Source organism: Phocaeicola plebeius (assembly GCF_003437535.1).
In the GTDB taxonomy this organism is placed as follows: domain Bacteria; phylum Bacteroidota; class Bacteroidia; order Bacteroidales; family Bacteroidaceae; genus Phocaeicola; species Phocaeicola plebeius_A.
Window position 1 is genome coordinate 57,672 of record NZ_QSQT01000013.1, and the last position, 51,021, is coordinate 108,692.

Below are 51,021 nucleotides of genomic sequence, written 5' to 3' on the forward strand. Positions count from 1 at the left end.
ACTATGTGTTTGAAGTAAATGACAGTGAAGCGATGGCCTTTCCTGCTGCCTATAAAGATACGTATGACCTGCTGAAGAGCCAGCTGCGCATACTGCATGCCGGAATTTCTTTGGGAGAATTGAAGGGAAAGGACTGGCAGCCTTCGCATGCACTGGCTATGAGTACCGTTTTTGAGAGAGATTCGTTCCCGATGGCTGAACTGACTTACTCACAGGCCATTGCTTATTTGCGGAAAGAAGCGGTCGTGCTTTCACCGGAAGTGCCGAGAGGGTATGTGACACTTACTTATCAAGGTCAGGTATTAGGATTTGCCAAGAATATCGGTAACCGGGCCAATAACTTGTACCCGCAGGAGTGGCGAATCCGAAGCGGATATTTGCCGGAAATTATTCCGGATTTATTCGGATAAAAAACACCTTTACGTTTACGCTAAAACGCAAGTACGTTTCGATTCAAACGCAAGTACGTTTTACTTGAAACGCAAGTGCATTTTAATCAAAACGCAAGTACGTTTTCCTTCAAACGCAAGTGCGTTTTTCAGGAGGAATTCAAGCGTTTTGATTAAAAGTATGCAACTTGCTGATATGTAGGATATTATTCTATTTCAATGTGAGGGGAATTCCTTTATAAAAATCCAGTATTTTGGTACGGAACAGGTAGTCGTACTTAGCTTGTACACAGTCGGACACCGCTTTCATCCAGTTGGTTCGTGCCTCGTTGTATTCCGTAGCGTTTGCTTTTCCGTACATGTATTTTTCTTTCATCAGCTTGAAAGAGGCTTCTGCTGCTTCATCTGCCACCTGACTGCTCTGGTATTTGCTTTCTGCATTGACAGCATTGTAGTAGGCTTGCTGGATTTCCTTGTAAAGTTTCTTTTTGGTTTCTTCCAGTTGCCAGTTTAAGGTAGTCTGTTCAAGGCGTGCCGTACGTACCCGGTTACGTGTGCTTAGTCGGTTGAAGATGGGAATGCTTAACGAGAGGCCTACATACTGGCTGAAATTATCTTTCAACTGAGAGTGGAAGCTCGGATTTTCTCTTCCCGATACATTATAATAGCTTGTTCCCAGTCCGGCTCCGAAGTTTAGTTGCGGATAATAGGCACTTTGTGCAATGCGGATGCTGCGTGCAGCTCCTTCCAGGCGGTATTGTGCAGCCTTAATGGACGGTTTGGTCAGTAAGGCCTGACTGTAGATTTCGGCAGGAGGAGTCAGTGTACCGAACAACTGCTCAGGCTGGATGTCGGGAGAAACAATCCGGAAATTGTCGGGAGAGGGCAGTTCCAGCAACTGGCTTAAATCGAGCAGAGACAGACGGTAGTCATTCTCAGCCTGCACCAGTGACAACTGGTCTTGTGCCACGCGCGACTTGGCTTCATACCATTCCGCTTCAGATGCCTTTCCATTCTTGAAATAGGCTTCCTTTTGTGCCAGCATTTCCTGACTTAACTCTACCTGCTGCCGGGCTATCTTGACCAGTTCTTCGTTGAACAACACCTGCAGATAGGCAGAGGCTACCTCAATGCTGATGTCTTCTTTGGCCTTGTTCAAATCTTCGGTAGCCGCTTTCAGGTTCAGTTTGGAGAGCGCAATGTTGTTGGGTATTTGCATACCGGTGAACAAAGGTACGCTCGTACTCAGGTTGAGGCCGGTGTTCTGTGTGTTGATACTCTGGTACGTATTGTTGGCCTGCAAGCTTCGTCCGAAGTTGAAAGAGTGAGAGGCACTACCGTTCAGGTCGGGCAGACGGCTCCATTTGGCGGTGTTCAGTTCCACTTCGCTTTTGTCGCGTGCGGCTTCCTGTTGTTTGACGGTCAGGTTATGAGCAATGGCATAGTCGATGCAGCGAGTCAAGTCCCATGCCTTCTGTGCTTGTGTGCCATTGGCCAACAGCATGCTGATGCTCAGTGCTGTCAGTAATTTGGTATTGATTTTCATGGCTTACATTTCTTTTTTAAGTCCGCGAATCGATTCGTTGGCTTTCAGCCCGCTTTTAATCTCGATGTTCACTCCGTCGCTGATACCGGTCTGTACCTGACGGCGGGTAAACTTCTGTGTCGGTACGCTGTCTGTCAGTACATATACGAAAGTGGAGTCACCGCTGAACTCAATGGCACTTTCCGGTACGGTCAGGGCATTGTTGGCCCGCTGGAGTTCGATTTCCGCATTGGCACTGTAGCCGGAGCGGATGGTGATGCTGTCGGGCACCGTGATGGCAGCCTTGATTTCGAACTGGTTGGCCCCGTTATTTTCTACGCTTTTAGGAGAGATGTATTCCAGTACGGCATCGAATTTCATGTCCTGTAAGGCTCCCAATGTGATTTTTACAGGAGTTCCTTCGTGAATACGTCCCACTTCTGTTTCGTCCACGTTACCTCTGAAGATAAGGTCGCTCATATCGGCCACGGTGGCGATGGTGGTACCGTCGTTGAATGTATTGCTCATGATGACCGAGTTACCTACCTTGATGGGGACATCCAGAATCAGTCCGTCAATCGTAGAACGAATCAGCGTGCTGCTGAAGGAGGCACTGCTTTTGGTGATACCTTCTTTCACGATTTCCAGGTTGTCTTTGGCAGCCTGGAGTTCTTCTCTGGCTTGTTTGGCTGCTAATAGAGTCTTTTCGTACTCCTCGCTGCTCACCAGTTTGCTCTGGTAAAGCTTCTCCATACGTTCCAGGTCGGTTTCTGCCTGACGGCCGTTGATTTCAGCCAAACGTACACGACTTTCGGCAGAGTTGAGCGAGCCTAATTCGGGGATTACCTTGACTTTGGCAATGATTTCTCCTTTTTTCACCGTTTCTCCGGCCTCCTTGTAGACTTCGGATATGATACCGGAAATCTGCGGCTTGATTTGCACCTCATCGCGTGGCTCAATTTTTCCGGTAGCCACGGTGATTTGTGCCAAATCGGTGGTTTTGGTGTGGAGAATATCGTAGGCCGTATCTTTCGGCTGCGACTTCTGATAAAGGAATACAAATGTGCCGATAAAGATGAGCGCAATCAGCACCAGCGAAATAATCTTGATGTACTTTTTCATATCAACTTTGGTTTTTTGTTTGTCTTGTGGTTTTATTTATTCGTCGCGTATGGCCTCAATGGGTTTGATGCTCATGGCCCGGTAGGCAGGAGCCAGTCCGGCTAACAGTCCTAAAATCAGGAGGAGAGCACAAGCACCGATTGCCTGCCAGAAACTGATTTGAAATTCGGTGGGAGAGGTCGGGGTGGAGGTCCCCATTTCTGTCAGGTTCAACAGGAAGACGGCAAAGGAAATGCCGGCCATACCTGCCAGGATGGTCAGTACCATACTCTCGGAAAGAATCTGCGACAGAATGTCGTTCGGGCGTGCCCCGATGGCACGACGTATACCGATTTCGGTGGTTCGTTCCTTAACCGTAACCATCATGATGTTGCTTACACCGATGGCTCCTGCCAGCAGGGTGCCGAGACCGACCATCCATCCCAAAATCCGGATGCCGGAAAACAGGTTGTCTACCATGCTGAACATGGCTTCAGCGTTGACTAAAATAACGGCCTGCCCGTCGTCCGGATGAATCAGGTGTGCTTTTTTGACCACTTGCTCTACCTTTTTCTCTACTTCACCGATGGAGTATCCTTTGCGGGCCGTATAGCAGAGCAGCTGCACGTTCTGTCCGAAGTTGTAGTTCTGCTGCATGGTGGAAAACGGGATGATGACCGACGTTTCGGACTGTCCTTGTATGGAAATGTTTCCTACCGCCATGCTTACTCCGATTACCCGGTAATAGATGCCATTGACTTCAATGAACTTTCCGCAAGGGTCTTCCCCTCCCGGAAACAAGGTCTCGTAAATACGCTTTCCAATCACACAGACTTTCCGCTGGTCGCGTATGTCAATGTCATTGATGAACCGTCCGAACACGATATTCGGTTCTTCTATTTTCTGGTATTCCGGATAAAGTCCTTTCAGCGTACCTGAGATTTTATTTTCATTATAAATGGCATTGATGCCCCATTTGGCCAGTGTGGCAGTCACGGTTTCCAGTTCGCTGACCTGTTTTCTCACACGTTCCACATCCTTGTTTTCCAAGTCCCAGTATCTGCCTTGCTGAAAACCTTTGTAGGCCTTGCTCGTCTTGTTTGTGCCTAAAAAGCCGGAATTGGTGGCAAAGCCTTCAAACTGGCGCGAAAGCATTTGTTGTAGCCCTTTGGCACCTTCCATCAGGGAAATCAGCATGAATATTCCCCAGAAAATACCGAAGGCAGTCAGGAAGCTTCTGGTTTTGTTGCGGGTGATAGTGAGAAGAATCTCTTCCCATGTATCTAAATCAAATCGTCTCATGGTCAGTCTGCTCTAAGTGCTTCAATGGGTCGGATTCTGGCCGCTTTTCTTGCAGGGAAAAGTCCTGCCAGCGTACCGGCGATAACTAATGTCAAAGTAGCTTCTATGGCAATGGACAAGTCTACTGTCGGGTTTTCGAAAAAGGTCATCGAAAAGACACCCATGTCCATGGTCTGTTTGCCTGCTACCTGATTCATGTATTCCGTCACGGCAATGCCTGCCACCATGCCGATGTAGCCGAAGAAAGTCGTGATAGTCACACTTTCAGAGATAATCAGCCAGAGGATGGAAGCGGGTTTAGCTCCCAGGGCTTTTCGGATGCCGAATTCGTGCGTGCGTTCGCGGACGGTAATCAGCATGATGTTGCTCACTCCTACGATGCCGCTGAGCAGGGTAAAGATTCCGATTACCCAGATGGCAGTATGCAGGATTTGGGTGGCCGTCTGCTGTTGCAGGTATTGTGTAAAGCGGTTCCATATCCAGATGGCTCCTTCGTCGGTAGGCGAGAATTGTTTCTTCAACCCTAAAGCCTGCCGGTATTCCGCCTCAAATTGTTCGTTGGTAGCTTCATCGGCCAGTCCTTTGGTTGTAAATGTGATGTTGTCTATGCTGTCACCCTTCTGATAGATGGTTTGCAGGGTAGTGAATGGCACGAGAGCAGAAGGCGAAAAACTGTTCTGGTCGGTATAGATACCTACCACCTGATAGGGTACACCTTGTGCGTTCAGGTATTTCCCGATGGGAGAAGTGTGAGGAAAGAGGTTCTTTACCGTTTTTTCATGCAGTACGATAATTTTTCGCCGCTCCTCCATGTCGCGTGCGTTGACGAAGCGTCCCTCTTTAATCTTGATGGCTTCAAGTGAAGGATAATTGGGAAAAACTCCGTTGATTCCGATACTGAGGGCTTCTTTTCCGTAAGTAAGAATGACATCACTTTTGCTGACGGTGGCACCGGTTTGGATGATGTGGTCAGGAAATGAAGTGGCGGTGAGTTCGCGGTCACTCTCTTTCAGGTAAATGCTACGGCCCTCTTTCATTCCTTTGTAAGGTTGTGAGGTCATGCCCGGGTAGATTTTCATGGAGTTCATAATCATGCCTTTCGACTGGTTCTCAAAGGCATGGATGAGACCGTTTCCGGCTCCCAGTAATACAATCAGCATGAAGATGCCCCATGCTACGGAAAAGCCGGTCAGCAGGGTGCGCAACTTATTGCGCATGATGGTTCCGTAGATTTCTTGTATTAATTCTGTCATGGCTGGTGTTTTATTTCATGAATCCGTTTTTGCCAAATGGAGATGCATTGTGGTCAATGTTGTCTTCTATGCGCTCTATCAGTCCGTCCTTGATATGGATAATCTTATCGGTCTGGTTGGCGACTCCGCTTTCGTGGGTGACCACTACGATGGTCAGTCCTTCTTTCTCGTGCAGTTCCTTTAGAATCTGCATGACTTCCACCGATGTCTTACTGTCCAATGCTCCGGTCGGTTCGTCTGCTAAAATGATTTCAGGCTTTGAAATTAATGCGCGTGCAATGGCTACACGTTGTTTTTGTCCGCCCGACATTTCATTCGGGAGGTGGTGTGCCCATTCTTTTAATCCTAATTTATCCAGGTATTCCATGGCTAACAGGTTGCGCTTTTTCCGGCTTACACCTTGATAAAATAAGGGAAGGGCTACATTCTCCATGGCGTTCTTGAAAGAAATAAGGTTGAACGACTGGAAGATGAAGCCGATCATACGGTTGCGGTACTCGGCGGCCTTGCTTTCGCTCAGGTCACGAATCAGTACATCGTTCAGGTAATATTCTCCTGAATCATAGTTGTCTAATATGCCCAAGATGTTCAGAAGGGTAGATTTTCCGGAACCGGAAGAACCCATGATGGAAACGAATTCTCCTTTATTAATATGGAGGTTGATACCTTTAAGTACATGAAGGGGAGTACCATTGTAATAGGTTTTGTGAACGTTTTCTAAGTGTATCATTTGGTTTGTGTGAATTTATTGATTTATCAGGTCTCGCAAAAATAAGAAAAGTGGAAAGCTTCGAAAAATAATGCGTTAAAAATTTGCTCTGTTTTTACTGATTATTTACTTTTGTCCGTAGATAATTAACCCTAAATAGAGAAATGTCATGACAATAAACATGGAAAAACCTTATGTGGTAGGTATGGACATTGGCGGAACAAACACTGTATTTGGTGTAGTTGACTCACGTGGTAATGTGTTGGCTTCTGATTCTGTCAAGACACAGCAATATGAAAACATTGACGACTATGTTGATGCTGTATGTAAGAAACTTCTTCCTCTGTTGTCACAGTTTGGTGGAGCTGAAAAAATAAAAGGTATGGGAGTGGGTGCTCCTAACGGAAACTACTATAGCGGTACTATTGAATTTGCACCTAACTTGCCTTGGAAAGGAATCATTCCTCTGGCTTCAATGTTTGAAGAACGTCTGGGTATTCCGACTGCACTGACTAACGATGCCAATGCGGCTGCTATCGGAGAAATGACTTACGGTGCCGCTCGTGGTATGAAAGATTTTATCATGATTACCTTAGGTACCGGTGTTGGTAGTGGTATCGTAATCAACGGACAGCTGGTTTATGGTCATGACGGATTTGCCGGTGAATTGGGTCATGTGATCGTTGATCGTAACGGTCGTGCATGCGGATGCGGTCGTAAGGGATGTTTGGAAACTTACTGCTCTGCTACCGGAGTAGCTCGCACTGCACGCGAATTCCTGGTACAGCGCACAGAACCAAGTTTGCTGAGAAATGTTCCGGCAGATGAAATTCAGTCAAAAGACGTGTACGATGCAGCTGTGAAGGGTGACAAGCTGGCTCAGGACATTTTTGAATTTACAGGTCGTATTTTGGGACAGGCTTTGGCTGATTTCATTGCTTTCTCAAGTCCTGAAGCGATTGTATTGTTCGGTGGTCTGGCTAAGTCTGGTGATTACATCATGAAGCCGATTCAGAAAGCTATCGATGAAAACATCCTGAAGATTTATGCTGGAAAAACAAAATTGTTGCTTTCTCAGTTGAAAGATGCAGATGCAGCTGTATTAGGTGCAAGTGCATTGGGATGGGAAGTAAAAGAAAACTAATGTATTTATAATAAAAAAATCAGCCCCGGCAATTTGTCGGGGCTGATTTTTTATTCTTATTTTTCGATGGTTATTTTGCAGGGTTGTTCAAGGGATTTTTTCCATTCTTGTGCGTAAGAGAACCATGTGTTTGAATCAGGGAATCCGAATGTTTCCTTACGTGAAGTAAACATGGTGTAGTACCGGAAACTCTTTTCTTGGGGGGCGCTGACGGTGTACAGGAAATTTTCCTTGTCTTTAGCTTCCTTTCTGATGTATTTCTTTGGTATATAAGTCGCCAGACCGACTGTTTCTTTTTTGTATTTGATGGTGTCGCCTACGGGCCAGTCGGTTCCCCAGCTGGCAACCAGTCCCTCGTGATCGGAATACATGGTAGCGCTGTAACCGATATTTTGCACTCCTGTGCAGAAGGTCTCTTTATCTAAAGGCTGGTCAAACAATACGTCTACTTGTGCGTCGCGGTGTCCGGCATATAGTGTGTAGCGGTTAATCATATTCAGTTCCTTTCCCTGGTATTCCCAACCTTTTACTTCTGCGTCGGCAATGGTACGTACCGGACCGCTGGCGATGAGGCGTTGTCCGCGGAAGGCCACAGGCTGAATGTCGGTAGCTTGTGAACCGTCCCATCCTCTTAATGTTCCGGCTCCGCAACTGCCTCTTACCAGAATCACGTCATCTCCGAATCCTTTTTGTAATTGTTCGTCTGTAGGATAGAACATACTTTCTTCTATTTCCAGACCTTTATTGAACTTTCCGTATAAATCGGTTGTCTGTTTCTCGTTAAAATAGATGCGGTAGGCCACCAGCTCGCTTTCGAATGCAATACCGTGATGTTGCAGAATAGTGTAAGTGTAACTGTCGCCCGGAGCGTATACAGCTGTGCCATGAGCATATTCATTTGATTTGGCTGTGCGGAACAGCATTTCTGCAAACACACGGGCTGGATAGGTCTTGTTTGTCTTGACAGAGGAAAGAGTCAGGGTGAATACTTTCTTGGATTGCGCCGGCAAATTAGTCACGAAAGCCAGTTCATCAGCTCTTAAATCGAAGTTTAAATCGTCCAACTGTGAAGGTATTTCATTGTTCCCTTCTTTCACAACGGCCGATTTAACGGTGAATCCTGTATTTAAAGAATGAATATCAATCACTACAGGTTCGTCGGTTTTAGCTGTATTCCAAGGGTTTTCAACAATCACTTTAATGGTCTTTTCTGCCGTTTGGGCACAAAGCATACTCCCGCTGTAAATGAAAGCGAGGCAAAGAGTGGGAAACTTTTTCATTGTAATAATGTGTTTATATATAAGATTAATGTGATTCACGTATGTTTCTTTAAGCTATTATCCTCCTGAACATGCTGCCTTCACAGGGGACATGCAGGAGGATAATAAATCTAATTCTAACCTAAATAATATTATGAAAAACCTTTTTTATTCAGGATGCAAAAATAAGCTTTCTGTTTGATATACGCTTGCAATTTTTGATTTTATCAGTGAAAAAACTGAGCATAATTTTACGTGATTGAATATTTTGGCCTTATAAATGTAAATAATGTAAATAAAGTTTGTATCTTTGCCCCAAATTTATAATTGAAAATAATATGAGTTATAATTTGCTGAAAGGAAAAAGAGGTATTATTTTTGGTGCATTGAACGAACAGTCTATCGCTTGGAAAGTGGCAGAAAAGGCTGTAGAAGAAGGTGCCGTTATCACACTCTCTAATACCCCTGTAGCAGTACGTATGGGTGAGGTCTCTGCTTTGGCGGAAAAATTAAACTGTGAAGTGATTCCGGCTGACGCTACCTCTGTAGAAGATTTGGAAAATGTCTTTAAGCGTTCAATGGAGGTATTGGGAGGAAAGATTGACTTTGTACTTCATTCTATCGGTATGTCTCCAAATGTTCGTAAAAAACGTACTTACGACGATTTGGACTATGACATGTTGAGTAAAACATTGGATATTTCAGCCGTTTCATTCCATAAAATGATTCAATCTGCCAAGAAGTTGGATGCCATCAATGAATACGGTTCTATCGTAGCTTTGAGTTATGTAGCTGCACAGCGTACATTCTATGGTTATAATGATATGGCAGACGCAAAGGCTTTGCTGGAATCAATTGCTCGTAGCTTCGGTTATATTTACGGACGTGAACACCATGTACGTATCAATACTATCTCTCAGTCACCGACTATGACTACTGCCGGATCGGGTGTGAAAGGTATGGACAAGTTGTTCGACTTTGCTAACCGTATGTCTCCTCTGGGCAATGCATCGGCTGATGAATGTGCTGATTACTGTATCGTAATGTTCTCTGACCTGACCCGTAAGGTGACTATGCAGAACTTGTTCCACGATGGTGGTTTCTCCAGCGTAGGTATGAGCTTGAGAGCTATGGCAACTTATGAAAAGGGGCTGGATGAATATAAAGATGCCAATGGCAATATAATTTACGGATAATATTGAATGTATCGGCTTATTTTTATATTACTGAGTATAATCGTCTTTTCTGCCTGTCGTTCTGACAAGCAGAAAGACGATTTTTCGTTTTCAGGAATAAAGATAGCCCGATATGACCGCTTGCAGTATGAAGCAACTGTGCAGAACAGTTTCTTTTCCCTGCAACGGATGAATACTGAATTTTCCCAGGAGACGCGTCTGCTGATAGAGGAAGTACTTGATTTGGGTTCTGTGGATATGGTAGACATGAACGACCGTTTGTGTGCTTATTTCTCAGATTCCATATTGGTACATTTAATGGAAGATGTGGGAGAGAAGTTTAAGGATGTAAGCAATCTTGAACAGCATCTGACACGGGGATTCAGCAACCTGAAAAAAGAAATTCATGAGTTGCCGGTTCCGCAGATTTATACGCAGATTTCTGCCCTGAATCAGTCTGTCGTTGTTGGAGACAGTATTTTGGGAATCAGTCTGGACAAGTATATGGGGAGTGACTATCCTCTCTATAAAAAATATTATTACGCAAACCAGCGACGCTCGATGTCGCCGGAATACATCGTGCCTGATTGCTTTACCTTTTATTTGCTGGGACAGTATCCTTTCTTGTGGCAGGAAGGTCATCGTTCTTTGATGGATATTCTGTTGTATCGGGGGAAAATAGCCTGGGTTGTGGAAACTATTCTTGAAGGAAATGGAAGTGGCAAAACGGCTTTGGGCTACTCCAAGGAAGAAATAAAATGGTGCGAGCAGCACGAAAAAGAACTTTGGGAGGAAATCCGTCAGAACCATTATATGAGGACTACCGATCCAATGATTATTCGCTCGTATGTATCTTCTAACACACGGCTTCTGTTTAACGGTGAAAAGACTCCTCCTTTCTTGGGAATATGGCTGGGGATGAAGGCTGTAGAGCGATATATGAAGAAGCATCCGGAAATGACTCTAAAGAGTTTGTTGGAATGTACGGATTATTCTGGAATGATAAAAGAATTAAACTGATTGACTTAAAGATTCCTTATGGAAGTTGCATTGTATTTGTTGCCTGTTACTTTAGGTGATACGGCTATCGAAAAGGTTTTACCCTCTTATAATCGGGAGATAATTGTCAATATAAAGCATTTTATAGTGGAAGATGTGCGCTCGGCACGTCGCTTTTTGAAAAAGGTGGATGCGGATATTTGTATTGATGAGCTTACTTTTTATCCGTTGAACAAGCATACTTCTCCGGAAGCTATATCGGGTTATCTTGCTCCGCTTGCAGAGGGACACTCCATGGGAGTTATTTCCGAGGCTGGCTGTCCGGCTGTGGCCGATCCGGGAGCCGATGTGGTAGCTATTGCCCAGAAGCGGAATTTTAAGGTGGTTCCTCTGGTAGGGCCTTCTTCTATTATCTTGTCGGTGATGGGTTCAGGATTTAACGGACAGAGTTTTGCTTTTCATGGGTATCTACCGATAGAACCGGCTGACCGCATGCGCCGTTTAAAAGAACTGGAAGCACGTGTTTATTCCGAAAACCAGACCCAGTTGTTTATCGAAACTCCTTATCGCAACCATAAGATGCTGGAAGACATTTTGAAAACTTGTCGTCCGCAAACGAAATTGTGTATTGCGGCCAATATAACTTGTGAAGGAGAATTTATCCAGACCAAAACCGTTAAGGAATGGAAGGGAAAGTTACCGGAGCTGAATAAGATTCCTTGTATCTTCCTGATTTATAAGTAGTATCTTATTTGAATTCTTTCCATATCTGGGCCACCATGTGCAGACGGTCACATTCAATTCTTAGTTCGTTACTGAACTTTTCCGGATTTTGTCTGATGTCTTCACAGGTAAAGAAGTATCCTTCCGAGAGTTTGAATTCATCTTCATGGCTGACAGGAAGTATATATAACTGTACAAAAGCCGGTGTACTGCCTTGTGTACGGTAGCTAAGTATGAGTCTTGGTATGAACTTTTTCTTATGTGTAGTTTGAGAAGTTGACTGATGTTTTTTTATCAGGTTCTTTGCGTGACGTTGGCTTTTTCTTAACGGTCCGTCAAATAAAGTCTTGATAGGAGCATCCCAAATCGTTGTGTTTTCTGCATGCGGGGTAAGATATATTTTCCCGTTGCAGATAGGAATAATCCGTATGATATGTTGCTCTCGTGGTGATTGTGTGGCGGCAATTTGTATTCCTACGATGTTAATGACCAGACATATTACGTAAATAAGTGTAGGAATCAAATAGATGATTCCAAAGTTATTTTCAGGGGAAAAGGGAATCAGCTTGTTGTACAGGAAAAACAAAATAATCAAGTGGATGCTGGAAAAAATCACGATTATTTTTGCTTCCAATAGGTAAGAAGAAGTGAAATTAAGATGAAACTTCTTCAAAAAATTCCGATAAATTTCCGGGGCTGTTACATGGATGAAGGCACATATTAACAGCATGAATTCCAATGAAGGAGTCAGACTGTTCTTAGGGATGTATTCATATCCGGTGAACAATCTTAAAAGGAAGCAGACACCAATTCCGATAGTTCCCTGCAAAAGGAAGAAATTAAGTCCTTTCAGGCGCAACACATCATAAAGCAGTCCCGCAATGCTGATAGCAAGTCCTGTTCCCAACATGGCGGTCGTTGGGAACAGATGAATGCCTATCAGTGTGATAATGATAGGAAGCAATCCAAATGATACAATTTTATCTTTGTATTTGAGCAATAGATTCATCGTTGAAAAGCATCTGTTGATAAAATTGCAACAAATGGAAAAAGAAAATTGTTCATTGTCTGCGGAGATGTTTTTCAGCATGGTAAGAAGAACGGACCAGCGGACCGCTTTCTACAATTTCAAATCCTTTGGCTTCACCTATTTCTTTGAATTTCTTGAACTGGTCTGGATGGATGTATTCTGCTACCGGATAGTGCTTGGCTGTTGGTTGCAGGTATTGTCCGATGGTCAGTATCTGGCAACCGTTCTGTAGCAGGTCGTCCATCGTTTCTTCTACTTCTTCTATGGTTTCTCCCAACCCCACCATGATACCGGATTTGGCCTTTAGTCCATTTTCTGCAATCTGACGGATAACTTTCAGGCTGGTATCATAATCTGCTACACTTCTGACCTGTGGACTGAGACGGCGGACGGTTTCTAGGTTGTGTGAAAGAATATCGGGACGTGTTTCAATGACCTGTTGCAATAATTCGCTGTGGCCTTGAAAATCGGGAATAAGTGCCTCTATGGTGGTGTCAGGACACAATTTTCGGATGGCCATCAGGGTAGCAGCCCAGTGTGAGGCACCTAAATCCTTTAAATCATCCCGGTCGACAGAGGTGATGACCGCGTGGTCAAGCTTCATGAGTTGGATGGACTGGGCCACTCTGAGCGGTTCTTCCGGATCCAATGGGAGAGGTCTTCCGGTTTGTGTATTGCAGAACTTGCAGGAACGGGTACAGATGGCTCCTCCAATCATGAAGGTGGCGGTGCCTTTTCCCCAGCACTCACCTAAGTTGGGACAGCGTCCACTGCTGCAGATGGTATGAAGCTTATGAGTATCTACAATGCGTTTGGTTTCAGTATATCGGGCATTGGTGCCAATCTGGATTTTTAGCCAATCAGGCTTTCTGATGTGTGTCATAGTGGTAAGATAAAAGAACAAAGAAAAACAGATGACACCAGTTTCTTGTGACTGGTGTCATCTGCTACATGAAATATTATAGGTTCTGCAGGAAGAAATTAGCCACTCTGTTCATCAGGTGGTTGCGGGTATTTCCTCCGAAGATACTATGATTACGGTTGGTGTAAATCTGTGTATCAAACTGGATGTTTGCCTGTACCAGTGCTTCACTGTACTCCATGAAATTCTGCAAGTGTACGTTGTCGTCTGCACTTCCATGAATGAGCAGCAGCTTTCCTTTCAGCTTGGATGCCCGGCTGATGGCAGAAGAAGCCTGGTAACCGTCACCGTTTTCTTTCGGTGTGCGCATGAAGCGTTCGGTATAGACTGAGTCATAGAATCTCCAGTCTGTCGGAGCGGCAATGGCAACTCCGGCCTTGAATGCGCCTGAACCTTCGCTCATTGACATCAACGTGTTGTATCCTCCATAGCTCCAGCCCCAGATACCAATACGGCTTCCATCTACGTAAGGCAGAGTAGAGAGGTATTTAGCTGCTTCAGCCTGGTCGGTAGCTTCTTTCACGCCGATAGAAAGGTAAGTGCATTTTTCGAATGCTGCTCCTCTACCTCCAGTACCACGTCCGTCCACGCAGACCATGATATAGCCTTTATCGCACATTACAGCTTCGAACATACCCCCGTCACTGAAGCTTCCGATACCCCACTTGTCGAGTACTTGCTGAGAGCCGGGACCACTATATTGGTGCATGATTACCGGATATTTCTTGGAAGGATTGAAGTTGGCCGGTTTCATCATCCAACCGTTCAGTTCTACTCCTTCACTGGTTTTGAAAGAGAAAAACTCTTTTGTCGGCATGTTTAGCTGAGCTGTTTTGCTTTTCAGTTCTTTGTTGTCAAGCAGTGTAACCATTTCCTGACCCTTGTTGTTGTTCAGCGTAATAAGGGTAGGAGTCTGCGCGCTGGAATACGTGTTGATGTAATAATTCAGATTTTTGCTGAATAACGCACTGTTTGTTCCGGTACGTGTAGAAAGTTTGGTCTTTTTACCTTTTCCGTCAATCTTGTACACCGCAGTGCGCAAGGGGCTTCCTTCGTTGCTGGTGTAATAGAAAACATTTGCTTTCTGGTCCCATCCCAGGAAATCTTTTACCTCAAATTCTCCTTTTGTGATTTGTTTCACCAGGTTTCCTCCAATGGTGTACAGATAAAGGTGGTTGTATCCGTCACGTTCACTCATCATGACGATGTGTTCCGGATAGAATGCAATGTCTGAATAGGCTTGCTCTTTAATGTACTGCTCTGCTTCGTCGCGGATGGCTACTTTGCAGATGGCACTGCGTGGGTTGGCCATATAAAGGTCGAAGCGGTTCTGGTGGCGATTCAATGTCATGATGGCCAGCTTTTCCGGATCATCTGTGAATTTGATGCGAGGTACATAACCGTCAGAATCTACAGGAAGTTCCATTTTACGGGTTACACGACTTTTTATGTCAAAAGAATGTACGCTAACCTTGGAGTTTACAACTCCTGCTTTGGGATATTTGTAGTCATAGCTTCCCGGATAGGTGGTGTACTCTGTTTTTTCTGGAGCCATACCCTTATACCATGGGAAAGAGTACATGGGAACCTGGCTTTCATCGAAGCGGACGTATGCAATCATTTTACTATCTGCACTGAAATCGAAGGCGCGGTTATAGCTGAATTCTTCTTCATATACCCAGTCGGGAATACCGTTGAGCACCTTGTTATATTCTCCGTCTTTCGTTACCTGCGATTCGCTGTTACCGAAAAGCAGTTTGATAAGGTAGATGTTGTTGTTGCGCACAAACGCAATCTGGTGACTGTCGGGTGAGAACAAAGGAACCTGCTGCGGACCGTTGTTTGACAAAGGTTCAAGTGTACGGTTTCTCACATTGTATATATAATATACAGCTGTGAATGAACGACGGTAGATCGGTTTGGTCTCCGTTTGAATCAATATCAGACTTTCGTCCGGTGACATAATATAGTCATCGAAATTTTTCAACTTGTGGTTGCGGGCAGTGGCTACGTCAAAGATGGTAGCTACCTCTTTACCGGTCTTAAAAGAGTATTTGACGATTCGTTTGTGGTCCTTGCTGATCTGGGTGTAATGTTCACCGTCCAGCATCGGTTTTAATCCCTGTATACTTTGTGCGCGATAGGTACCGTTGGCTACATCCTGTAGTGTTACCTTTTGTGCCTGCAGAGTAACCAGGCACATTAGCGCATAAAAAAGTACAAAAAGTTTTTTCATGACTGTGTTATTTAAGTTTTACATTTATTCTTCTTTTTGAATAGCTCCTTCAGGTACGACTTCTGATGTTTTCTCTTCCTTGGACTCTGCGGGCGTATTTTCCTTGTCTTTGATGCCGAATAGCCAGCGGAAGAAACGGACTAAGAAGTTCCGTTTTTTCGGTTTGACTTCTGTGGCTTCAGAAGTAGACAACGGGGCAACTGTCTCTTTTTGTACGCTTGTACTGTCGGTAGAGACCACTAAGGTTGTATCTGTGGCCAATGTATCTGTCATCAGTGAGTCTACGGATGGCATAGGGATAACCTGAAGAACTGAATCCTCCGCAAGAGAGTCTGCTGGAGCAGAAGGTACCGAAAGACTGTCTTTCTTTATGTCAGGAGTGGATTTCGGGGCAACAGGAGGAGTCGGTTTCGGTTTCTTGAAAGGAACCGGAACAGAATATTTACAGCGTACGTTAATCCCATGTTCCTGAGCCGGAATCCAGTCGGGCATCACTATGATGGCATCTAAAGCGGCCGTATCCAGACGTGCGTCCAGCCCTCTTACGATGCTGGGAGAAGTGATACTACCGTCTTTCTCTACAATGAATTGAATCATGACCGCCCCCTCTTTCTGAGTTTCTTCAGCCAGTTCCGTGGTATGCGCCTTTCTTCTGATATAGTTGAAGAAGGCTTTCATGCCTCCAGGATACTCCGGCATTTTCTCTACTACGTGATACACCCGGTCGGCTCCTTTCTTTGTCATTCGTATTTCCAGCGGCTGGTTAGGGTTCTGCAAGAAAGATTCGATGTCGAGATACTTGTTTTCCATGCGTTCTGCCCGTATCATAATCAGGTGACTGTAATCCGCTTCAATACTGAATTCACCCTGCGCATTAGAGAATGTGTGTTTCCCAGTTCCCTGGATGCTGATTTCTGCATGAGGAACAGGTTTACCTCCTTCTTTCAGCACGCCATTTACCAGTAAAGTCTTACCGCTTTGCTTGAAGCGTGCCAAATCCTCCGGACGGTCTATGCGGATGATTGTATCTTGTGCTGCTTCGTCCAGTCGCAAGGATTTGATAGTTCTGTTCTTATCTGTCGGGAAGTAAAAATTGGCAGTACGAACGTAATTGTTGTCAATGGATTGTTCGAAATCGATGAGACCTTGTTCGTTACTGATATACTCGCTGCTGTAGCCTGCCACTTTCAGAATGATACCTTGTTGTGGTTCTCCTCCGGTATTCAGTACGGTAATTCGGAAACGCTGTTTCTTGTTTTCCAATGGAGAAGCCCCCACCTGAGGTAATGTAATCAGGCAACATATCAGCCCGGCGAATATATAAATAAGATGTTTCATAAGCTCGTTTATAAATATTCGCAAAGCTACGAGTATTCTGGGGTATTCACTCTTGTTCAGGTGTTAATAAAGATAAATTATCCGGCCTGGTAAAATTTACGAAGCCGGATAATTGAACTAAAGTTTGGTTATTTGGATGTCTTGGCAACCAGTTTTCGTAGCCTGAACATGCGTAGGCGTTCCATGGCATGTCGGCGGCTCAATATGATTTGTCGCCGGTAGACAATGCAGGTTGTGAAGAAATATACGATAGCCTGTATCCAAAGTGCCTGATATTCGACTAACACTTCCGGAAGAGTTGCGCCCATGTTATTGATTCTTACAAACCCGTTGATACCGAACGTAGATGGGAATATCCAGGAGAATACTTTCCAGAACGTAGGTACGGCAGCTCCCGGCCAGGAGATTCCGGAGATAAACAGGAGCGGCACGGAGGTGAAGACATAAATCATCAGACACGATTCTCTGTGATGTATAAAGATGGAGCAGGTCATCGCAAAGAAAATACATGCCAAGATGTAAGGCACCACAAAAGCCAGCAAGGTCATAGGTTGTGCAATTTGTACCAAATCAAATAGTTGCGGTACAAGGCAGAGCACATACGCAGCCACTAATGCATAAATCAGGAAATAGGCCAATGACTTTCCGCCTACAATGCGGAGCGTACCCTGATACTGCCGGCTGATGGGGACCAAGTCTTTGAAGCGGTTATTCTCACGGGCGGTTCCTGCTGAAAGTCCGATGCCTAACAATAGCGTCTGCTGTATAATCAGGATGAGCACAGCTGGAATCAGGAAGCTGGCAAATCCGTCTTGCGGGTTGAATAGCGATATATCTTCGTATTCAATGGGAGCCGTACTGATCTCATCCTGCCGTTCCGTTGTATTTCCCATTCGCTGTATCTGAATTTTTTTATTTAAGGTAAGTGAAGCGTTGGTACTTGCCAATACTAGTGCTTTGTAGTATAGCATACCACTCATGTCACAATAAATACTGACTGTAGTTTGTTTTCCGGAGGAAATGTCTTTACTGAAGCTTTCCGGAATGTAGAGAATGCCATATACCCTTGTTTCTTTCAGTAGGTTTTTCCCTTCTTCCATATCCGCACAATGCGACTGGATATGCACATCGGCGCTTGCATCAACCGTACGGATAAACTGGCGGCTGAGTGCCGTGTTGCTGTTGTCAATCACCGCTACAGGCACTTCTCGTACCACCTCATTGGTATAAATAAAGGCATATACCAGCGGGTAGGCCAGCGGGACAAGCAAGAAGAAAATAAGTACGCCCTGGTCTTTGAAAACGGCTTTCAGTTCCTGCTTGCATATATGGAAGAGACCTGCAAAGCCTTGTTGTATGGTTTGTTTTAACGATTCTTTTTTCATGAACGCAAAGGGTTAAGGGATATAGACATAATGCAGCATGGCCGTGCGTATTCTTTTCAGGAAGAAGAAAGGCAGGAGCATGAATAGCAGCAGGGCGGTAACGGCATGCCAGGCATAAATGACCGGATAACCGTTTAAGGCCAAATTCACGTAGAGCAGGAAATAATGCCGCAAGGGGAACAAGACGGATAAAGCCTGCAGTGTAGGGTGCATCGCCATGACCGGGAAAGTGAATCCCGAGATGGAGAATGAAATGACTCCCCACAGAGAAGCAGCACTCAATGCCAGACGGAGTGAACCGAACAAACCGAAAAGGAATACGCCGAATGCTTGTGAAGCAAGTACCAGCAGCAGCCCGGCTAACAGCATCGGGAAAATCCCGCTGTGACACGGATAGTGCAGGAATCCGTACAAGTACACATTATAGAACGTGGCCATGATGAAGAACGTCACGGTTTGAGGAATCAATTTCCCCACCAGTGCCGTCACAATGGAGTTATCGGCCAGTTGCATCAATTCTTTTGAAGTCTTTTCCTTTAATTCTGTTCCGATGGTATATACGGTAGTCAGGAAAATGAGCAGCATCAGAATGCCCGGAAACAAGGTATTACACAGGTACACCGAGTAGTTCAGCCAGGGGTTGTTCAGTGCATGGGTAGAAATGACTACCGGTTGCAGGAAGGCAAGTGCCTGGTCTTCGGTGGCTCCTTTGGCTAATAGAGTTGCTTGTTCCACGGCTGCAGAGGCTAACTCCGACATGGTTCTCTGGTCCTTGTAGAGCAAGGAACCTGCTATCAGGTAAGAATAGTTGACATAGAAAGATACCTTAGGCTGTCTGCTGGCAAGGGCTTCTTCGGTCGTTCCTTTCGGAATGTAATAGAATGAATAAATCTCTCCGCGCTGTACGGCCTGTCTTGCTTCTGTGACACTTGGGTAATGCGCTACAATCTGGGTCTGCTGAAACGCGTCCAGGTTGCGGATAATGTTGCGTGTCGTGGCGGTGTTGTCGAGGTCCACCACTCCTGCAGGCAAATTGGTCGGCAGCCCGTTTTCCATCAGGGTGGTGAAAAACAGGAAACAGAACAATGGAGCGATGACCATGCAGAACAGGTACATCGGCTTGGTGGCAATGCGGAGAATTTCTCTTCGCATCACTTTCAGGTAACATTGATAGGTGGTTGTCGACATGTGGATTTATTTTTCAATGATAGCAGACATACCCGGACGTAAATTTTCTACAGGCTGTACGGGTTTTGCCTTTACTTCAAAAGTCTTCAGGTCAAACTGACCGGTGGTCTTGGTGGCTTTCCATGCGGCATACGTACCTAAGTCCTTCATGACTGTCACCTGGAATTCAGCTTCTTTTTCCAGGGCAGGCACGTAGGCTTTAATCTTGCTTCCTACGGTGAAGTCTTTCAGAAAATCCTCACGTACGTTGAATGTCACCCACATGTCATCCAGTTGGGCTACGTTCATGATGGGAGCGCCTGTACCAACCAGTTCACCTACTTTCGGGAAGATTTCGGCCACTTCTCCATCGGCTGCAGCTACTAAGTAAGTTTCCGATACGTAAGAAGAAACCTCGGCTACAGCTCCTTTTGCACGTTCTACCTGTGCGGCAGCCATGGCCTTGTCTTCACGCTGTGCACCATTCTTGGCCATTGTGTACTGTGCATTGGCTGCACGTTCGGTTGCCTTCATGGCATCGTATTGTGCTTTTGCTTCATCTCTTTTCTGTGCGGTCATCACTCCTTCTTCGTACAGGCGGTTCACACGGTTGTATGATTTTTCGGCAATCTCCAGTCCTGCTTTGGCTTTCTGCCACATTTCGTATGCGGCCTGCAGTTGCTCGCTTCTTGTACCTCGCAGGGCCTTCTCGTTCAGTGCCTGTGCAGCCTGTTCGGCAGCTTGTGCCTGCGACAATTTAGCCATTACATCCGGAGCTTCCAGAATAGCCAGTGTATCACCCGCTTTCACTTTATCTCCTTCGCTGACAAAGAATTTCAGGATACGTCCCGGTACCTTGCTCGATACCCTGTATTCTGTGGCTTCAGCCTGGCCTTGTATGATTTCAGGACCTTTTCCTAAGGTGAAGAATCCGATGATGCTGACGATAACGATTACGGCTAACAATGTAAAGAAGGCCAGCATGATATTGTTGCGTTGAGTCTTTTCCATATATCTGTATTATTTTAAAATTCCCATTGATTTGTTCAAATAAAGTTCACTCATTTTGACGTCTATCTGTGCGTCTATTTTTCCAGCTTGCGCCGAGAACCAGGCAGTTTGTGCTTCCAGCACGTTGCTGGTCGGAATGACTCCTTCCTTAAATCCCAAATTGGCATAGCGCAGGTTTTCTTCTGCTTTTTCCATGTTCTTTTCGGCTAAAGCTAATTTCTTGGTCGATTCATTTACCTTATAGGAGTTCTGTGTTACCTGGAGTTCCACTTTTTCTTTGATGTCTTCCAGTTTGTAGCGGGCGATGTTCGCTTCTGCCTTTGCGGCCTTTACCTTATAGATACCTTCTCCCCAGTGGAATACAGGGATTTTTACGACGATTCCGGCAGCCCACATGCCACGGAATTTATTTTCAAATCCGTTGACGAGCGATGGGTTGGTCACTAAGTAATTGGCGGTCAAAGCTACAGAAGGAAGAAAATCCGCGCGAACTACGTTTACTTTCTGGCGATAGATTTCCGATGCCAATTCCAGACTCTTCAGCTCTTCACGGTTGCTGAGAGCCGTGCTTACGTTCGCCTCCGTATAGGTGTTGGGGAGGGGCAAGTCTTTCATGCTTTCATCGGCCAGTTGGAAATCGGTTTCCAACGGAAGACCACAGAGCTGGCACAAAAGCATTTTTGAGAGGTTCAAGCCATTATCTACCTGAGTAAGCATCATTTCGGCTTCATTCACTTTCACTTTGACACTTAATCCGTCGGCTTTGGTAGCCACCCCTTCTTTTATCATCTTGTCTACGTCCGAATCCAGTTTCTGTACCAGTTCCAAAAAATTCTCTGCCAGTTTTTTCTTATTGACGAGTGAAATGATTTGCCAGTAAATCTGGTCCGTCTGCAGGATAAGATCTTGCATACCCGTGGCATGCTGTGATTCAGCCAGACGTTCTGCATATTTGGTAATCTTGTTGTAGGCAATGATTTTTCCACCCATAAAGAGAGGCTGGGTGAGGGTCGCAGCTCCCACCGTCATGTTTCGGGTATCTGTACGGAAGGCATCCACCAGACCTTGTCCTACGGCGTTCAGTCCATCCGTAAGTCCGGCCACAGCACCCGGCAGCAATCCTTGCAATCCGGCAGCCAGTCCGGGATTTGCCGCAGCAAGTTGTTTCATGGCAGCCTGGAATTCAGCCGACTGCATACCTTGCTGCAACTGGTTTCCTAAGTTGGTACCCATGTTACCGATGCTTTGCTTCTGTGCATCACTGAGCAGGGATATTTCTTTTTGCGTACGCATATATCCCCCTGTAAGATCAATTTTAGGCAGATAATTAGTGAATGCAGCCTTCTTCTCATAGTGGGCGGCATTGACTTTTTCCTGTGAAATTCGCAGCTCTTTGTTGTTGGCCAGAGCGAGCGCCCGGCAACTGTCCAGAGTAAGTACTTGTTGGGCATAACTGCTGAGAGTTGCGCCAAGCAGTAAGAGTAAACTTGTAATTCTTTTCATTACTGATGCTGACTTTTTATTTGGTTGCTTATGCAACATTGCAAATGTATGACATTAGAACAAATAGTCAAAGCGTTTTGTTGAAAAGAATCAGTAATAAATTTAATTTTTGCTGAGCGTGTGTCTTACCGGTTACTTTTATCTTTTTATGCGGTTGTAATGAGGCTTCCGTGCAATGGGGTCAACCAGCAATTGTACATGCTTGGAAGTCCGGCTGCGGCTTAAAGTCGTAGCATCTTCTGATTCGTCCGGATTGGTAACCACCGGGAAACTTCCGTTTTCCATTCTATATAGAACCGGTTGCATAAGCTGGTCTTCAGCCGAACCAAAATCTCCTAATTCAGCTCCATAGTTTTCTTCTATTTCGAAATCCGGCAATAATCCGTTCTTGAAATAGTCATAATATCCTTGTGAGTTGCTCAGGTAAGTAGTGGTGAGCCATAATTCAATGCCTGGAGCTTCTGCATTGGTAAACAGTTGCTGAGCCACATTCTTTCCGAAAGTGGCTGCTCCTACCTGATACAAACGACCTTCCATATAGGGCTTCAGGCAGTTGATGACAATTTCAGAAGCGGAGGCAGTATTGCCCGAAGTGAGGATATACAGGTTTTGATAAGACAGACTTGCTCCTCCGGTCAGCGGACTGGATTCGAAGTTCAGTGTTTCCGTTTTATTGATTTTGTCATTGTAAGTCATGTGCAGGAAAGGCTGTCCCATTGCCGTAGCGGGAGCCAAAGCCGAGCAAAGCTGCTGCGATGTATTTACATATCCTCCCGGATTGTAGCGCAAGTCCAGGATTATATCGTCAAACTGCTGTCCGTTCAGTTGTGAAAACGCTTCCTTGAGTGCATCGGTACTTTCTCCAAATTCGTTGTACAGCAGGTAGAACGCTTTTCGTGAACCCGAGGAGATGATGCCGTATTTAAGTACATCTTGTTCTTCCACGTAGCGAGGTTCCGGCATCTGGACTACTCCAAGCGTATCAAATTCCACGTAGTTGAATTCCGGGTCGTCCACCTCTTCCGGATAAGGATTGTATTTACCTAATGTAAAACTGTACGCTTTTGTCGGTCGGGTGATATAAGTGGAATAATCACTTGTGGATACTTTCTGGTTGTCTACAGCAATAATCCAGTCACCTCGTTTTAGTCCGGCTTCTTCTGCTGGCGAATTAGGCTGTGTATACAAGACTCTCAGCGCATTTGTTCCTCCTTCAGTACGTACCAAGGCCGCTTCAAAACCGAAACAGGGATAAGTGCTGGTGGCACGCGAGGTAGTAAACACGGAGTCTACATGAGAAAACACATACCCGTTTTTCTGGTCTTTGGAGGATGCGGCTGAAGTAAGAAACTCAGCCGGCTTCTTGAAAAAGTCCAGTTTCTCTTCTGCCGGAATATCTTCATAAAAAAGATAGTTTTCCTGCATCACCTCGTAAATCCATGTCTTGGTGGCAATCAGGGCATAGTATTCTCCTGAGCGGTCTTCTCCGCAGGAAGATAGCAGGCCCATTAGTGCAAGCCAACCGTATATCAGGTGACTGATGTGCTTTTTCATGTTTTCTGAAAATTATTTCATGCGGAATGAACCCTGACCAATCATGCTGCCGTCGGCGAATATATACACGTGGTATGTACCGGCCGCCAAGAATTCTTCTACGTCCCAGTATACCGTAACCGTCTGTTCTTCACCCGTGTATTCAATGTATTTCTTGATAGAATAGCTGATGTTGCGGTCTTCAAACTTGAACTGATTGCTCGGACTCTTGGTCAATACTTCGTTGTCCGGTTTGGCAATACGTACATAAAGGGTCTTGTTACCCGTCTGTGCCGTAATGTTCTTCACGATGGTGAATGAAATTGCAATCTTCTTGATATTCTTTACACGTTCCGTATCGCGTCCTCTTTTGTTCAGTGTCTGTACCCGAATGTTGGTGGCATCCAGTTGGGCAGCCAGTGATACTTTTTCATTCAGGCTCTTTGTTTCTTGTGACAGGTTGGAAATCTGTGCGGTAGCAGCACTATATTTGCTTTTTACTTCCTGATTTTCCTGCATCAAGGCAGCATTGATTTTGTTCAGGGAGTCTATCTGCATTACGTAGCTTCTCAATACGGCACGTACGGTTTTCAATTCTTTTTTCAATCGCATGATTTCAGCTGCATCACTGGTTTTCACCTGACGCAGTTCCTCCAGTAAGCGTTGGGTTTTCAGTTTTTCACTTTCCAGCTTTTCGCGCAAGGAGTCATTATTTATCTGAATCTGCAATTCGTCGTATTGGGTAGCAAACGTGCTGTATTCATTTTCCATCTCTTGTTTTTCCACCGCAAAGAGCTGACTCATTTCTTTGTTCTTGCGAGCTTCATTTACGGCAAAGAAAGATACTGCTGCTACAATCACAGCCAATATAATGATGGTGATGATAAATTTTTTATTGTTCATGGTTTCAATTTTTGCATTTGGCGCAAAAATACAATATTTATGAATACCTTCTTTTTATTTTTAGAAAAATTATGGGGATACCAGGATGGCAGGTAGCGTTTCTCCTTTTTCCCATAGCAGGAAGGAAGATTCGGGGTATAGTTTGGCTCCGCTGTCGTGTACCCATTGGTTCAGAATTTGATACAGATTGTCTTCGGTAATGCTTTGCTGGCTGCCGTATTGCATGATTGAATCAGAGGGAGCACTTACATAGTTGTTACCCACCGGTTCTCTGGTGTCTCCATAAGGGTAATAACAGCAGCGTATATTTGTGTTTTCTGTTTGCAGGCAGATGGCATGGTTCTTACTTGTGTTTCCTTTAAGATAGCAGTTCAGAATTTCTCCGTTTTTAGTGATACTGCAGATAAGACCGCTTCTGTTTTTAGCTTTACTGAAATTGCAGTTGGTGATTGCGCAATTGATGATTTTCCCACCTTGGTTGTAACGGGTAATAGCATTCCCTTGCAAACTTTCATTTTTCATCCAGACATTATCTATGTGGCAGTTGACGATTGTGCCTTCATTCCAGCCTGTCAAACACCCTAAATCGCTGTCACTTCGAATGGTTTCAATAGTGCAGTCACGTAATGCACAGTTACTAATTTCTCCTCGGTTTATGCCTGCCAGAAAGGCTGCATTTTTAGTGTCTGTCTGCTTGTTATATACTGCTTGTTTTAAAAACAGATTTTTTACAGCTCCGGTAGCAGATATTCCGCTAAAAAGACCGGCATAATAACTTCCATCCACTGTTTGTTCGAAACGTAGATTATTCAAACTATGTCCTTTCCCGTCAAATACGTCATTGAATAAGCCTTTTCCGGTGCTATCCCCTTTTTTGTACTTTCCAATCATTTGCACCTGTGTGGATTCTTCTTCAGTAAAGGTTAAGTCGTTCAGCAGGTAGTAGGTCGTGGTTTCTCCCGTTTTTTCACCAAACTCTTCCAAACTCCTGTTTTCATAGACTTCCCCGTTAATTAAATGGGTGAAAGCAATGAAGTCTTCTACGGTAGAAATGCCAGGGCTTTCGCCGTCTTGTTTTATGGAACAAATGTATTCGTATCCGGATGAAAAAGCATGTTCTTCCAGTTGACTTTCATAATCTTCTCCTGCGGCGGTATAGATCTGTATGTGAATGGACAGAGTGGTAGGTGGAACCAGAAAACTATATATTCCATCTTCATTTTGTTCCATTTGCATAGGAGAGGCTGTGTCTTGATAGGATATTTCTCCGGAATCAGGATTAATCCCGGTTACAGATAAAGAAGGGGTAAATTCTATCAGACTAATTTGGTTGTTCAGTTTGCTGGATACATTAAATACGATACGTGCAAACAAGTGCTGAAAAGATAAATGAATGTTTTCTCCGTAGTTTGTGGTGGCTTTGGCATAGAGCTGGTCGCATAAGAAACCATCCTGGTAAAAGGACTGGTGATTCCGGTACAAGGGAGGGCAGAAAGAACAACTGACAGCTGGTTGCTGGGAATCCTCCCATTCCGGAAGATTCTCTCCTTCCCAGTTGCTGCCGTTGTAGGAAAGTAGAAACTCGTCTGCATGAATACCGCCCTGGCTGTAAAAGGTCAATGTGCTTCCTGCAGGCAGGCCTTCGTTGAGCGTATTTCGGGAGGTATTGAAACGTGCTACATTTTCTCCTTGAATGATTAATGTATTTTGTATGGTTTTAATAGGCTCTTTTGTACATCCGATTGCCAGCAATAGAAAAAGTATGTTCTGAAAGATATGTCTGTTCATAATTCTCATTTTGTTATATAAACGTAATTCTCCTTTTTCGTTTCCCTTTTCACCGAAAAACTTTACCTTTGCACGGATTTAAAGGAAACGTTTCACGAAAATATGGGAAAAGGAAAATTAGCGAAATTCGCAGATATGGCGGAATATCCGCATGTGTTTGAATATCCGTATTCGGTGGTAGATGACGTGCCGTTCGAAATGAAAGGCAACTGGAACCGTGATTTCTTCAAGAACGACCATCCGATTGTGCTTGAATTGGGATGCGGACGTGGTGAATATACCGTGGGGCTGGCACGCCGCTATCCGGAAAAGAACTTTATAGGAGTCGACATCAAGGGAGCGCGTATGTGGACTGGAGCGACCGATGCATTAAAAGAAGGATTGACAAACGCAGCCTTTTTGCGGACGAACATTGAAATCATCGACCGTTTCTTTGCCCCGGGAGAGGTAAGCGAAATCTGGCTGACTTTCTCTGACCCTCAGATGAAGAAGGCTACCAAGCGGTTGACTTCCACTTATTTCATGAACCGTTACCGCCGTTTCCTGGTTCCGGACGGACTGGTACACCTGAAGACGGACAGTAACTTCATGTTTACCTATACGAAGTACATGATTGAAGCCAATCATTTTCCGGTGGAATTTATGACTGACGACTTGTACCATTCCGGTATGGACGATGACATTCTCAGCATCCGCACGTATTACGAACAGCAGTGGCTGGACCGCGGACTGAACATCAAGTACATCCAGTTCCATTTGCCGCAGGATGGTGAGTTGCAGGAACCAGACGTGGAGATTGAACTGGACGATTACCGGAGCTACAACCGGAGCAAGCGTAGCGGATTGAAAACAAGCAAATGATTCAAAACTGAAAAAGATATGACACTTTATCCGAAATTGATTATGGACGCACTGGCTACGGTGCGTTATCCGGGTAACGGAAAAAACATTGTAGAAGCGGAGATGGTGGCCGACAATCTTCGCATTGACGGCATGAAGGTGAGTTTCTCGCTCATTTTTGAGAAACCGACCGACCCGTTTATGAAATCGGTGGTCAAGTCGGCCGAAACCGCTATTCATACGTATGTATCGAAAGAGGTAGAGGTAACGATTGCTACCGAAAGCAAGCAGGCCGCTCGTCCGGAACCGGGCAAGATGCTGCCGCAGGTGAAGAACGTGATTGCGGTATCTTCCGGAAAAGGAGGGGTAGGAAAGTCTACCGTGGCAGCCAATCTGGCTGTGGCATTGGCTAAATTGGGCTATAAGGTCGGTCTGTTGGATGCCGATATTTTCGGCCCTTCAGTGCCGAAGATGTTCCAGGTGGAAGATGCCCGTCCGTATGCCGAAGAAGTGGGCGGACGCGATTTGATTGTACCGGTAGAGAAATACGGCATCAAGTTGCTTTCTATCGGTTTCTTTGTAGACCCCGACCAGGCTACACTCTGGCGTGGAGGTATGGCCAGCAACGCCCTGAAGCAGTTGGTGGCAGATGCCAACTGGGGTGATTTGGACTATTTCGTGCTGGATACACCTCCGGGCACCAGCGACATTCACCTGACCTTGTTGCAGACATTGGCCATTACGGGAGCCGTGATTGTCAGCACGCCGCAGCAGGTGGCATTGGCCGATGCGCGTAAAGGTATCAATATGTATACCAACGACAAGGTAAACGTACCTATTCTCGGTCTGGTGGAAAATATGGCCTGGTTTACTCCGGCAGAACTTCCGGAAAACAAATATTACCTGTTTGGTAAGGAAGGAACCAAGCGTCTGGCAGAAGAGTTGAATGTGCCGTTGCTCGGACAGATTCCTATCGTGCAGAGCATCTGCGAGAGTGGCGATGCAGGAACACCTGCTGCCCTCGACGAAAACTCTATGACCGGTATGGCCTTTATGGAGTTGGCACGCAACGTGGTGACGCAGACAGAAAAGCGTAATGCAGAAATGGCTCCTACGGAGATAGTACATACGCATTAATGTTTAAAAATGTAAATAAGAGCGGTGGCAGAAAATGCGCACCGCTTTTTTATGCCCTTTCCAGGCATTTTCTTGACGGGTTGACGGGTTGTCACCGGTTTTTCAAACTTTCTATATACAGGTGTGGAATAAGTATGACACACTTGTTCCACACCCCGCGTATATATACTTTATAAAAATGCCTGCCAACCCCGACAACCCGTCAAGATTTGTCTTTTTTCCTCCCTGGATGGCCGTTTTTCTTGTCTTTCAAAACGCCCTTGTGTTCAAATCAAAACGCACTTGCGTTTCAAGTCAAACGTCCTTGCGTTTTAGATTGAACGCACTTGCGTTTTTTGCCTGTGAATTTGTTTAAAAGTTCGAAATAGTTTTCGGGTTGGATTTATATGTATGGGTTACTCTCTACGTGGGGAGTATTTTAAATATAATCATCTTTAAATTCCAGTTCCAACTGAACAGGTCCGGAACTGACGTGCTCATTCATACCATTTTCTTCTTTCGGGTTGGAAACCGACAAGCCTAACAGGCGGATAGGATGCTGACTGTAGTCCACTCCTTTCAGCAGCCGTTTAGCCAGTGGAAGAATGTCGTCCAGGCGTTGGAGCGGCCGTTCCACACTCACACTGCGGGTGATTTGGGAGAAGTTGTCGAACTTCACCTTCAGCGTGAGGGTATTCCCTTTAAAATTCTTGGCTTTCAGCCGGTCGGTGAGTTCGTGTGCCACGTGATACAGTTCGATGATGAGTGACATTTCTGCCGAAAGGTCTTTTTCCAATGTATGTTCGCAGCCGATAGACTTGCGGATGCGTACAGCTTCTACCGGACGGTCGTCCATACCACGGGCAAAGTTGAAATAAATTAATCCGTTTTTCCCGAACTGCCGTTGCAGCATTTCCAACGAGCATTTACGCAGGGTCTCTCCGTTATAAATACCTAAGGTATGCATCTTTTTGGCCGTAATGGGGCCCACTCCCCAGAAAGCTTCAATAGGCAACCGGCGGATAAACTCATCGGCCTGGTCGGGGTGAATGGTGCAAAGTCCGTCAGGCTTTCGGTAATCGGAGGCGATTTTAGCTAAGAATTTATTGTAGGATATACCGGCTGAGGCCACTAAATGAAGTTCCTGGCGGATACGTTGCTTGATTTCTTTGGCTATATCTACCGCCAATGGAATTCCTTTCTTGTTTTCCGTGACATCCAGAAACGCTTCATCCAGCGAAATAGGCTCGATGAGGTCAGTATAGTCGTGAAAGATTTCATGTATCTGTGCAGACACGCTTTTGTAAACTTCCATCCGCCCATCCACGAAAATCAGTTGCGGACACAGTTTTTTCGCTTTTTGTGAAGACATGGCCGAACGTACGCCAAATTTACGGGCTTCATAGCTGGCGGCAGCTACCACTCCTCGTTTCTCTGCATGCCCCACGGCGATGGGCTTTCCGCGTAGTTCCGGGTGGTCGCGCTGTTCGACCGACGCATAGAAAGCGTCCATATCAATGTGGATAATTTTTCGTTCGGTGTGCATGAATGAGTGGATAGCTTTTCTGCAAAAAAACAAAACATTCTTGGGAAATCCTAAAAATCATTTGTATTTTTGCTGTTTGTAAAATGGTTTTGATGACTTTTTTGACAGCAAAAAATAAAGAAATATGATGAAAGATGAGATTAAGAAAGCCTGCGAGGTATTGCAGAAGGGGGGAGTGATTCTTTACCCGACGGATACCGTGTGGGGAATAGGATGTGATGCGACGAATGAAGAGGCGGTGAAACGCGTTTTTGAAATAAAGCAGCGGGCTGACAGCAAGGCGATGCTGGTGCTGGTAGACAGTCCGGTGAAGGTGGATTTTTATGTACAGGATGTGCCTTCCGTAGCATGGGACTTGATTGAAATGACTACGAAACCTTTGACCATTATTTACGATGGAGCGAGAAATCTGGCTCCGAATCTGATTGCAGCCGACGGCAGTGTAGGTATTCGTGTCACCTCGGAGGAGTTTTCCAAACAACTTTGTTTCCGCTTCCGCAAAGCCATTGTATCTACGTCTGCCAATATCAGCGGACAGCCTGCACCGGCCGTGTTCAGTGAAATCACGGAAGAAATCAAGCAGGCGGTGGATTATGTGGTGGATTACCGTCGGGAAGAAACCGGTCACCCCAAACCGTCCAGTATTGTCAAATTAGGCAAAGGGGGCGTGGTAAAAATTATTAGAGAATAAATTTTTTCTTTCATGAAAGTTGTAGACGAGAAGAACAGCTTGCTCCAGGGCTTTCTCCGTTGGAGGGAGAGACATATAAAGGACAAGCAGTTTGTATTGATTTTAAGCTTTTTAGTTGGAATCTGCACGGCGCTGGCCGCTTGTCTGTTGAAGTTCCTGGTAGAGTATATCAAGGAGTTCCTGACAGAAAACTTTGATTCTACAGGAGTAAACTGGTTGTACTTGGTGTATCCGGTGGTAGGTATCTTCCTGACCGGACTGTTCATTCGAAAAGTGGTGCGTGACGACATCAGTCATGGTGTGACCAAAATTCTGTATGCCATTTCGCGTAAGCAAAGCCGTATCAAGCGGCATAATGTATGGTCTTCCGTTTTTGCTTCGGCCATTACCATCGGTTGTGGTGGATCGGTCGGTGCCGAAGCGCCGATTGTGCTGACCGGTTCTGCCATTGGTTCGAACTTGGGCAGTATTTTCCGTATGGACCACAAGACGCTGATGCTGCTGGTGGGATGTGGAGCAGCCGGGGCGGTTTCGGGTATCTTTAAGGCACCGATTGCCGGTGTGGTCTTTACGCTGGAGGTACTGATGATTGACCTGACCATGGCTTCTTTGCTTCCCTTGCTGATTACCAGTGTGACGGCAGCTTCTGTTTCTTATCTGCTCACTGGTACGGAAGCCATGTTCCAGTTTCACCTGGATTATCCGTTCTCTTTGGAACGTATTCCATACGCCATTGCATTGGGCATTTTCTGTGGACTGGTGGCCTGGTATTTTACCCGTTCCATGAACTGGATTGAGAATATTTTCCGCCGTTATAGTAATCCGTATGTGAAGTTCCTGATTGGAGGAGCCATGCTGAGTATATTGATTTTTCTGTTCCCGCCGTTGTATGGTGAAGGTTATGATACCATTTCCCTGTTGCTCAATGGACGGTCGAATGCCGAATGGGACACGGTAATGAATAACTCTCTTTTCTACGGAAATTCACAGCTGTTGGTGGTGTATTTGCTGTTGATTATCTTGTTTAAGGTATTTGCCTCGAGTGCGACCAACGGTGGTGGCGGTTGCGGTGGTATTTTTGCACCGAGCTTGTTCCTGGGATGTATTGCCGGCTTTGTGTTCTCCTATGTGTGCAATGAGTTCCAGTTGGGAGGTACATACATTCCGGAAAAGAACTTTGCCCTGATGGGAATGGCGGGACTGATGTCGGGCGTCATGCATGCCCCTTTGACCGGAGTCTTCCTGATAGCCGAGCTGACTGGTGGATACGGTTTGTTCCTACCGCTGATGATTGTGTCAGTCTGCGCGTACCTTACTATTATCGTGTTCGAACCGCACAGTATCTATTCCATGCGTCTGGCGAAAAGTGGAGAACTGATTACGCATCATAAAGATAAGGCGGCTTTGACCATGATGAGCATGGAAACTGTCATCGAAACAGATTTTCAGGTGGTTCGTCCGGATATGGATTTGGCGGAGATGGTGAAGGCCATTTCAAAATCCGGCCGTAACCTGTTCCCGGTGGTAGATGTACGCAATGAATTGATTGGACTGGTAATACTGAACGACATTCGTAACATTATGTTCCGTCAGGAATTGTATCACAAATACCGGGTAGAGAATTTTATGGTCACCCCTAAAGCCTGCATTATTACGACAGATTCCATGGAAGACGTGATGGATAAGTTTGATAAGACGGGCTCCTGGAACTTGCCGGTGGTAGACGAAGACAACAAGTACATCGGTTTTGTATCCAAATCGCGCATCCTTTCTACTTATCGTCAGGTGATGGTGGATTTTTCAGCAGAATAAACAACGAAAAGAAATATGGAGAAGAAAGATTTACGAATTGTATATATGGGCACTCCTGAATTTGCCGTGGAGAGTTTGAAGCGGCTGGTGGAAGGAGGCTATCAGGTGGTGGGAGTCATCACCATGCCCGACAAGCCTATGGGACGGCATGGTAGCGTGCTTCAGCCGAGCCCGGTGAAACAATATGCCGTGTCGCAAGGATTGAAGGTGCTTCAACCGGAAAAGCTGAAGGATGAGAATTTCCTGGCCGAGCTGAGAGACTTGAAAGCGGATTTGCAGATTGTGGTAGCTTTCCGTATGTTGCCGGAGGTGGTATGGAACATGCCGCGTCTGGGTACATTCAATCTGCATGCCTCCTTGCTTCCGCAGTATCGTGGCGCAGCTCCTATCAACTGGGCGGTAATCAATGGCGAAACTGAAACAGGTATTACCACTTTCTTCCTGAAGCATGAGATTGATACGGGTGAGATTATTGATCAGGTACGTGTGCCCATTGCGGATACGGATAATGTGGAGATTGTGTACGACAAGCTGATGCACTTAGGGGGAGACCTGGTGGTGAAGACAGTGGATGCCATTTTGGAAGGAAATGTGAAGACCATTCCACAGGAGCAGCTGGCGGCAGCTACGGAACTTCATCCGGCTCCTAAAATCTTCAAGGAAACTTGTCGTATAGACTGGCAGGCTGGAGTGAAAAAGGTATACGATTTTGTACGTGGTCTTTCTCCATATCCTGCTGCATGGACGGAATTGCATCAGGGCGATGCCGCTCCGCTGGCATTGAAGATTTTTGAAACAGAGAAAGTCTTTGTCGCACATAATCTGAAACCTGGCAGCATTGTAACCGATAAGAAGACATATTTCCAGATTGCTTCTACCGACGGTTTTGTTAAAGTGCTGTCTTTGCAGCTGGCGGGTAAGAAACGAATGGAGGTAGCTGACTTCCTTCGCGGGTATCGCCACGTGGAAGATTCTTTCGTAGAATAAAAGAGTGTTATAATATTTATTTTTGCAGGGTGACGGTATGCGTATCGTCACCCTCTTTGTTTTTATAAAGGATGCGGAATCCCTTAAAGGCTGAGTCCTGATATTGCGGAATGCTGGAAAGTGTAAAGGATACGACTCCCCAGAATGAGTTGATTTGCAAGTCACTTTCCGGGTTATGCCGTAGCTCTACCGGCAGCAATCCGTTTTCATCCAGTTGAGCGTTTTGCGGAACCAGCAAGCTGATGCGATGGCTGATGTTGCTGTCATTTCCTCCGATTTCATACTGGATATTCAGGTGTTCTTTACTGATACTGGAAGAAGTGATAACTATCGGGGCAGTGCCGAAAGTCTCATCAAGAGCTGCATCTGTTTCGTCAGGAGTGACGATATTGGCGTCTTTGGTCAGCACTTTGTAAAGACTGATAATTTTTACTTCTTTATCTCCTGTGTTGTTTTGTTTGTCCTCGTTGAGAAATAAAATTTCCAGCAAAACCCTTTGTCCTAAAATATTCACCTTCTTTTCAGTGAAGATGCCGGGGTTTGTAGGGAGTAAGGTGCCATAAGTGTCAGAGTCTATAGTAATTCGTTCGGTATTTATTACAGTCCCCAAAGTGGAAAAGCTTCCGCTGTTTGAGGATAGTAAAAGTGAATCTTCCTGCTCAAAAGAACAAGAAGAAAGCAATCCGTATAACAGACATAAAAACAGATAAGTTATGTATTTTGTACGTTTCATATTTTAGGTGGCTTTTACGTATAGATAAATAAAATGATTGAGGGATACTGCATCTTTTTTTGTTAAAAACATTTTAATGAAGATTTTAATTAGGAAAAGGTGCAGTATTTTTGTGTGTTCATCATTTACTAACAAAAGCACGATAGGCTGAATATGACAGAAGAAGAATTGGCGTCGAAATGCAAGCTGGCGGATAATCAGGCTCGCAAGGAGTTGTACGAGCTGTATGGCGGTTCGCTGATGGCCATTTGTCTTCGTTATATAGGAGATCGGGAGGCTGCTGAGGACGTATTGCATGATGGGTTTGTCCGGATTTTTCAATCCATCGGACAGTTTACTTATCAGGGCGTCGGTTCTTTGAAGGCATGGCTTTCGCGTGTGATGGTGAATGAGGCGTTGGGGTATTTACGGAAGCGCAATCAATTGGCCCAGCAGGAAGTCTTGATGGAGCAGTTGCCTGATACGGAAGAGGATGATGATGGTGTGGGAGATATTCCGCAGGCAGAGCTGATGAAGATGATTGCGGAACTTCCAGATGGGTATCGTACGGTATTCAACTTATATGTGTTTGAAGATAAGAGTCATAAGGAGATAGCCCAGCTGCTGGGAATAACAGAGCATACTTCTTCTTCTCAGTTTTATCGGGCAAAGACCTTATTGGCAAAGAAAATCAATGAATATAGAAAGAAATTATAGGCAATGAAGAGCGAGAAAGAATGGATTAATAACTTACGTAACCGGATGGAGGACTATTCCGAGCCTCTTCCTGAAGGTCTTTGGGGCGAGTTGTCCAAGGAACTGGAAGAGCCGAAGACTCCAAAGGTGATTCCGATATGGAGACGGTGGCAGGCAGCTGCGGCAGTGCTGGTCTTGCTGGTGTCTTCCCTGACGTACTGGTTCTGGTCTTCTCCAGAAGCGGACTTCCGTAATCAGGAACTGGCTGTAGAGGTGGAGGATACTCCTTTGCCTGCACAAACTCCGTCTTTAGATGAGCAAGTGGCTGAAGTAAAGCATGCTGAATCTTTCCAGAAAGAACCTGTGGCTCTTTTGGCCAATGTCTCTTCTAAGAAATCTGCCGGAGAAGTGCCGGAAGAAATAGTAGAGGTAGCTCCTGCTTCAGTAGCATTGGCTGAACGGGAAGCACCAATAGAATCGGTTGAAGAAGAAAAGGCTGTAAAGCAGCAGGAGGTTAGTCGGTCTGCAGAAAGAAGCCGGAAGGTGAAAAAGAGTCGCGCGGCCGACCGGGAACAGATGGAACGTAATGCGAGGGCATTGAAAAATAAGTCGGATAAATCTTCAGGCTTTTCTGTGGGTGTTGGTGCTGGAAATACACCTTATAGCTCTTTGAATACATTTGATGGAATGGGAAGTTTTGTTGCCCGTTCGGCTTATTATACCTCCTCAGATTTGAATATGTCTCCGATAAATAATAACGGGCTGGCTTATAGTCAGGTGTTGTTGGAGAACGCCATACAGGCTCCTCAGACGACGGTAAAGCATCATATTCCTGTTACGGTAGGATTGACGGTAGCCTGGCAGTTTCATGAAGACTGGGCACTGGAAACGGGATTGAACTATACGTTGCTAACCTCTGATATTCGTTCCGGTTCTAAATCTTATGTAGAGGAAACGCAGAAATTGCATTATATAGGTATTCCGCTTAAACTGCATCGTTCCATCTGGAAAAATAACTGGCTTTCAGTGTATGCATCAGCTGGAGGAGTAATGGAAAAATGTGTATCTGGAAATTTGGAAACTGTGACTGTAACGAATGGAGGAAATCGTACGTCTGAAAATACTTCATTAGATGTAGATCCGCTTCAATGGTCTGTTACCGCAGCAGCCGGAGCACAGGTGAACTTTACTTCACGTTTTGGTTTGTATCTGGAACCGGGAATCGCGTATTACTTTGATGACCACAGTGGCGTGGAGACGATACGAAAGGAACATCCGTTCAATTTTAATCTGCAGCTGGGTTTGCGCTTTAATGTGACCAAATAAGTTTTTATAGTTGATTTATGAGAAAAGATGCTTATCTTTGTTGAAAAGAATCTGATTAACTAAAATAAATCGATGGAAAAAATTATGGTAGCTCCTTCCTTGCTCTCTGCAAATTTTGCTGATTTGAAGAGTGACCTGGAAAAAATAAATCAAAGTGAGGCAGACTGGTTGCATCTGGACATTATGGACGGGGTGTTTGTACCCAATATTTCTTTTGGCTTTCCTGTGTTAAAGTATGTGGCGGAACTTAGTCAGAAACCGCTGGATGTACATCTGATGATTGTACAGCCGGAGAAATTCATTCAGGAAGTGAAGAAGTTAGGAGCCATGATGATGAATGTGCATTATGAAGCTTGTCCTCACTTGCATCGCGTCATTCAGCAGATTAAGGAAGCGGGTATGAAGGCAGGGGTTACGCTGAATCCAGCTACACCGGTCTCCGTGTTGGAGGATATTATCACAGAGGTGGATATGGTGTTGCTCATGAGTGTCAACCCGGGATTCGGTGGTCAGAAATTTATTCCTAATACATTAAAAAAGATTGAGCAACTTCGTGAAATGATAACCCGTAATGGGGCTTCTGCTCTTATCGAAGTGGACGGAGGTGTCAATCCGGAAAATGCTCCTTTGCTGCAACGTGCCGGAGCAGATGTGCTGGTGGCCGGCAGTTCTGTTTTTAAGGCGCCGGATATGATAAAAGCTATTCAGGAGTTGAAATATGTGGAGTAAGTATTGGGAACCTTACATTCTTTGATAGCGTACCCTTTGTTCCGGTTGACTATTTGTCTGGCAACCGGAATTTTTTTATTCGACACGTGGTGGCCGGAAAATCTTTCATGGCAATATGGGGCTGCGATATGGCTGTTGTTGGTGGGAGTTTGCGGAGGATTATTCTGGCTTTCTCATTGGCGGTGGAGATGGCTTTTCGGTGGAGTGGCCGGAGTAACTTTTTTCTTGTGGGGAGGAATATCGGTACTTTATCAGAGAGAAACGGTGCAATATAGCTGGGCTGGAGACCCCGCTATATATAAAGGTATAGTGGAAAGCGTGCCGGAAGTCAGAGGGAAGACACTTCGGGCGGAAGTGCGTGTAGAGATGCAGCGGTTGTCGGGTGACAAATGGAAAAGGGTAGACCGGAATATCCTTTTGTCGTGGATGCCGGACTCCCTGTCAAGTCCTTTAGCTTGTGGTGACAGTGTTTGTTTCTATGCAAAAGTTTCACGTCCTTTTTCTGAAAAGGAACTGACCGGATTTGATTATGGGGATTATCTTTTGCGAAAAGGTATTAGCGGAACGGCTTTGGCCTATGCCGGGAACTGGCGTTGTACGGGAAAGCCTCATTCTTTGTCTTTCATGCAGCGGGCAAAGGTGTGCCAGCAAAAGGTGGTAGATGTGTATCAAAGTTGGGGGCTGGAAGAGGATGTACAGGCTGTGGTGTCGGCATTGACAATCGGAGAGAAAAGTGAGTTGACTCCTGAATTGAAAGCGATGTACAGCGCGGCAGGTGCCAGTCACGTACTGGCGTTGTCGGGGTTACATGTGGGGATTTTTTCATGTATTCTTTTGTGGTTGTTTTATCCGTTGACTTATCTGAAGCACGGGCGCAAAATGCTGGCTCTGCTGGTTGTCTGCTTGTTGTGGGGCTTTGCCTTTATTTCCGGATTAAGTTCGTCGGTGGTGCGTGCAGTGGTGATGTATAGTCTATACACCCTTGCCTCATTCTGTCTGGAAGAGCGTTTTTCGGGTATGCATTCTCTGGTATTGGCTGCTTTCCTGATGCTGGTGTATAATCCATTCTTCCTTTTTGACATAAGTTTTCAGTTGTCCTTTGCTGCCGTCTTTTCCATTCTGGCGTTTTATCCCTTGTTCTCGCGTAGCTTATGTATCAAAAATCGTGTGCTGCGTTATATCTGGAATACCCTCAGTCTGTCTATGTCGGCTCAGCTAGGTACGCTGCCTTTCATTCTGTATTACTTTGGAAGTTTCCCGACTTATTTTCTGCTGGCTAATTTGGTTGTAGTTATATTGGCTGGTGTAATACTGGTGCTGACGTTTGCTGCGTTATGCTTGGCTTCCGTCCCTATAGTGGGAAATACGGTGATTACCTTGTTGGAATGGGGTACTTTGATCTTGAATAAATCTATGCAGGGAGTACAGCAACTGGCCGGTTCTCAGATTACTTCCGTCTATTTATCATCTTCTCAAGCCTGTCTGCTGGCTGGAGTGATTATTTGCCTTTATCTTTGCTGGGCATCCGGAATACACCGCAAGGCTTCCGACTGGATTCGTTTATTGGTGGTTTGTAATCTGTTTGTGGCGGTGTCTTGTGTGGAATATGCAGGAGAAGCTCCGGAACAGTTGTATTTCTTCCGTTCGGAAATCTACACCCGTAAGAAAGACTGTGTCTCCACCCATCGTTCTGAAACGGGGTTGTTGTGTATTCGAAATATGCATATTGCAGTGTTGAATGATGCCCGCTGGAGAACGTATGAGTCTTCATCGCGTTTCCCTTTGGAGTATGCATATATTTGTAAGGGATTTAAAGGAAGTCTTTCACAGTTAGACAAACTGTTTGCCATTCGGCAAGTAATTTTGGACAGCTCGCTGAATGATGCTTTCCGTGAAAAGCTTATAAGGGAATGTCAATTACTTAAAATATCTTATACAGACCTTTCTGTTCAAGGTTCTTATTCCGTTGTGCTGTAGTTTATAAAAATAAATTTGTACTTTTGCTCCTTTCAAAAGTGTAAGTTTAAGAAAAAGAATATGTTGTCAAAAGTAATTCTTCAGGCCCATATTGATAAAGTTGAGACCTATTTTGACCGGGCTGATAAAGTGGTGATTGTGACCCATGTTTCTCCTGACGGAGATGCGCTGGGTTCTTCGTTGGGCTTGTATCATTTTTTGTCTGTACATGGCAAGACCGTGAATGTGATTGTACCTAATGCATTTCCAGACTTTTTGCGGTGGATGCCTGGAGCAAAAGATATTATTCGTTATGATAAATATGCTGAGTTTGCCGATAAGCTGATTGCTGAGGCAGATGTAATCTGTTGCCTTGATTTTAACGCATTGTCGCGTATTGACCGGATGGCAGATGCAGTAAGAGATGCACAGGGAAGAAAGGTGATGATTGACCACCATCTGAATCCGGAACCTTTTTGTCGGGTGACTATTTCACATCCGGAAATCTCTTCTACTTCGGAGTTAATCTTTAGATTGATATGCCGTCTGGGATGTTTTGATGACATTACTTTGGAAGGTGCAGAATGTATCTATACCGGAATGATGACGGATACGGGAGGTTTTACTTATAACTCCAATAACCGTGAGATTTATTTCATTATCAGCGAACTGTTGTCTAAAGGCATTGATAAGGATGACATCTATCGTAAGGTGTTCAATACGTATTCTGAAGGACGTCTTCGTCTGATGGGATATGTGCTTTATGAGAAAATGCAGGTATATCCTCAGTTCCGTGCTGCTTTAATCTGTCTTTCAAAGGAAGAACAGGGCAAATTCCGTTATGTAAAAGGAGATACGGAAGGTTTTGTAAACATTCCTCTTCAGATGAAGGGAATTTGCTTTTCGGTATTCTTGCGTGAAGATACCGAGAAGGATATGATTAAGGTTTCGCTTCGTTCGGTAGGAGCATTCCCTTGTAATCAGGTAGCCGCTGAATTCTTCAATGGAGGTGGGCATTTGAATGCTTCCGGTGGAGAGTTTTACGGTACGATGGATGAGGCTGTAGACTTGTTTAAGCAGGCTTTGGTGAAATATGAGAGCTTGTTATTGAAAAATTAGTGAGAAATTTTTATTCTTGAACAATATTAGACATAATTGGACAAAATAGGAAGGATGTTTTTGAGACATTTTACTACATTTGCCCGTGTAAACATGCTTATTAAGATGAAAAAGAACTATTTGTTGTGGGCTGTAACTGCCCTGATAATGTTGGCACTGCAGAGTTGTAATAACGGAAAGACCTACGCTGAAATGAAGGAAGAGGAGGCAGATGCTATTAATAAGTACATTTTGGAAAATGATATAAAGGTGATTTCTGAAGCAGATTTTGCTGCGCAGGATTCCACTACGAAAGAAAATGAATATGTGCTGCTGGATGAAAGCGGAGTGTATATGCATGTAGACAATCGTGGACCAGGTGAAGAAGTGTTGGAAAATGGAACGTATGATATGGTTGCACGCTTTGTAGAAATAGCACTTCAGACACGCAGTGACTTAGGTATGACGGCAGGAGATACATTGCTGGCTAATTTTCACGTGTCCAATCCTTCGTATACGATTAAAGGAGAAGATTTTAAACTGACCATTAGCGGTGAGTCGTATTCTGCTTCATTTACCCGCAGTGATTCTTATAGCATGTATGGCATGTATGGAACAGTAGCCGTTCCTTCTGGTTGGTTGATTCCATTGCGTTACTTGAAACCAGGAAAAACGACTGATTCTGGAGAAATTGCACGTGTGAAACTGATTGTGCCGCATAGTGAAGGTACTTCTTCGGCCACTCAGTCTGTGTATCCATGTTTTTATGAACTGACTTATGTAAAACTGTGATAACCTAAAAACCTAAATAATTAAAACCTTTATTTATGACACTTATTAAATCTATTTCCGGTATTCGTGGCACTATAGGCGGCCATGCCGGCGAAGGGTTGAATCCTTTGGACATCGTGAAATTCACTTCAGCGTATGCTACATTGATTCGTAAGACTACGACCAATAAATCAAATAAGATTGTAGTGGGCCGTGATGCACGTATCTCTGGTGAAATGGTGAAAAATGTGGTTTGCGGAACGTTGATGGGAATGGGATTCGATGTAGTAAATATCGGGTTGGCTTCTACTCCGACTACAGAACTTGCTGTAACTATGGAAGGAGCATGCGGTGGTATTATTTTGACTGCCAGCCATAATCCGAGACAATGGAATGCATTGAAGTTGTTGAATGAACATGGTGAATTCCTGAATGCGGCAGAAGGTAATGAGGTATTGCGTATTGCTGCTGCAGAAGAATTTGAATTTGCAGACATCGAACATATCGGTAAGTACCGTGAAGACAATACATACAACCAGAAACATATTGACAGCGTATTGGCATTGAAACTGGTAGACGTAGAAGCTATCCGTAAGGCTAATTTCCGCGTGGCAATTGATTGTGTGAACTCTGTAGGTGGTGTAGTACTGCCTCAGTTGTTGGAGCAGCTGGGCGTACAGCATGTGGAAAAGTTGTATTGCGAACCGACTGGCGACTTCCAGCATAATCCAGAACCTCTGGAAAAGAACTTGGGTGACATCATGGGCTTGATGAAGAAAGGTACTTGTGATGTAGCCTTTGTGGTAGACCCTGACGTAGACCGTCTGGCTATTATCTGTGAAAATGGAGCTATGTATGGTGAAGAATATACGCTGGTAACAGTAGCTGATTATGTATTGAAGCATACTCCAGGAAATACAGTTTCTAACTTGAGTTCTACTCGTGCGTTGCGTGACGTCACTCGCAAATATGGCATGGAATACAATGCTTCTGCAGTGGGTGAAGTAAATGTAGTAACCAAGATGAAAGCTACTAATGCGGTTATCGGCGGTGAAGGTAATGGTGGAGTGATTTATCCGGAATCTCACTACGGACGTGATGCATTGGTAGGTATTGCTTTGTTCTTGAGTCATCTGGCACACGAAGGAAAGAAGGTGAGCGAATTGCGTGCGACTTATCCTAACTATTTCATTGCGAAGAATCGTATCGACCTGACTCCGGAAACAGATGTAGATGCTATCCTGGCTAAGGTGAAAGAACTTTACAAAAATGAAGAAATCAACGACATCGATGGTGTGAAGATTGATTTCCCTGATAAGTGGGTTCACCTGCGTAAGAGTAACACAGAACCGATTATTCGTGTATACTCAGAAGCTTCTACAATGGAAGCTGCTGATGAAATCGGTAAGCAGATTATGGACATTGTATACAGTCTGGCTAAATAAGAGAGGCGTTAGCGCATTCTTCTGAAAATAAAATGAATTCCGGAATGAAATAAAGCGGTTAGCTGGTTTTCATTCCGGAATTTTTTTTGTGAATGTGTGATAGAGAAAATGTGTGTAGGGGTTATTCCTTTTCAGATTCTTCTGAACAAATGAAGGCTAATTCTGAATGTAATGCCAATTCTTTTTGTGGTGAAACAATAGGGGACGAGTTTTCTTCTGACGAGAAACCAGCATGGAATAATGCGTAAAAGAAGGGCAGAATAACTTTTTGAGTTTCCATAATGCGTTGTTTTTAGGGGTTTGTAATGAAAACGCCAAAATGTGAATATCCCCTATCTGGAAAGTGTTAAATAATCTAATCGTCTACCCATAGCAGGTCGCTCATAATTCCATCAGAAATAAATATCCCTTTTTCTGTGAGCTTCATGACGTGATTGTCGAGTGTCAGGAATCCTTGTTTCAGATGGGGAGAAGCCATGCGCATGCAATAATCGAATAAGGTTTCTCCAAATGTCTCTTTCAGTATATGGGTGGGGATACCGTGAGCAGTGCGCAGACGGGTAATAATAAAGTCATTATAGCGCGTATACAGATCAAGCTCTTCCTTTTCCTGATAAGGTGTTCCTTTTTGAATACCTTGTATATACTGAGAAAGAGAAGCTACGTTCCATTGTCTGGAAGTCCCGTCGTACGAATGGGCAGAAGGACCGCAGCCCAGGTATTTTTTGCCTGTCCAGTAACTGGAGTTGTGACGTGAATGGAATCCCGGGAGACAGAAATTGGATATTTCATAATGTTCATATCCGTTGCTCTTGAGGGTATGTATCAACTCCTTGAATAAGGAGACACTTAAATCTTCATCCGTTTCTTCCACTTGATGTGCTTCTTTCAAATTCCATAAAGGAGTGCCTTCTTCATAAATCAGATGATAGGCTGAAATATGCTCCGGATGCATCTGAAGGGCTGTTTGAAGGTCTTTTTGCCAGTCTTCTAATGTTTCTCCAGGCAGTCCGTACATCAAGTCGATACTGATATTCTGAAAACCAGCTTCTCGGCAATGTTGGTATGCTTGTTGAGCCTGAGCAGCCGTGTGCCGGCGGTGAAGCAGACGAAGAGTGTCTTCCTTGAAGGTTTGTATGCCCATGCTTAATCGGTTAAACGGGAGGGTACGCAACATGGCTATGTATTCAGGTGTCAGATCGTCGGGATTTGCTTCAATTGTAATTTCGGCTTCCGGATTTACAGTATATATCTTATAGATGGTTTCAAAAAGCTGAATGAAATCTTTTCCTTCTAATTGTGAAGGCGTACCTCCACCAAAGTAGATGGTGTCAATAATTTCTCCATCCAGATAGGCTTTCCGCAGCTCAAGTTCTTTGGACAGAGCCTGTACGTATGTGCTTTTTTTATCATTTTCTGTTGTAGAAAAGAAGTCGCAGTAAATGCAACGTCGTTTGCAAAAAGGGATATGAAGATAGATGCCAGCCATAATTAATCTACTGTAAGAAGTTGTTTTACGGGTGTAAAGATACGGATAATTTATGGGAGGAAAGAAGGAATACAGATTTTGTATGTCTGAAAACATAGTTTAGTAACACGAAACTTTTTATTGTTTTTCTGAATTATAATCTCTAATTTGCGCTTCGTTAAAAAATAAGAGATATGAAAAGCATATCCTTTCGTTACTAAACTAAATCTTGAAATACCATGAAAGTATATCAGACAAACGAAATCAAGAACATTGCCCTTCTCGGTAATGATGGCTCAGGTAAAACCACTCTCACAGAAGCTTTGCTCTATGAGAGTGGTATTATAAAACGTCGCGGAAGAATTACTGCCAAGAATACGGTGAGTGATTATTTCCCGGTAGAGCAGGAATACGGATATTCGGTATTTTCTACTGTATATCATGTAGAATGGAACGGAAAGAAGTTGAATATTATCGACTGTCCGGGAAGTGATGACTTCGTGGGAGCTGCCATTACCGCATTGAATGTGACTGATACAGCCATTTTGTTATTGAACGGGCAATATGGTCCGGAAGTGGGTACACAGAATCACTTCCGTTATACTGAAAAACTGGGTAAGCCGGTGATTTTCCTGGTAAACCAGTTGGATAGTGAAAAATGTGATTTTGACCATGTGCTTGAACAGTTGAAAGAGAATTATGGTTCTAAAGTTGTTCCGGTTCAGTATCCGCTTAGTACAGGACCTGACTTCAATTCGTTGATTGATGTACTTTTAATGAAGAAATATTCTTGGGGACCGGACGGCGGTGCTCCAACCATTGAAGACATTCCGGCAGAAGAAATGGAAAAAGCGCAGGAATGGCATAAGACGCTGGTGGAAGCTGCGGCTGAACACGACGAGAGCCTGATGGAAAAATTCTTTGAATCTGAATCGCTGACAGAAGATGAAATGCGTGAAGGTATTCGTAAGGGATTGGCTGCCAGAGGTATGTTCCCGGTATTCTGTGTATGTGCAGGTAAGGACATGGGCGTGCGTCGCTTGATGGAATTCTTGGGCAATGTGGTACCGTTCGTGGATGAAATGCCGGTAGTTCACAATACACGTGGTGTTCCTGTTCCTCCCGATCCGAATGGTCCTACTTCACTTTACTTCTTTAAGACAGCTGTGGAACCTCATATCGGAGATGTACAGTACTTTAAAGTAATGAGTGGTGTGGTGCATGAAGGCGATGATTTGAGCAACGCAGACAGAGGTTCGAAAGAACGTATGGCACAGCTTTATGTATGTGCAGGTGCCAACCGTGAAAAAGTAGACGAACTGCGTGCGGGAGATATTGGCTGTACAGTAAAATTGAAAGATGTGAAGACGGGCAATACCTTGAATGGCAAGGATTGTGAGAACCGATTCAATTTCATTAAATATCCGAATCCGAAGTATACGAGAGCTATTAAGCCGGTAAATGAAGCCGACACAGAAAAGATGATGGCGGTGTTGAACCGTATGCGTGAAGAAGACCCGACTTGGATTGTAGAACAGTCTAAGGAATTGCGTCAGATTCTGGTACACGGTCAGGGAGAATTCCATCTGCGTACATTGAAATGGCGTCTGGAAAACAACGAAAAGTTGCAGATTCAGTTCTATGAACCTAAGATTCCATATCGTGAAACAATTACTAAGTCGGCTCGTGCAGACTATCGTCATAAGAAACAGTCGGGTGGTGCCGGACAGTTTGGTGAAGTTCACTTGATTGTAGAGCCTTATTATGAAGGTATGCCTGCTCCGGAAGTGTACAAGTTCAATGGTCAGGAGTATAAGATGAACGTGAAGGGTACGGAAGTAATCGACTTGGAATGGGGTGGTAAGCTCGTATTTGTCAATAGTGTAGTTGGTGGAGCAATTGATGCCCGTTTCATGCCGGCTATTTTGAAAGGTATCATGAGCCGTATGGAACAAGGACCGCTGACTGGTTCATACGCACGTGATGTACGTGTTATTGTGTACGACGGTAAGATGCACCCGGTAGATTCAAATGAAATATCCTTCATGCTGGCTGGTCGTCATGCGTTTAGTGAAGCATTTAAGAATGCAGGTCCGAAGATTTTGGAACCGATTTATGATGTGGAAGTATTCGTTCCGAGCGACAAGTTGGGTGACGTGATGAGTGACATGCAGGGTCGTCGCGGTATGATTATGGGTATGACCAGTGAAAAGGGATATGAAAAGTTGAGTGCTAAAGTTCCATTGAAAGAAATGTCGAACTATTCTACTTCTTTAAGCTCATTGACCGGAGGTCGTGCTTCATTTATTATGAAATTTGCCAGCTATGAACTGGTTCCGACGGATGTACAGACCAAGCTGATGAAGGAATTTGAAGAGCAAGAAAAGGACGAAGCATAATATTAGTTGTGATTTTTATAGATAAAAAAGCCGTGTTTCTTAAAAAGCACGGCTTTTTTTTGTTTAACTTAGCTTAAACAAAACCCTCTATTTATTTGTTATTAATCTAAAATTCTATTATTTTTGTAATGTATAGCTGCTTGAAATAATAGATAGTGTAGATTTTATCAGGTAAAATTTGATTTATGGTTAATATACGACAAAATCTTATTTAAAGCTTGTTAATCTGTTAGCGTCGTATTTGTCAGGTTGTTAAATTTGTCCGTATGAAAAAATCGACTATTTGGATATTAGGAGTTGTAATGGGACTGTCTTTCTTGAGCTTGCTTTATTTGCAGGTAAGCTATATTGAGGAGATGGTCAAAATGCGGCGTAGTCAGTTTGAAGAGAATGTAAACCGCAGTTTGGGAAAGGCTGTGCATAACCTGGAACTGGTTGAAACGAAAAAATATCTGGAGAAAGATGTGGCAGCGCAGGAACGTGCGGCATTGTTGTCCAGACAATACCAGGAAAAGAACGATGCAGGCGAGAATGTGGTAGAACATCATCAGTATACGATTACCGCACCTGACGGTTCTACTTACTCTACTTTTGAGCTGAAGACCATTATGAATCGGCCGTCGAATGTGCCTAAGGTGGTCATATCTACGGGAAGAACTATTCCACAAACATCGCGTGCATTGCAGGAGATTCTGAAAGAACGTTATGTGTATCAGCGTGCATTGCTGGATGAGGTGGTGTATAATATTCTTTATACGGCAAGTGACAAGCCTCTGAAAGAAAGAGTCAACTTTAAACAGCTTGACCACTTCCTGAAAACAGAACTGTTTAATAATGGCATCGATATTCCTTATCATTTTTCGGTGACAGACCGGGATGGGAAAGAGGTGTACCGTTGTTCAGATTATGTGCATGACGATGAAAAAATCTATTCTCGTTTGCTCTTTGAAAAAGATCCTCCTGCTAAGATGGGTTTTGTGAATATTTTCTTCCCCACACTGGATAATTACATATTCAGTTCAGTGAAGTTTATGATTCCATCCATCATCTTTACGGTGGTTTTGTTGATTACGTTTATTTTCACGATTTACATTATTTTCCGTCAGAAACGCTTGACTGAAATTAAGAATGATTTCATCAACAACATGACGCATGAGTTTAAGACTCCGATTTCTACCATATCGTTGGCTGCCCAAATGTTGAATGATCCGGCAGTGGGTAAATCGCCTGTGATGTTTAAGCATATATCAGGAGTTATCAATGACGAAACGAAGCGTTTGCGTTTTCAGGTAGAAAAGGTGTTGCAGATGTCTATGTTTGAACGGCAGAGTGTGACACTTAAGAAAAAGGAAATTGACGCACATGAGTTGATTAATGGAGTGGTGAATACTTTCCGTTTGAAAGTAGAGAAAAACAATGGTACGCTGGAGGCGGAATTGAATGCGCAGGATCCGGTGATTTTTGTGGATGAAATGCATTTTACCAATGTGGTATTTAACTTGCTGGATAATGCAGTGAAATATAAGAGTCCGGATCGTGATATTGCCTTGAAAATCCGTACATGGAATGAAAACGGAAAGCTGTGTATTTCAGTGGAAGATAACGGTCTTGGAATCAAGAAAGAGAATTTGAAAAAAATATTCGATAAGTTCTATCGGGTTCATACTGGAAACTTGCATGATGTGAAAGGTTTTGGACTTGGGTTGGCTTATGTAAAGAAGATAATCGCAGACCATAAAGGCTCTATCCGGGCGGAAAGCGAATTGAATGTAGGAACAAAATTTATAATTACTATACCATTATTTAAAGAAGAATAAGATATGGATGACAAATTGCGTATTTTGCTGTGCGAAGATGATGAGAATCTTGGCATGCTTTTGAGAGAATATTTACAGGCAAAAGGTTACAATGCAGATCTTTTTCCAGATGGAGAAGTTGGATTCAAGGCTTTTCTGAAGAGTAAATATGATTTGGTGGTAACAGACGTAATGATGCCAAGAAAAGATGGTTTTACTTTGGCACAGGAAATCCGTCAGGCAAATGCGGAAGTTCCTATTATTTTCTTGACAGCTAAAACACTGAAAGAAGATATTCTGGAAGGATTCAAGATTGGTGCGGACGATTATATTACAAAGCCTTTCAGTATGGAAGAGCTGACATTCCGTATTGAAGCTATTTTGCGTCGTGTACGTGGAAAACGTAACCGTGAAAGTACAGTGTACAAGATTGGTCGTTTTACTTTTGATACTCAGAAACAGATTCTGTCAATTGGTGACAAGCAGACTAAGTTGACTACGAAAGAATCTGAATTGCTGGGCTTGCTTTGTGCACATGCAAATGAAATTCTTCAGAGAGACTTTGCTTTGAAAACTATCTGGATTGACGACAATTACTTCAATGCAAGAAGTATGGATGTGTATATCACAAAATTGCGTAAGCACCTGAAAGAAGATGATTCAATTGAGATTATCAATATTCACGGAAAGGGATATAAATTGATTACTCCGGAAGGTGAATAAAGACTTTTCGGAAGTGAGCAATAAAAAAGCCTGAATGTTTAATTCAGGCTTTTTTATTGCTGTTGATTGAAAAAATCAATCTGTAATTCTTTTGTTCAGGATGATATATGAAATCAATCCGGCAACAACGAGCAACAAAGAAACTCCCAATACTGCGTTGTTGTTCACATTACCTATTGCATAGCTTGCAATGAGAATCACAGCACCGATGATAACCAATATCACTCCTAAATTCTGTAATAAGCTTTTCATGTGTGTCTTCTTTTTTATGGTTTATTTATTCATGGTTACAAATTAAAGCATAATTCTTTTATCCAAAAAATTATTTCGTGAAAAAAAACGGAAATTTGAGCATATATATAAGCCGTTTTATAAAAGCTTGACAAATGAAATGATTTTTATGCTTCTTGCTGAGGGTAACAAGTCTGAATCATTCCACTTTTTTAGTCTTTTGTGTTGGTAAATATTTTCCGAAGCACTTCCTGGCTGATTCTTAATTCCTCCAATGTAAGTCCGTGTAAGGCTTCTTTTAGTGTCTTGTTGGCGATGAAACGCGCTTTTTCTTCTAATTTCTTTCCATTTTCTGTCAGGTGAATTTTATTGGTCCGACGGTCTTTTTTGTCGGGCACTCGTATAACCAGATGTTGTCTTTCCATGTTGTCAATCAGTCGGGTCATGCTGGGCTTATCTTTAAAAGTGGCGTTGCACAACTCCTGCTGGGTAACTCCATCCTTTTCCCAAAGGTAGAGTAGCACGGTCCATTGCTCCGGTGTAATTTCCATGTCATTTAATCGGAAATTCCGGCTCAGCTTTCTGTTAATGGCAGCCGATACTTTTCCATTTAAAATGGCAAATATCAGTTGAATGTCAAAATTGAATTGTTCTATCATGTAATTATTGTTTAAACAACTTTGCAAATATACGACATTTCACCTATATATAAAGTAGAGAAAAGAGAGTTTGGAAGATAAATATCTCTTTTTTAAGAATCTTTATTGCATAAATATATGGGAAGTCTTGGTTTCTTAATTGAAAAGTCGTACCTTTGTCGCGCAAATAAAAAATCATTATTAATTAATTTAATTAACGAATAGTATGAATCAATACGAAACCGTTTTCATTTTAACTCCCGTTTTGTCTGATGTTCAGATGAAGGAAGCGGTAGAGAAGTTCAAAGCTATCCTTACTCAGGAAGGTGCGGAGATCATCAATGAAGAAAACTGGGGATTGAAAAAATTGGCTTACCCAATTCAGAAAAAATCTACAGGATTCTATCAACTGATTGAATTCAAAGCAGAACCGTCTGTAATCGAGAAGCTGGAAGTTAACTACCGTCGTGACGAACGTGTAATCCGTTTCTTGACTTTCAAGATGGATAAGTACGCTGCAGAATACGCTGCTAAGAGAAGAAATGTAAAATCAACTAAAAAGGAGGAAAACTAATCATGGCACAGCAACAATCAGAAATCAGATATTTAACTCCGCCTTCAGTAGACGTTAAGAAGAAAAAATACTGTCGTTTCAAAAAGAGCGGTATTAAGTACATCGACTACAAAGATCCTGAATTCTTGAAGAAATTCTTGAACGAACAGGGTAAAATCCTTCCGCGCCGTATTACAGGTACTTCATTGAAGTTCCAGCGTCGTATTGCGCAGGCTGTTAAGAGAGCTCGTCACTTGGCTTTGCTGCCTTTCGTAACTGATATGATGAAATAATAAAGGAGGAATAAGAATATGGAACTGATTTTGAAAGAAGACGTAGTTAACTTGGGCTACAAGAATGATATTGTAACCGTTAAGTCTGGTTATGGTCGTAACTATCTTATTCCGACAGGTAAAGCTGTGATTGCTTCTCCGGCTGCAAAGAAAATGTTGGCTGAAGAACTGAAACAGCGTGCTCACAAATTGGAGAAGATTAAGAAAGATGCTGAAGCTGTTGCAGAAACATTGAAGGGTGTTTCTTTGACTATCGCTACAAAGGTAAGTGCAACAGGTGTTATCTATGGTTCAGTAGGTAATATTCAGATTGCTGATGAACTGGCTAAGTTGGGTCACAACATCGATCGTAAGATTATCGTTGTTAAAGACAACGTAAAAGAAGTTGGACACTACAAAGCTGTGGTTAAACTTCACAAGGAAGTTTCTGTAGAAATTCCTTTCGAAGTAGTTGCAGAAGAAGCTTAATTTGTATCTGTAAATACTTTAATAAATCCCCCGAATGGACAACGGTCTGTTCGGGGTTTTTTATTTTTGTTTGGGGGTGAAGCTTGATAAGAAGTTGGATATGGATTTTAGTTTTCTTCTCTCCTGGTTTGTAAGAGTTAAGATGCGAATGTGAAGTACGAGAAAAGTGAGGTATGTATTCTATTGTTTAAAAAATAGTGATGGCGGTAAAATAGTTTGTATGGGTGAAGTTGAGTGAACAGGAAAGCTATGTGATGAAATAATAAGATGGGGGTATTAGGGGTCAACGTAATAATCTGAGGGGTAAATCCGATAAATTTATATCTTTGCCG

At 43.9% G+C, this 51,021-nt stretch carries 46 protein-coding genes (1 of these 46 cut by a window edge); 23 read left to right on the forward strand and 23 right to left on the reverse strand.

Annotated elements, in window-relative coordinates:
• Positions 1–410 carry the final stretch of a methyltransferase RsmF C-terminal domain-like protein gene (locus DXD04_RS08315; protein WP_117672532.1) on the forward strand. Its footprint begins 1,003 nt before the window's first position, so the window shows 410 of its 1,413 coding nt (coding positions 1,004–1,413); its start codon lies beyond the left edge, outside the window; it ends in the stop codon at positions 408–410.
• A 190-nt stretch (positions 411–600) separates the two neighbouring features.
• Here the strand turns inward: DXD04_RS08315 and DXD04_RS08320 are convergent, their stop codons facing one another.
• The 5 genes from DXD04_RS08320 to DXD04_RS08340 are packed head-to-tail and all read right to left on the reverse strand — an operon-like array spanning position 601 to position 6,300.
• Complete coding sequence (locus tag DXD04_RS08320) at positions 601–1,935, reverse strand: TolC family protein (RefSeq protein ID WP_117672534.1); 1,335 nt, start codon at positions 1,933–1,935, stop codon at positions 601–603.
• 3 nt (positions 1,936–1,938) lie between these two features.
• Complete coding sequence (locus tag DXD04_RS08325; RefSeq protein WP_117672537.1) at positions 1,939–3,036, reverse strand: efflux RND transporter periplasmic adaptor subunit; 1,098 nt, start codon at positions 3,034–3,036, stop codon at positions 1,939–1,941.
• Positions 3,037–3,072: 36 nt separating this feature from the next.
• Positions 3,073–4,317, reverse strand: coding sequence for an ABC transporter permease (locus DXD04_RS08330; protein ID WP_117672539.1), 1,245 nt, complete (start codon positions 4,315–4,317; stop codon positions 3,073–3,075).
• Positions 4,318–4,319: 2 nt separating this feature from the next.
• Complete coding sequence (locus tag DXD04_RS08335; protein WP_117672541.1) at positions 4,320–5,570, reverse strand: ABC transporter permease; 1,251 nt, start codon at positions 5,568–5,570, stop codon at positions 4,320–4,322.
• 10 nt (positions 5,571–5,580) lie between these two features.
• Complete coding sequence (locus DXD04_RS08340; RefSeq protein WP_117672543.1) at positions 5,581–6,300, reverse strand: ABC transporter ATP-binding protein; 720 nt, start codon at positions 6,298–6,300, stop codon at positions 5,581–5,583.
• A gap of 148 nt (positions 6,301–6,448) precedes the next feature.
• Between DXD04_RS08340 and DXD04_RS08345 the strand changes: the two genes are divergently transcribed.
• Positions 6,449–7,423 carry an ROK family protein gene (locus tag DXD04_RS08345; protein WP_022052666.1) on the forward strand — a complete coding sequence of 325 codons (975 nt, stop codon included), beginning with the start codon at positions 6,449–6,451 and terminating at the stop codon, positions 7,421–7,423.
• A 56-nt stretch (positions 7,424–7,479) separates the two neighbouring features.
• Here DXD04_RS08345 and DXD04_RS08350 read toward each other — a convergent pair whose 3' ends face one another.
• Positions 7,480–8,703 carry a DUF4861 domain-containing protein gene (locus tag DXD04_RS08350; RefSeq protein ID WP_117672545.1) on the reverse strand — a complete coding sequence of 408 codons (1,224 nt, stop codon included), beginning with the start codon at positions 8,701–8,703 and terminating at the stop codon, positions 7,480–7,482.
• A gap of 317 nt (positions 8,704–9,020) precedes the next feature.
• Between DXD04_RS08350 and DXD04_RS08355 the strand changes: the two genes are divergently transcribed.
• From DXD04_RS08355 to DXD04_RS08365, 3 genes are read left to right on the forward strand one after another with little or no spacing between them, the layout of a single operon-like run.
• The gene (locus DXD04_RS08355) at positions 9,021–9,878 is read left to right on the forward strand and encodes an enoyl-ACP reductase FabI (protein ID WP_007563250.1); all 858 of its coding nucleotides are present in this window, start codon (positions 9,021–9,023) and stop codon (positions 9,876–9,878) included.
• Between the two features lie 6 nt (positions 9,879–9,884).
• The gene (locus tag DXD04_RS08360; RefSeq protein ID WP_117672547.1) at positions 9,885–10,877 is read left to right on the forward strand and encodes a gliding motility protein GldB-related protein; all 993 of its coding nucleotides are present in this window, start codon (positions 9,885–9,887) and stop codon (positions 10,875–10,877) included.
• Between the two features lie 18 nt (positions 10,878–10,895).
• Entirely contained in the window at positions 10,896–11,600 is a 705-nt protein-coding gene (locus DXD04_RS08365) for an SAM-dependent methyltransferase (RefSeq protein ID WP_117672549.1), read from the forward strand.
• Positions 11,601–11,604: 4 nt separating this feature from the next.
• Here the strand turns inward: DXD04_RS08365 and DXD04_RS08370 are convergent, their stop codons facing one another.
• From DXD04_RS08370 to DXD04_RS08420, 11 genes are all read right to left on the reverse strand, one after another.
• The gene (locus DXD04_RS08370) at positions 11,605–12,588 is read right to left on the reverse strand and encodes a hypothetical protein (protein ID WP_117672551.1); all 984 of its coding nucleotides are present in this window, start codon (positions 12,586–12,588) and stop codon (positions 11,605–11,607) included.
• Positions 12,589–12,640: 52 nt separating this feature from the next.
• Positions 12,641–13,492 (reverse strand): lipoyl synthase, encoded by an 852-nt coding sequence (gene lipA, locus DXD04_RS08375; protein WP_117672553.1) that lies wholly within the window; start codon positions 13,490–13,492, stop codon positions 12,641–12,643.
• Positions 13,493–13,568: 76 nt separating this feature from the next.
• Positions 13,569–15,767, reverse strand: coding sequence for a S9 family peptidase (locus DXD04_RS08380; RefSeq protein WP_117672555.1), 2,199 nt, complete (start codon positions 15,765–15,767; stop codon positions 13,569–13,571).
• Positions 15,768–15,791: 24 nt separating this feature from the next.
• The gene (locus DXD04_RS08385; protein ID WP_117672557.1) at positions 15,792–17,105 is read right to left on the reverse strand and encodes an energy transducer TonB; all 1,314 of its coding nucleotides are present in this window, start codon (positions 17,103–17,105) and stop codon (positions 15,792–15,794) included.
• Between the two features lie 128 nt (positions 17,106–17,233).
• Positions 17,234–18,490: an ABC transporter permease gene (locus DXD04_RS08390; RefSeq protein ID WP_117672559.1), complete on the reverse strand. Its 1,257-nt coding sequence runs from the start codon at positions 18,488–18,490 to the stop codon at positions 17,234–17,236.
• A gap of 12 nt (positions 18,491–18,502) precedes the next feature.
• Positions 18,503–19,678 carry an ABC transporter permease gene (locus tag DXD04_RS08395; RefSeq protein WP_117672561.1) on the reverse strand — a complete coding sequence of 392 codons (1,176 nt, stop codon included), beginning with the start codon at positions 19,676–19,678 and terminating at the stop codon, positions 18,503–18,505.
• A 6-nt stretch (positions 19,679–19,684) separates the two neighbouring features.
• Positions 19,685–20,668 carry an HlyD family secretion protein gene (locus DXD04_RS08400; RefSeq protein WP_117672563.1) on the reverse strand — a complete coding sequence of 328 codons (984 nt, stop codon included), beginning with the start codon at positions 20,666–20,668 and terminating at the stop codon, positions 19,685–19,687.
• A 9-nt stretch (positions 20,669–20,677) separates the two neighbouring features.
• Complete coding sequence (locus DXD04_RS08405) at positions 20,678–22,171, reverse strand: TolC family protein (RefSeq protein WP_117672599.1); 1,494 nt, start codon at positions 22,169–22,171, stop codon at positions 20,678–20,680.
• Positions 22,172–22,309: 138 nt separating this feature from the next.
• A complete protein-coding gene (locus tag DXD04_RS08410) occupies positions 22,310–23,725 on the reverse strand; it encodes a S41 family peptidase (RefSeq protein ID WP_259299536.1) in 1,416 nt (471 codons plus the stop codon).
• Positions 23,726–23,737: 12 nt separating this feature from the next.
• Positions 23,738–24,607: a hypothetical protein gene (locus DXD04_RS08415; RefSeq protein WP_117672565.1), complete on the reverse strand. Its 870-nt coding sequence runs from the start codon at positions 24,605–24,607 to the stop codon at positions 23,738–23,740.
• 69 nt (positions 24,608–24,676) lie between these two features.
• Complete coding sequence (locus tag DXD04_RS08420; protein ID WP_181977469.1) at positions 24,677–26,395, reverse strand: fimbrillin family protein; 1,719 nt, start codon at positions 26,393–26,395, stop codon at positions 24,677–24,679.
• Between the two features lie 102 nt (positions 26,396–26,497).
• On the opposite strand from DXD04_RS08420, the gene trmB reads away from it, so the two are divergent.
• Together trmB and DXD04_RS08430 are read left to right on the forward strand one after the other, a co-directional pair.
• On the forward strand, positions 26,498–27,256 hold the full coding sequence (trmB, locus tag DXD04_RS08425; protein ID WP_117672569.1) for a tRNA (guanosine(46)-N7)-methyltransferase TrmB: 759 nt from the start codon (positions 26,498–26,500) through the stop codon (positions 27,254–27,256).
• Between the two features lie 18 nt (positions 27,257–27,274).
• The gene (locus tag DXD04_RS08430; protein WP_022052682.1) at positions 27,275–28,372 is read left to right on the forward strand and encodes an Mrp/NBP35 family ATP-binding protein; all 1,098 of its coding nucleotides are present in this window, start codon (positions 27,275–27,277) and stop codon (positions 28,370–28,372) included.
• A 418-nt stretch (positions 28,373–28,790) separates the two neighbouring features.
• Here the strand turns inward: DXD04_RS08430 and dinB are convergent, their stop codons facing one another.
• Complete coding sequence (dinB, locus tag DXD04_RS08435; RefSeq protein WP_117672571.1) at positions 28,791–29,897, reverse strand: DNA polymerase IV; 1,107 nt, start codon at positions 29,895–29,897, stop codon at positions 28,791–28,793.
• A gap of 127 nt (positions 29,898–30,024) precedes the next feature.
• On the opposite strand from dinB, the gene DXD04_RS08440 reads away from it, so the two are divergent.
• The 3 genes from DXD04_RS08440 to fmt are packed head-to-tail and all read left to right on the forward strand — an operon-like array spanning position 30,025 to position 33,387.
• The gene (locus DXD04_RS08440) at positions 30,025–30,588 is read left to right on the forward strand and encodes an L-threonylcarbamoyladenylate synthase (protein WP_040313312.1); all 564 of its coding nucleotides are present in this window, start codon (positions 30,025–30,027) and stop codon (positions 30,586–30,588) included.
• A gap of 12 nt (positions 30,589–30,600) precedes the next feature.
• On the forward strand, positions 30,601–32,400 hold the full coding sequence (locus DXD04_RS08445) for a chloride channel protein (RefSeq protein WP_117672573.1): 1,800 nt from the start codon (positions 30,601–30,603) through the stop codon (positions 32,398–32,400).
• A 15-nt stretch (positions 32,401–32,415) separates the two neighbouring features.
• Complete coding sequence (gene fmt / locus DXD04_RS08450) at positions 32,416–33,387, forward strand: methionyl-tRNA formyltransferase (protein ID WP_117672575.1); 972 nt, start codon at positions 32,416–32,418, stop codon at positions 33,385–33,387.
• A 16-nt stretch (positions 33,388–33,403) separates the two neighbouring features.
• Here the strand turns inward: fmt and DXD04_RS08455 are convergent, their stop codons facing one another.
• Positions 33,404–34,120 carry a NigD1/NigD2 family lipoprotein gene (locus tag DXD04_RS08455; protein WP_117672577.1) on the reverse strand — a complete coding sequence of 239 codons (717 nt, stop codon included), beginning with the start codon at positions 34,118–34,120 and terminating at the stop codon, positions 33,404–33,406.
• Between the two features lie 153 nt (positions 34,121–34,273).
• On the opposite strand from DXD04_RS08455, the gene DXD04_RS08460 reads away from it, so the two are divergent.
• The 7 genes from DXD04_RS08460 (at position 34,274) to glmM (ending at position 42,120) form a co-directional block, all read left to right on the forward strand.
• A complete protein-coding gene (locus tag DXD04_RS08460; RefSeq protein WP_022052688.1) occupies positions 34,274–34,816 on the forward strand; it encodes an RNA polymerase sigma factor in 543 nt (180 codons plus the stop codon).
• Positions 34,817–34,819: 3 nt separating this feature from the next.
• Positions 34,820–36,121, forward strand: coding sequence for a porin family protein (locus DXD04_RS08465; RefSeq protein ID WP_117672579.1), 1,302 nt, complete (start codon positions 34,820–34,822; stop codon positions 36,119–36,121).
• Between the two features lie 72 nt (positions 36,122–36,193).
• A complete protein-coding gene (gene rpe, locus DXD04_RS08470) occupies positions 36,194–36,850 on the forward strand; it encodes a ribulose-phosphate 3-epimerase (protein WP_117672581.1) in 657 nt (218 codons plus the stop codon).
• Between the two features lie 21 nt (positions 36,851–36,871).
• Positions 36,872–38,827 (forward strand): ComEC/Rec2 family competence protein, encoded by a 1,956-nt coding sequence (locus tag DXD04_RS08475; protein WP_181977470.1) that lies wholly within the window; start codon positions 36,872–36,874, stop codon positions 38,825–38,827.
• 60 nt (positions 38,828–38,887) lie between these two features.
• Positions 38,888–39,925: a DHH family phosphoesterase gene (locus DXD04_RS08480; RefSeq protein WP_022052692.1), complete on the forward strand. Its 1,038-nt coding sequence runs from the start codon at positions 38,888–38,890 to the stop codon at positions 39,923–39,925.
• A 105-nt stretch (positions 39,926–40,030) separates the two neighbouring features.
• On the forward strand, positions 40,031–40,696 hold the full coding sequence (locus tag DXD04_RS08485; protein ID WP_117672585.1) for a BamK family beta-barrel-assembly machinery protein: 666 nt from the start codon (positions 40,031–40,033) through the stop codon (positions 40,694–40,696).
• A gap of 35 nt (positions 40,697–40,731) precedes the next feature.
• Positions 40,732–42,120, forward strand: coding sequence for a phosphoglucosamine mutase (gene glmM / locus DXD04_RS08490; protein WP_022052694.1), 1,389 nt, complete (start codon positions 40,732–40,734; stop codon positions 42,118–42,120).
• A gap of 121 nt (positions 42,121–42,241) precedes the next feature.
• Here glmM and DXD04_RS16675 read toward each other — a convergent pair whose 3' ends face one another.
• Positions 42,242–42,400 carry a hypothetical protein gene (locus DXD04_RS16675; RefSeq protein ID WP_181977471.1) on the reverse strand — a complete coding sequence of 53 codons (159 nt, stop codon included), beginning with the start codon at positions 42,398–42,400 and terminating at the stop codon, positions 42,242–42,244.
• A gap of 75 nt (positions 42,401–42,475) precedes the next feature.
• Positions 42,476–43,609 (reverse strand): radical SAM family heme chaperone HemW, encoded by a 1,134-nt coding sequence (hemW, locus tag DXD04_RS08495; RefSeq protein ID WP_117672587.1) that lies wholly within the window; start codon positions 43,607–43,609, stop codon positions 42,476–42,478.
• Between the two features lie 218 nt (positions 43,610–43,827).
• Here hemW and DXD04_RS08500 point away from each other — a divergent pair, with 218 nt between their 5' ends.
• The 3 genes from DXD04_RS08500 to rprY all read left to right on the forward strand — a co-directional run bounded on the left by DXD04_RS08500 (position 43,828) and on the right by rprY (position 48,506).
• Positions 43,828–45,987 carry an elongation factor G gene (locus DXD04_RS08500; protein ID WP_022052697.1) on the forward strand — a complete coding sequence of 720 codons (2,160 nt, stop codon included), beginning with the start codon at positions 43,828–43,830 and terminating at the stop codon, positions 45,985–45,987.
• 266 nt (positions 45,988–46,253) lie between these two features.
• The gene (locus DXD04_RS08505; RefSeq protein WP_117672589.1) at positions 46,254–47,804 is read left to right on the forward strand and encodes a sensor histidine kinase; all 1,551 of its coding nucleotides are present in this window, start codon (positions 46,254–46,256) and stop codon (positions 47,802–47,804) included.
• Between the two features lie 3 nt (positions 47,805–47,807).
• Positions 47,808–48,506, forward strand: coding sequence for a response regulator transcription factor RprY (gene rprY, locus DXD04_RS08510; protein WP_007563193.1), 699 nt, complete (start codon positions 47,808–47,810; stop codon positions 48,504–48,506).
• A 75-nt stretch (positions 48,507–48,581) separates the two neighbouring features.
• On the opposite strand, the gene DXD04_RS16680 is transcribed toward rprY, so the two are convergent.
• Both DXD04_RS16680 and DXD04_RS08515 read right to left on the reverse strand, forming a co-directional pair.
• Entirely contained in the window at positions 48,582–48,758 is a 177-nt protein-coding gene (locus DXD04_RS16680; RefSeq protein WP_181977472.1) for a hypothetical protein, read from the reverse strand.
• Between the two features lie 191 nt (positions 48,759–48,949).
• Positions 48,950–49,396, reverse strand: coding sequence for a MarR family winged helix-turn-helix transcriptional regulator (locus tag DXD04_RS08515; RefSeq protein ID WP_022052701.1), 447 nt, complete (start codon positions 49,394–49,396; stop codon positions 48,950–48,952).
• 205 nt (positions 49,397–49,601) lie between these two features.
• Here DXD04_RS08515 and rpsF point away from each other — a divergent pair, with 205 nt between their 5' ends.
• The 3 genes from rpsF to rplI are packed head-to-tail and all read left to right on the forward strand — an operon-like array spanning position 49,602 to position 50,689.
• Positions 49,602–49,949 carry a 30S ribosomal protein S6 gene (gene rpsF / locus DXD04_RS08520; RefSeq protein WP_007563184.1) on the forward strand — a complete coding sequence of 116 codons (348 nt, stop codon included), beginning with the start codon at positions 49,602–49,604 and terminating at the stop codon, positions 49,947–49,949.
• 2 nt (positions 49,950–49,951) lie between these two features.
• Entirely contained in the window at positions 49,952–50,221 is a 270-nt protein-coding gene (gene rpsR, locus DXD04_RS08525; protein WP_005841178.1) for a 30S ribosomal protein S18, read from the forward strand.
• A gap of 18 nt (positions 50,222–50,239) precedes the next feature.
• Positions 50,240–50,689, forward strand: a complete 450-nt coding sequence (gene rplI, locus DXD04_RS08530) for a 50S ribosomal protein L9 (protein WP_007563170.1) — start codon at positions 50,240–50,242, stop codon at positions 50,687–50,689.
• Positions 50,690–51,021 lie beyond the last annotated feature (332 nt).

What these genes read in the sequence shown, in the direction of transcription:
- DXD04_RS08320 (WP_117672534.1), bottom strand. Translation starts at nt 1,935, where the DNA reads ATGAAAATCAATACCAAATTACTGACAGCACTGAGCATCAGCATGCTG.
- DXD04_RS08325 (WP_117672537.1), bottom strand. Translation starts at nt 3,036, where the DNA reads ATGAAAAAGTACATCAAGATTATTTCGCTGGTGCTGATTGCGCTCATC.
- DXD04_RS08330 (WP_117672539.1), bottom strand. Translation starts at nt 4,317, where the DNA reads ATGAGACGATTTGATTTAGATACATGGGAAGAGATTCTTCTCACTATC.
- DXD04_RS08335 (WP_117672541.1), bottom strand. Translation starts at nt 5,570, where the DNA reads ATGACAGAATTAATACAAGAAATCTACGGAACCATCATGCGCAATAAG.
- DXD04_RS08340 (WP_117672543.1), bottom strand. Translation starts at nt 6,300, where the DNA reads ATGATACACTTAGAAAACGTTCACAAAACCTATTACAATGGTACTCCC.
- DXD04_RS08345 (WP_022052666.1), top strand. Translation starts at nt 6,449, where the DNA reads ATGACAATAAACATGGAAAAACCTTATGTGGTAGGTATGGACATTGGC.
- DXD04_RS08350 (WP_117672545.1), bottom strand. Translation starts at nt 8,703, where the DNA reads ATGAAAAAGTTTCCCACTCTTTGCCTCGCTTTCATTTACAGCGGGAGT.
- DXD04_RS08355 (WP_007563250.1), top strand. Translation starts at nt 9,021, where the DNA reads ATGAGTTATAATTTGCTGAAAGGAAAAAGAGGTATTATTTTTGGTGCA.
- DXD04_RS08360 (WP_117672547.1), top strand. Translation starts at nt 9,885, where the DNA reads ATGTATCGGCTTATTTTTATATTACTGAGTATAATCGTCTTTTCTGCC.
- DXD04_RS08365 (WP_117672549.1), top strand. Translation starts at nt 10,896, where the DNA reads ATGGAAGTTGCATTGTATTTGTTGCCTGTTACTTTAGGTGATACGGCT.
- DXD04_RS08370 (WP_117672551.1), bottom strand. Translation starts at nt 12,588, where the DNA reads ATGAATCTATTGCTCAAATACAAAGATAAAATTGTATCATTTGGATTG.
- lipA (WP_117672553.1), bottom strand. Translation starts at nt 13,492, where the DNA reads ATGACACACATCAGAAAGCCTGATTGGCTAAAAATCCAGATTGGCACC.
- DXD04_RS08380 (WP_117672555.1), bottom strand. Translation starts at nt 15,767, where the DNA reads ATGAAAAAACTTTTTGTACTTTTTTATGCGCTAATGTGCCTGGTTACT.
- DXD04_RS08385 (WP_117672557.1), bottom strand. Translation starts at nt 17,105, where the DNA reads ATGAAACATCTTATTTATATATTCGCCGGGCTGATATGTTGCCTGATT.
- DXD04_RS08390 (WP_117672559.1), bottom strand. Translation starts at nt 18,490, where the DNA reads ATGAAAAAAGAATCGTTAAAACAAACCATACAACAAGGCTTTGCAGGT.
- DXD04_RS08395 (WP_117672561.1), bottom strand. Translation starts at nt 19,678, where the DNA reads ATGTCGACAACCACCTATCAATGTTACCTGAAAGTGATGCGAAGAGAA.
- DXD04_RS08400 (WP_117672563.1), bottom strand. Translation starts at nt 20,668, where the DNA reads ATGGAAAAGACTCAACGCAACAATATCATGCTGGCCTTCTTTACATTG.
- DXD04_RS08405 (WP_117672599.1), bottom strand. Translation starts at nt 22,171, where the DNA reads ATGAAAAGAATTACAAGTTTACTCTTACTGCTTGGCGCAACTCTCAGC.
- DXD04_RS08410 (WP_259299536.1), bottom strand. Translation starts at nt 23,725, where the DNA reads ATGAAAAAGCACATCAGTCACCTGATATACGGTTGGCTTGCACTAATG.
- DXD04_RS08415 (WP_117672565.1), bottom strand. Translation starts at nt 24,607, where the DNA reads ATGAACAATAAAAAATTTATCATCACCATCATTATATTGGCTGTGATT.
- DXD04_RS08420 (WP_181977469.1), bottom strand. Translation starts at nt 26,395, where the DNA reads ATGAACAGACATATCTTTCAGAACATACTTTTTCTATTGCTGGCAATC.
- trmB (WP_117672569.1), top strand. Translation starts at nt 26,498, where the DNA reads ATGGGAAAAGGAAAATTAGCGAAATTCGCAGATATGGCGGAATATCCG.
- DXD04_RS08430 (WP_022052682.1), top strand. Translation starts at nt 27,275, where the DNA reads ATGACACTTTATCCGAAATTGATTATGGACGCACTGGCTACGGTGCGT.
- dinB (WP_117672571.1), bottom strand. Translation starts at nt 29,897, where the DNA reads ATGCACACCGAACGAAAAATTATCCACATTGATATGGACGCTTTCTAT.
- DXD04_RS08440 (WP_040313312.1), top strand. Translation starts at nt 30,025, where the DNA reads ATGAAAGATGAGATTAAGAAAGCCTGCGAGGTATTGCAGAAGGGGGGA.
- DXD04_RS08445 (WP_117672573.1), top strand. Translation starts at nt 30,601, where the DNA reads ATGAAAGTTGTAGACGAGAAGAACAGCTTGCTCCAGGGCTTTCTCCGT.
- fmt (WP_117672575.1), top strand. Translation starts at nt 32,416, where the DNA reads ATGGAGAAGAAAGATTTACGAATTGTATATATGGGCACTCCTGAATTT.
- DXD04_RS08455 (WP_117672577.1), bottom strand. Translation starts at nt 34,120, where the DNA reads ATGAAACGTACAAAATACATAACTTATCTGTTTTTATGTCTGTTATAC.
- DXD04_RS08460 (WP_022052688.1), top strand. Translation starts at nt 34,274, where the DNA reads ATGACAGAAGAAGAATTGGCGTCGAAATGCAAGCTGGCGGATAATCAG.
- DXD04_RS08465 (WP_117672579.1), top strand. Translation starts at nt 34,820, where the DNA reads ATGAAGAGCGAGAAAGAATGGATTAATAACTTACGTAACCGGATGGAG.
- rpe (WP_117672581.1), top strand. Translation starts at nt 36,194, where the DNA reads ATGGAAAAAATTATGGTAGCTCCTTCCTTGCTCTCTGCAAATTTTGCT.
- DXD04_RS08480 (WP_022052692.1), top strand. Translation starts at nt 38,888, where the DNA reads ATGTTGTCAAAAGTAATTCTTCAGGCCCATATTGATAAAGTTGAGACC.
- DXD04_RS08485 (WP_117672585.1), top strand. Translation starts at nt 40,031, where the DNA reads ATGAAAAAGAACTATTTGTTGTGGGCTGTAACTGCCCTGATAATGTTG.
- glmM (WP_022052694.1), top strand. Translation starts at nt 40,732, where the DNA reads ATGACACTTATTAAATCTATTTCCGGTATTCGTGGCACTATAGGCGGC.
- DXD04_RS16675 (WP_181977471.1), bottom strand. Translation starts at nt 42,400, where the DNA reads ATGGAAACTCAAAAAGTTATTCTGCCCTTCTTTTACGCATTATTCCAT.
- hemW (WP_117672587.1), bottom strand. Translation starts at nt 43,609, where the DNA reads ATGGCTGGCATCTATCTTCATATCCCTTTTTGCAAACGACGTTGCATT.
- DXD04_RS08500 (WP_022052697.1), top strand. Translation starts at nt 43,828, where the DNA reads ATGAAAGTATATCAGACAAACGAAATCAAGAACATTGCCCTTCTCGGT.
- DXD04_RS08505 (WP_117672589.1), top strand. Translation starts at nt 46,254, where the DNA reads ATGAAAAAATCGACTATTTGGATATTAGGAGTTGTAATGGGACTGTCT.
- rprY (WP_007563193.1), top strand. Translation starts at nt 47,808, where the DNA reads ATGGATGACAAATTGCGTATTTTGCTGTGCGAAGATGATGAGAATCTT.
- DXD04_RS16680 (WP_181977472.1), bottom strand. Translation starts at nt 48,758, where the DNA reads ATGAAAAGCTTATTACAGAATTTAGGAGTGATATTGGTTATCATCGGT.
- DXD04_RS08515 (WP_022052701.1), bottom strand. Translation starts at nt 49,396, where the DNA reads ATGATAGAACAATTCAATTTTGACATTCAACTGATATTTGCCATTTTA.
- rpsF (WP_007563184.1), top strand. Translation starts at nt 49,602, where the DNA reads ATGAATCAATACGAAACCGTTTTCATTTTAACTCCCGTTTTGTCTGAT.
- rpsR (WP_005841178.1), top strand. Translation starts at nt 49,952, where the DNA reads ATGGCACAGCAACAATCAGAAATCAGATATTTAACTCCGCCTTCAGTA.
- rplI (WP_007563170.1), top strand. Translation starts at nt 50,240, where the DNA reads ATGGAACTGATTTTGAAAGAAGACGTAGTTAACTTGGGCTACAAGAAT.